The organism is Serratia sp. CY33525, from assembly GCF_052169115.1.
Taxonomy (GTDB): domain Bacteria; phylum Pseudomonadota; class Gammaproteobacteria; order Enterobacterales; family Enterobacteriaceae; genus Serratia; species Serratia sarumanii.
Window position 1 is genome coordinate 223,028 of sequence record NZ_JBJNLK010000005.1, and the last position, 57,671, is coordinate 280,698.

51 protein-coding genes (2 of these 51 running past the window's edge) are annotated in these 57,671 nt (G+C 56.5%); 25 read left to right on the top strand and 26 right to left on the bottom strand.

Annotation, left to right across the window (positions count from 1 at the left end):
• The 10 genes from ACJ8IM_RS14990 to ACJ8IM_RS15035 form a co-directional block, all read left to right on the top strand.
• Window positions 1-756: the 3' portion of a phage baseplate assembly protein gene (locus tag ACJ8IM_RS14990; protein ID WP_308317518.1), read on the top strand. 447 nt of this gene lie to the left of the window's left edge; the window shows 756 of its 1,203 coding nt (coding positions 448-1,203); its start codon lies off the left edge, out of view; its stop codon occupies window positions 754-756.
• The gene (locus ACJ8IM_RS14995) at window positions 746-1,399 is read left to right on the top strand and encodes a phage baseplate assembly protein V (RefSeq protein ID WP_308317548.1); all 654 of its coding nucleotides are present in this window, start codon (window positions 746-748) and stop codon (window positions 1,397-1,399) included. The genes ACJ8IM_RS14990 and ACJ8IM_RS14995 overlap by 11 nt, the downstream gene beginning before the upstream one ends.
• Before the next feature lie 54 nt (window positions 1,400-1,453).
• On the top strand, window positions 1,454-1,801 hold the full coding sequence (locus ACJ8IM_RS15000; RefSeq protein WP_308317517.1) for a phage GP46 family protein: 348 nt from the start codon (window positions 1,454-1,456) through the stop codon (window positions 1,799-1,801).
• The gene (locus ACJ8IM_RS15005; RefSeq protein ID WP_308317516.1) at window positions 1,801-2,862 is read left to right on the top strand and encodes a baseplate J/gp47 family protein; all 1,062 of its coding nucleotides are present in this window, start codon (window positions 1,801-1,803) and stop codon (window positions 2,860-2,862) included. Before ACJ8IM_RS15000 ends, ACJ8IM_RS15005 begins: the two co-directional genes overlap by 1 nt.
• Window positions 2,859-3,521: a YmfQ family protein gene (locus ACJ8IM_RS15010; protein ID WP_308317514.1), complete on the top strand. Its 663-nt coding sequence runs from the start codon at window positions 2,859-2,861 to the stop codon at window positions 3,519-3,521. The genes ACJ8IM_RS15005 and ACJ8IM_RS15010 overlap by 4 nt, the downstream gene beginning before the upstream one ends.
• Window positions 3,522-3,523: 2 nt before the next feature.
• Window positions 3,524-4,534 carry a hypothetical protein gene (locus tag ACJ8IM_RS15015; protein ID WP_308317513.1) on the top strand — a complete coding sequence of 337 codons (1,011 nt, stop codon included), beginning with the start codon at window positions 3,524-3,526 and terminating at the stop codon, window positions 4,532-4,534.
• A 4-nt stretch (window positions 4,535-4,538) separates the two neighbouring features.
• Window positions 4,539-5,066, top strand: a complete 528-nt coding sequence (locus ACJ8IM_RS15020; protein WP_308317512.1) for a tail fiber assembly protein — start codon at window positions 4,539-4,541, stop codon at window positions 5,064-5,066.
• Entirely contained in the window at window positions 5,059-7,368 is a 2,310-nt protein-coding gene (locus tag ACJ8IM_RS15025; protein ID WP_308317511.1) for a hypothetical protein, read from the top strand. The genes ACJ8IM_RS15020 and ACJ8IM_RS15025 overlap by 8 nt, the downstream gene beginning before the upstream one ends.
• Before the next feature lies 1 nt (window position 7,369).
• Window positions 7,370-8,266: a hypothetical protein gene (locus ACJ8IM_RS15030; RefSeq protein WP_308317510.1), complete on the top strand. Its 897-nt coding sequence runs from the start codon at window positions 7,370-7,372 to the stop codon at window positions 8,264-8,266.
• A 124-nt stretch (window positions 8,267-8,390) separates the two neighbouring features.
• Entirely contained in the window at window positions 8,391-10,559 is a 2,169-nt protein-coding gene (locus ACJ8IM_RS15035; RefSeq protein ID WP_033649077.1) for a YgiQ family radical SAM protein, read from the top strand.
• 63 nt (window positions 10,560-10,622) lie between these two features.
• Here the strand turns inward: ACJ8IM_RS15035 and ACJ8IM_RS15040 are convergent, their stop codons facing one another.
• From ACJ8IM_RS15040 to yqhD, 3 genes are all read right to left on the bottom strand, one after another.
• Window positions 10,623-11,228: a transglycosylase SLT domain-containing protein gene (locus ACJ8IM_RS15040; protein ID WP_033654834.1), complete on the bottom strand. Its 606-nt coding sequence runs from the start codon at window positions 11,226-11,228 to the stop codon at window positions 10,623-10,625.
• A 142-nt stretch (window positions 11,229-11,370) separates the two neighbouring features.
• Window positions 11,371-12,195, bottom strand: coding sequence for a 2,5-didehydrogluconate reductase DkgA (gene dkgA, locus ACJ8IM_RS15045; RefSeq protein WP_033654835.1), 825 nt, complete (start codon window positions 12,193-12,195; stop codon window positions 11,371-11,373).
• A gap of 287 nt (window positions 12,196-12,482) precedes the next feature.
• On the bottom strand, window positions 12,483-13,646 hold the full coding sequence (gene yqhD, locus ACJ8IM_RS15050; protein ID WP_033654836.1) for an alcohol dehydrogenase: 1,164 nt from the start codon (window positions 13,644-13,646) through the stop codon (window positions 12,483-12,485).
• Between the two features lie 226 nt (window positions 13,647-13,872).
• Here yqhD and ACJ8IM_RS15055 point away from each other — a divergent pair, with 226 nt between their 5' ends.
• On the top strand, window positions 13,873-14,760 hold the full coding sequence (locus ACJ8IM_RS15055) for an AraC family transcriptional regulator (RefSeq protein ID WP_229601721.1): 888 nt from the start codon (window positions 13,873-13,875) through the stop codon (window positions 14,758-14,760).
• A gap of 67 nt (window positions 14,761-14,827) precedes the next feature.
• On the opposite strand, the gene ACJ8IM_RS15060 is transcribed toward ACJ8IM_RS15055, so the two are convergent.
• Both ACJ8IM_RS15060 and metC read right to left on the bottom strand, forming a co-directional pair.
• Window positions 14,828-15,490, bottom strand: a complete 663-nt coding sequence (locus tag ACJ8IM_RS15060) for a DedA family protein (RefSeq protein WP_033636044.1) — start codon at window positions 15,488-15,490, stop codon at window positions 14,828-14,830.
• Between the two features lie 130 nt (window positions 15,491-15,620).
• Complete coding sequence (gene metC / locus ACJ8IM_RS15065; RefSeq protein WP_033654838.1) at window positions 15,621-16,832, bottom strand: cystathionine beta-lyase; 1,212 nt, start codon at window positions 16,830-16,832, stop codon at window positions 15,621-15,623.
• Between the two features lie 430 nt (window positions 16,833-17,262).
• Here metC and exbB point away from each other — a divergent pair, with 430 nt between their 5' ends.
• A complete protein-coding gene (gene exbB / locus ACJ8IM_RS15070) occupies window positions 17,263-18,240 on the top strand; it encodes a tol-pal system-associated acyl-CoA thioesterase (protein WP_080289921.1) in 978 nt (325 codons plus the stop codon).
• 3 nt (window positions 18,241-18,243) lie between these two features.
• On the top strand, window positions 18,244-18,666 hold the full coding sequence (exbD, locus tag ACJ8IM_RS15075; RefSeq protein WP_004937307.1) for a TonB system transport protein ExbD: 423 nt from the start codon (window positions 18,244-18,246) through the stop codon (window positions 18,664-18,666).
• 58 nt (window positions 18,667-18,724) lie between these two features.
• Here the strand turns inward: exbD and ACJ8IM_RS15080 are convergent, their stop codons facing one another.
• The 8 genes from ACJ8IM_RS15080 to ACJ8IM_RS15115 all read right to left on the bottom strand — a co-directional run bounded on the left by ACJ8IM_RS15080 (window position 18,725) and on the right by ACJ8IM_RS15115 (window position 29,736).
• On the bottom strand, window positions 18,725-19,768 hold the full coding sequence (locus ACJ8IM_RS15080) for a LacI family DNA-binding transcriptional regulator (RefSeq protein ID WP_033654839.1): 1,044 nt from the start codon (window positions 19,766-19,768) through the stop codon (window positions 18,725-18,727).
• 21 nt (window positions 19,769-19,789) lie between these two features.
• A complete protein-coding gene (locus ACJ8IM_RS15085; RefSeq protein ID WP_033654845.1) occupies window positions 19,790-21,199 on the bottom strand; it encodes a glycoside hydrolase family 32 protein in 1,410 nt (469 codons plus the stop codon).
• Complete coding sequence (locus tag ACJ8IM_RS15090) at window positions 21,199-22,569, bottom strand: sucrose-specific PTS transporter subunit IIBC (protein WP_033654840.1); 1,371 nt, start codon at window positions 22,567-22,569, stop codon at window positions 21,199-21,201. Before ACJ8IM_RS15090 ends, ACJ8IM_RS15085 begins: the two co-directional genes overlap by 1 nt.
• Before the next feature lie 63 nt (window positions 22,570-22,632).
• The gene (locus tag ACJ8IM_RS15095; protein WP_033654846.1) at window positions 22,633-24,042 is read right to left on the bottom strand and encodes a carbohydrate porin; all 1,410 of its coding nucleotides are present in this window, start codon (window positions 24,040-24,042) and stop codon (window positions 22,633-22,635) included.
• Window positions 24,043-24,237: 195 nt separating this feature from the next.
• Window positions 24,238-25,164, bottom strand: coding sequence for an aminoimidazole riboside kinase (locus ACJ8IM_RS15100; protein WP_033654841.1), 927 nt, complete (start codon window positions 25,162-25,164; stop codon window positions 24,238-24,240).
• Window positions 25,165-25,344: 180 nt separating this feature from the next.
• The gene (gene abgT / locus ACJ8IM_RS15105; RefSeq protein ID WP_028127596.1) at window positions 25,345-26,871 is read right to left on the bottom strand and encodes a p-aminobenzoyl-glutamate transporter; all 1,527 of its coding nucleotides are present in this window, start codon (window positions 26,869-26,871) and stop codon (window positions 25,345-25,347) included.
• Window positions 26,872-26,971: 100 nt separating this feature from the next.
• The gene (locus tag ACJ8IM_RS15110; protein ID WP_033655224.1) at window positions 26,972-28,423 is read right to left on the bottom strand and encodes a M20 family metallopeptidase; all 1,452 of its coding nucleotides are present in this window, start codon (window positions 28,421-28,423) and stop codon (window positions 26,972-26,974) included.
• A complete protein-coding gene (locus tag ACJ8IM_RS15115; protein WP_033655225.1) occupies window positions 28,420-29,736 on the bottom strand; it encodes a M20 family metallo-hydrolase in 1,317 nt (438 codons plus the stop codon). Before ACJ8IM_RS15115 ends, ACJ8IM_RS15110 begins: the two co-directional genes overlap by 4 nt.
• A 272-nt stretch (window positions 29,737-30,008) precedes the next feature.
• Between ACJ8IM_RS15115 and ACJ8IM_RS15120 the strand changes: the two genes are divergently transcribed.
• Complete coding sequence (locus ACJ8IM_RS15120) at window positions 30,009-30,905, top strand: LysR family transcriptional regulator (RefSeq protein ID WP_025304273.1); 897 nt, start codon at window positions 30,009-30,011, stop codon at window positions 30,903-30,905.
• 27 nt (window positions 30,906-30,932) lie between these two features.
• Here the strand turns inward: ACJ8IM_RS15120 and ACJ8IM_RS15125 are convergent, their stop codons facing one another.
• From ACJ8IM_RS15125 to ACJ8IM_RS15180, 12 genes are all read right to left on the bottom strand, one after another.
• Window positions 30,933-33,056, bottom strand: a complete 2,124-nt coding sequence (locus ACJ8IM_RS15125) for a TonB-dependent receptor family protein (protein WP_033655226.1) — start codon at window positions 33,054-33,056, stop codon at window positions 30,933-30,935.
• Window positions 33,057-33,216: 160 nt separating this feature from the next.
• Window positions 33,217-34,353 carry an ABC transporter substrate-binding protein gene (locus ACJ8IM_RS15130; RefSeq protein WP_033655227.1) on the bottom strand — a complete coding sequence of 379 codons (1,137 nt, stop codon included), beginning with the start codon at window positions 34,351-34,353 and terminating at the stop codon, window positions 33,217-33,219.
• 86 nt (window positions 34,354-34,439) lie between these two features.
• Window positions 34,440-36,587, bottom strand: a complete 2,148-nt coding sequence (locus tag ACJ8IM_RS15135) for a phosphocholine-specific phospholipase C (RefSeq protein ID WP_442516240.1) — start codon at window positions 36,585-36,587, stop codon at window positions 34,440-34,442.
• A gap of 123 nt (window positions 36,588-36,710) precedes the next feature.
• Window positions 36,711-37,550, bottom strand: a complete 840-nt coding sequence (gene queF / locus ACJ8IM_RS15140; protein WP_033655238.1) for an NADPH-dependent 7-cyano-7-deazaguanine reductase QueF — start codon at window positions 37,548-37,550, stop codon at window positions 36,711-36,713.
• Window positions 37,528-38,424, bottom strand: coding sequence for a queuosine precursor transporter (locus ACJ8IM_RS15145; protein ID WP_004937338.1), 897 nt, complete (start codon window positions 38,422-38,424; stop codon window positions 37,528-37,530). Before ACJ8IM_RS15145 ends, queF begins: the two co-directional genes overlap by 23 nt.
• Entirely contained in the window at window positions 38,425-39,039 is a 615-nt protein-coding gene (locus tag ACJ8IM_RS15150; RefSeq protein WP_033636033.1) for a helix-turn-helix domain-containing protein, read from the bottom strand. It lies immediately after the preceding gene.
• Window positions 39,040-39,568: 529 nt separating this feature from the next.
• The gene (locus ACJ8IM_RS15155) at window positions 39,569-40,870 is read right to left on the bottom strand and encodes a cytosine permease (RefSeq protein ID WP_033649111.1); all 1,302 of its coding nucleotides are present in this window, start codon (window positions 40,868-40,870) and stop codon (window positions 39,569-39,571) included.
• Window positions 40,871-40,890: 20 nt separating this feature from the next.
• Window positions 40,891-41,580, bottom strand: a complete 690-nt coding sequence (locus tag ACJ8IM_RS15160) for a helix-turn-helix transcriptional regulator (RefSeq protein ID WP_033636032.1) — start codon at window positions 41,578-41,580, stop codon at window positions 40,891-40,893.
• A 27-nt stretch (window positions 41,581-41,607) separates the two neighbouring features.
• The gene (locus ACJ8IM_RS15165; RefSeq protein ID WP_004937348.1) at window positions 41,608-42,018 is read right to left on the bottom strand and encodes a GNAT family N-acetyltransferase; all 411 of its coding nucleotides are present in this window, start codon (window positions 42,016-42,018) and stop codon (window positions 41,608-41,610) included.
• A gap of 426 nt (window positions 42,019-42,444) precedes the next feature.
• A complete protein-coding gene (locus ACJ8IM_RS15170; RefSeq protein WP_033655239.1) occupies window positions 42,445-43,359 on the bottom strand; it encodes an alpha/beta hydrolase in 915 nt (304 codons plus the stop codon).
• A gap of 603 nt (window positions 43,360-43,962) precedes the next feature.
• Entirely contained in the window at window positions 43,963-44,847 is an 885-nt protein-coding gene (locus ACJ8IM_RS15175; protein ID WP_033655230.1) for an ATP-grasp fold amidoligase family protein, read from the bottom strand.
• Window positions 44,848-44,897: 50 nt separating this feature from the next.
• Window positions 44,898-46,193: a lysine N(6)-hydroxylase/L-ornithine N(5)-oxygenase family protein gene (locus ACJ8IM_RS15180; RefSeq protein ID WP_033655231.1), complete on the bottom strand. Its 1,296-nt coding sequence runs from the start codon at window positions 46,191-46,193 to the stop codon at window positions 44,898-44,900.
• A gap of 884 nt (window positions 46,194-47,077) precedes the next feature.
• On the opposite strand from ACJ8IM_RS15180, the gene ACJ8IM_RS15185 reads away from it, so the two are divergent.
• Together ACJ8IM_RS15185 and ACJ8IM_RS15190 are read left to right on the top strand one after the other, a co-directional pair.
• Window positions 47,078-47,836, top strand: coding sequence for a winged helix-turn-helix domain-containing protein (locus ACJ8IM_RS15185; RefSeq protein ID WP_033636029.1), 759 nt, complete (start codon window positions 47,078-47,080; stop codon window positions 47,834-47,836).
• A complete protein-coding gene (locus ACJ8IM_RS15190) occupies window positions 47,826-48,311 on the top strand; it encodes a hypothetical protein (RefSeq protein WP_033636027.1) in 486 nt (161 codons plus the stop codon). Before ACJ8IM_RS15185 ends, ACJ8IM_RS15190 begins: the two co-directional genes overlap by 11 nt.
• Before the next feature lie 136 nt (window positions 48,312-48,447).
• On the opposite strand, the gene ACJ8IM_RS15195 is transcribed toward ACJ8IM_RS15190, so the two are convergent.
• Window positions 48,448-49,224: a transcriptional regulator gene (locus ACJ8IM_RS15195; RefSeq protein ID WP_080289935.1), complete on the bottom strand. Its 777-nt coding sequence runs from the start codon at window positions 49,222-49,224 to the stop codon at window positions 48,448-48,450.
• A gap of 508 nt (window positions 49,225-49,732) precedes the next feature.
• Between ACJ8IM_RS15195 and ACJ8IM_RS15200 the strand changes: the two genes are divergently transcribed.
• The 9 genes from ACJ8IM_RS15200 to ACJ8IM_RS15240 form a co-directional block, all read left to right on the top strand.
• On the top strand, window positions 49,733-50,278 hold the full coding sequence (locus ACJ8IM_RS15200) for a fimbrial protein (RefSeq protein ID WP_033655232.1): 546 nt from the start codon (window positions 49,733-49,735) through the stop codon (window positions 50,276-50,278).
• Window positions 50,279-50,369: 91 nt separating this feature from the next.
• Complete coding sequence (locus tag ACJ8IM_RS15205; protein ID WP_229601735.1) at window positions 50,370-50,912, top strand: fimbrial protein; 543 nt, start codon at window positions 50,370-50,372, stop codon at window positions 50,910-50,912.
• Between the two features lie 44 nt (window positions 50,913-50,956).
• The gene (locus ACJ8IM_RS15210) at window positions 50,957-53,497 is read left to right on the top strand and encodes an outer membrane usher protein (protein WP_033655234.1); all 2,541 of its coding nucleotides are present in this window, start codon (window positions 50,957-50,959) and stop codon (window positions 53,495-53,497) included.
• A gap of 14 nt (window positions 53,498-53,511) precedes the next feature.
• A complete protein-coding gene (locus ACJ8IM_RS15215) occupies window positions 53,512-54,267 on the top strand; it encodes a fimbria/pilus periplasmic chaperone (protein ID WP_094966295.1) in 756 nt (251 codons plus the stop codon).
• Window positions 54,268-54,323: 56 nt separating this feature from the next.
• Window positions 54,324-54,857 (top strand): fimbrial protein, encoded by a 534-nt coding sequence (locus ACJ8IM_RS15220; protein WP_077791485.1) that lies wholly within the window; start codon window positions 54,324-54,326, stop codon window positions 54,855-54,857.
• 35 nt (window positions 54,858-54,892) lie between these two features.
• Window positions 54,893-55,555 carry a fimbrial protein gene (locus ACJ8IM_RS15225; protein ID WP_033655235.1) on the top strand — a complete coding sequence of 221 codons (663 nt, stop codon included), beginning with the start codon at window positions 54,893-54,895 and terminating at the stop codon, window positions 55,553-55,555.
• 13 nt (window positions 55,556-55,568) lie between these two features.
• Complete coding sequence (locus ACJ8IM_RS15230; RefSeq protein ID WP_051917661.1) at window positions 55,569-56,072, top strand: fimbrial protein; 504 nt, start codon at window positions 55,569-55,571, stop codon at window positions 56,070-56,072.
• Window positions 56,073-56,118: 46 nt separating this feature from the next.
• The gene (locus ACJ8IM_RS15235; RefSeq protein WP_033655236.1) at window positions 56,119-56,631 is read left to right on the top strand and encodes a fimbrial protein; all 513 of its coding nucleotides are present in this window, start codon (window positions 56,119-56,121) and stop codon (window positions 56,629-56,631) included.
• 62 nt (window positions 56,632-56,693) lie between these two features.
• On the top strand, window positions 56,694-57,671 hold the 5' portion of the coding sequence (locus ACJ8IM_RS15240) for a fimbrial protein (protein WP_072008455.1). The gene runs 6 nt beyond the window's last position; the window shows 978 of its 984 coding nt (coding positions 1-978); its start codon is at window positions 56,694-56,696; its stop codon lies beyond the right edge, outside the window.

Genomic DNA, 57,671 nt, shown 5'->3' on the forward strand with positions numbered 1-57,671 from the left:
TGGGATACGCTGGTGCGTGCCGCTTCTGCGCGTGGATTGTGGCCTTGGTTCACCCCGGATGGCTCGCTGGTTATCGGTGGGCCGGATTACACGGCAGAGCCGGTGGCTACCCTCGTTTTGAACCGGGACGGTCGAGGTAACAACATCCTCGACCTCAGCGACGCAACATCTATTGATGGTACCTATTCGGAGCTCACCGTTCTGGCCCAGGGCCATGCGCAAGGCTCCAAGTCGTCTGCAGAACTGGGCATTATTGATGTGGATTCGTTCTCAGCAGCAGTGGCAGAGGAAGCACAGGACGACGATACACCAGCGGCCGGTACGCCGGAAACCGGCTTCCACGGTCTGAAAGCCGTTGTGCGCGATCCAACAGTACCGTACTACCGACCGCAAATTATGGTGGTTGGCGATGCCGATAATCTGGAACAGGTGCGTTACCGTGCCCGCAAGGCGATGGCAGATGCCCGCCTGAATGCCTACGAGCTGACGGCCGTTGTCAAAGGGCATCGCAACGATGCCGGTGTGCTTTGGCAACCTGGCCAGCGTATTCGTATCAGAAGCGAGCCGCATGGTATTGACGACGTCTATTTCCTGATGGGGCGAGAGTTCTCTGGCGGCCGCCCTGATACCACAATAACCACTCTGAGGCTGAAAGAAGACGGTATCTGGATACCGGACGCCTACCCGAAAAAGCGCAAGGCCAGAAAGCGTAAGGCCAAGGTGAATAAGGAGCTCGCAATTGTCGATGTGGAATAATGTTGATCAGCGAATTCATCGTGCTTTAAACGGCCTTCGAATGGCTTTTCGTGGCGTGTTAACGCGCGTGAACAGTGTCGGCCAGGTGCAGACTATCCAGGGTAAAGGGTTGGCTGGCGAGCAGTTGCAAGACAGCGAGTTGTTCCAGCATTATGGATTTACCTCTAACCCGCTGCCAGGAACTGCGGCGATTGTACTTCCCCTGAATGGCAGAACGTCCCACGGCATTATTATTGCCACCGAACATGGCAACTATCGGCTAAAAGAACTCGAACCGGGTGAAGTTGCTTTATATACCGATGAAGGTTCTAAAATAGTTTTAAAGCGCGGGAAAGTCATTGAGGTTGATTGCGATATATATCGGGTAAATTGCAAAACCTATGAAGTCAATGCGGAAAACAATGCCGACTTTAATACACCGATGGTTAATGCCAGCCAACAAATTACCAGCCAGGATAAAATCACCGGTAATGGTGGTATGGTTATTAAGGGTGGTAATGGCGCGACATTTGAGGGTAATATCAACCAGAGTAGTGGTAGCTTTGAAACTGATGGCGACGTTAAAACAGGCGCAGTTTCCCTTAACGATCATGAGCACCCGAATGGCGAAGGCGGAAACCCAACCGGTAAACCCATTCAATAACCCACTGAACCCTTTCACCTGATTTATTCCCCGCCATGCCGTCACTATTGCGACATGGAAATGCTCATTGACCCACTCACCGGCGATTATTCAGGCCAGCGCACTGCGCTGGCAAATGCTGTTTATTTACGCCTCATGACACCGCTCGGCTCCTATTGGGCTGAACCAACGTTGGGCTCTTTGCTGTACACGCTAAAGCGTGAAAAAGACGTGTCCCGAGTTAACAAGCTCGCGGTGCAATACAGTGAACAGGCATTACAGCCCATCATTGATGACGGTCGGGCTACCAGCATCACAGTTACAGCAAGCCGCCCTCAACCTGGTTGGCTTACTTTGGCAATCGTTTTAGTGAGTGCTAGCGGGCAATCCGAAACCTTTAAACATCCTGTGAGGGTTATCTGATGCCGCATATTACCCCAGCGATTGAAGCCATCCGCGATGACTTGTTGCGTGATATCCGCAACCAGCTACCCGATGCCAACATTGGCAAAGACAGTGATTATTACATCCGCGCCTCATCAGTGGCCAGTTGCGCTGAGGGCATCTATCGAGATCAGGGTTGGATTGTTCGTCAGATTTTCCCTGATACCGCCGATACCGAGTATCTCGAGCTTCACTGCAGAACTCGAGGGATCACCCGTAAGGCTGCTAACACCGCCTCGGGCCCCGCATCCCTGACGGGCGAACTCGGTGCAAAGGCTGCTGCCGGGCTCTCTATCACGCGTGATGGTGCGACCTGGACGACCACTGCTGAGGTTATTCTCAGCAGTGAGGGGAAAGGCACAGTCACTGCACGGGCGTCCGTTGCTGGCGCTGCAGGTAATACTGCTACCGTGATGTCCGGCATGTTGACGACAACGCCTGATGGTTTTGACAGTACCGCCATTATCGGCGTTATGGGCGGCGGAACTGACAGAGAGTCCGACGCCGAACTGCTCGCTCGTCTGCTGGAGTTGATCCGCCGTCCGCCCGCTGGGGGCAATAAATACGACTATAAGCGCTGGGCACTTGAGGTTCCCGGTGTGACCTCCGCTTATGTCTATCCGCTGCGTCGAGGGTTAGGAACGGTTGATGTGGTGATCACCTCATCCGATGGTTTGCCCTCTGCCGAGGTTGTCGAACGCACCCAGACGCATATTGATGATGTACGGCCAGTGACAGCTAAAAACTCCCTGGTGATTATGCCAACGATTAAGACCTTTAATATTGACGTTAAAGTGTCGTTGAGCGGTTTAAATATTGACGATGCCACAACTCAAATTAAAAAGGTGCTTGCTGATTTTGTCGGCCGATTAGAGCCAGGGGCGACTTTTGTTCGTAGCCAGGCTGGAACGCAAATATCGTTGATTGCCGGCATCATTGACCAGGTGATCGTTGATCCTCCCGGTAATGTCGTTCCAGCAGTCGATGCTATTGCCGTTGAATGGCTGCGAGTCGGCGATATCACGGTAGATTTATTATGAGCTATAGCCCGTTATTAGCGCTATTACTGCCACAGGACAGTTACAACACTACACTCCCGAATATCTCTGCCGAGTTATTGGCGGAAGGTAACGCACTGGATAAGACTGCGCTATATGCGCAGAAGGTCTTGAATGGTGTAACACCGTTCTTTGCTGCTGATTTAATCGCAGATTGGGAGCGCGTGGTTGGCATTAGTCCTGGGCCAAATAGCACATACCAGGAACGCCGTGAACGGGTGCTCATTAAGCTGCGTGAAATTGGTGGGCTCAGCATTCCGTACTTTGTTCGTCTGGCTGAAAGTATCGGTTATAGCATCACTATTGATGAGCTGGAGCCATTTAGAGCCGGTGTCAATCGAACAGGTGAGCCATTGTATTCCGAAGACAGCATTTGGATATGGCGCGTGAATGTATTTAATTCAAACCAAAAAACTTACCGATTCCGGGCTGGAGCATCAGCGGCTGGTGAAAGCCTAATGTCGTTTGGTGATGATGTTTTAGAAACCACATTGAATGACCTAAAGCCGGCTCACTCATTTTGTTATTTTGCATATAATGTCGACCGCTTACGGCTACCTTACTATGACGGCTCATTCACCTTTAACGGTGATACGTCATTTTCAATGCAAAATTATATCCAAGATACAACAGAGGATTAATCATGCAAACTATTATGCCCCCCATTAATACTGAGGATGGATTGTTTCACGAAGGAAACCCATCACAAGGAACACAAGGCACCATTGTTACTGCTCTACACCTTAACAATCAGCAAGCGGCGACACGTGATATACAGATAGAATTAACGGCAATATTGACTGCAGCTGGAATGCTTCCTGATGGTACTAAGCCTAATCAGGTTTTATTAGCCATCCAAAAGATTTTTACAGGTACAGTTTCTGACAAATATCTCCCACTTACAGGCGGGACATTGACGGGAAGTGCTAAAGCACCTGCTTTTATTGGTCAAGATAGTGGTTTGCGCATTCATAGTGAAGGCAATGCAGCTTTGGTTTTCGCTAATGCTGCAGGTAATGTAGATAAGGCTGCAATTTATTCAGAACCAACAAACGATGGACACCGCTTAGTTTTTAACTCAGGGAGCAGTGCTTCATCTGGCCCTTGTTATATTATTTTTGAGCCAACAGGTAAAACTCTTGTTCCTAACACTATTGTTTGGTCTGCAGCGAATGGAAGTAAAGGCAGTGTAGAGGTTGGCGTATTTGGATCAGGTACACGTATTTCCTATATGCAATGGCATATGTCCACTGCCGGTACATGGGGGATGTACCTTGATCATGACTCGAATAATGGAATTAGTTTTGGCGTCAATGGCCGAATCACAGCAAATGGGATAATTGAAACCACCAGTGAAGTAAACGCAGGTGGTGAGATTACTTGGAATGCCGGTAATTGTCGGGCACATGCGGACGGTAATATATCTGGTTCTATCTGGGGCGGTTATTTACGCGATTGGTTAAGTAACAACACTGTCAGTCGTGTACTTCGCGGTGCTCAGGGTTCGATGACAATGGATGGCGGCTTGGTCGAAGCTCCTGCTGGGTGTGTTTTAACAGGCGGCAATGGAAATGAAGGTAATCAGGTTGGGGTGGCACTGTATCGTCCGTTGCAGATTTGGCGGGGTGGTGGTTGGGTAACAATTGAAGGTTGATGATATGAAATTAGTAAATTTGCAACGTTATATTCCTGACGTGTTATTCAACGGTGATGGCATTCAATATTTTATTGATGCCAATGGTAATGACTGGTTCAAGTCGTTACCTAAATTCACCAAAAAATTCAGCCTGGCGATTGATAATGAAACTGGTGTCATTCGCAGTATCAGCGAGGACACCTCACGCCTTTATCCAGTAGGAATGACCGTTGTTGAAATCGATTCATTGCCAGAAGGATGCGATATTTTTGGTGGTTGGGTGTTTAACAATGGCGATATTGTTCCTCGTGTTATTCCACAAGAAGAAAAAGAGCACGCTGCTAAAAAAACAAAATCATACCTGATTGAACTAGCAACAAAGGCGATGGCACCGTTACAAGACGCCAAAGAGCTTAATATTGCCACAAATGAAGAACTCTCAAAGTTGAATGAGTGGATGTCATATCGTGTTGCTATCAATCGCGTCGATACATCTCAGTTAACCGATATTGAATGGCCAGATGCGCCACAGGATGATTCCAATGGCTAATTTAATTGAAACACCTGGTTGGGAGCAAGGTGTCTATCAGCTTGAACCAGATGATAAAGCTATCGGCGGCAGTGGTGGAGTGGCCAATTATCAAGCTACTCAATTAGCTAATCGCACCCAGTATTTGAGATCTGAAATTGAATCGGTAAAAGACTCAAGAGAATTTACGTTTATAATTTCAGCAACAGACCCCGATGGGACGATCGCTGGTATTTCAGGAACTAAATCTGGTAGCTACTTTCGAGTAGCTCAAGGTCCAGGAAAAGGGTTTAAATATTATTTAAATAACTCCGGTGTGGCGCTTGAAGTTTCTGAGTCTGTTGGCGCAGATGCGTTTAATCAGTTGAATATTAAGCTAGATGATACCGATTTAAAATTAGCTCAAACCAATCTGTTGGCCGATCGTATCGGAATTTATTTCTCAAAAAAAATTCCGTTTTTCATATCATCGACTAAAGATGCCTCCGACATCCCTCTCGCATTAGATGACGAACGTGGGTTGTGGTTAGCGGGATTACAGGCGGCGGTTCAGGATTATGTCAATCAGTTAATTCCTCGGGCTATTGGTGCTTATTATAAAGGATTAACTAATGTCATCACCGATGTTACTGGGAAATACGCACTGCAGTATTTTGATGCTGAAAATGCCGCGCACTTCGCCGGGCTGAGCGAATCACTGCAAGCACATGTAAGCCAGCTAATTCCACGAGGACAGGCTGTTAAATACCGTGACACCGCCCATGTATTTACAGACGAAACCGGTAATGCCGGGTTTGGTCGCATAAATCGACGCGGCGAATGGTTTATCCCTGGCGTTGATGGGCCGCTGCAGGATGCGATCGGGAAAACATCAGCCGATATCAAGATGGTAAACGGCAAGCCCGTCCTGTTCTGGAAAGGGGCGCAGGTATGGAATGATTTCTATGTCACAAGCGCCCGTCCTGTTTCTGATAATGCAGCGCTTTTCACTTTTGAAAAGGACGATGGCACCGGCAGTTCAGGATTGCTGTTCATCCCAAGCATTCGCGAGATACCCGTTACATCAGCATTTATTCTCTGCTACATCTGTTTGGGGCAAAGCCTCGGCGCTGCATTTGATAAACCAGGGCAAAATATTCGAGTTGTCGGCGCTGACCCTCTGCTGCGCGGGCGTTGTCTATCTCCGTCTGGCCGAGCTGATGGCAACAGCGCCCCGGCGAGTCAAACCGACTTAGACCGCATCACTGACATGGGGTACAACATCGACCGGCAGGGACATAACATCCCACTTTCAAATGGCCTGATGTACGAAATGCGTGATGCAGGCATGAATCTTCCGACGATTATTAATGCGCCGTGCAACGCAGGTGGACAGCCGCTGTCTGGGATTTCTAAAGGTACGTTCGCGTACACAAAAAGCCTTGCCATGCTTACTCGCATAACTGAGTTGGCGAAGTCTATCGGCAAATCACTCCGCAATGACTTTATTCTGTTCGAGCACGGAGAAACGGATAACGATAACGGAAATTGCCGCACTCCTGGCAGTTACCTGGCCCTTCTTAACCCTTATTTCGCTGGTTGCCTGACGGACTTTAACAGCATCACTGGTGCGACTATAGGCCCGGCAATCGTTATTGACCAAGTGGGAAGCCGCATCAACACTAAAGCGAATGAGGTTGATGACGAAGGAAATCCAATTGGCGACCCTATCGTAGTGCAGCCGTATTCTGTTACCGCAACCGATCAGCTGACGTATGTGCGTCAGCATTCAAATTCAATTATGTGTGGCACAAAATATTGGCTGAACTGGTTATATAACGACGGCTCGTTATCACACCTTAATCAATATGGGAAAGTGCTCCAGGGCGAGGCTATTGAAAAAGCAGTTTATTGGCACCTGTATGACCCAGTGAAAAAGGGCACATGGAAAGGTGTGCAAATAATTAGCATTACCGTGAATGGTAATGTTGTGGATGCCAAATATTCAGTGCCATACCTACCTCTGGTAATTGATATCGAGTTTCTTGGCGACTGTCCAGGGCGCGGATACGCCTTGGAAGCTGGTAGCGCAAGCGTGCTGTCAGTGGAGGTAGTAGGTGGTGACACTATCCGACTTACGCTGGACAAAGCCCCAGCATCAAATGACTACCTGCTCGTAGGTTTCACCAATACAACACAGGCGAACAACGGCAACACTTACCCACTGGTGTGCGTCCATGATTCATCGCCGTGGGCATCACGTTACATCACAAAAAACGGTAATCCGGTTCCACTCTATAACTGGGCAACCCTCGATCGCATTCCATTAACTGGGGAATTTTAACATGGCAACAGGCATCAATACAGGCGTCGCATTTAATACCAGTCGTTGGGCGCCTATCGATTTAAGGGGGCTTATCTTGAATGCGACGACGCTTTTTAATACCCATAAAGCCCGCATTCTGGCCGATGGCGGTATTATCCCCGACGAAGTGGGCTGTTTGGCGCGTTTCAAATTGCTGGTTGATAACGGCATGTATGAAAATATCGCCGTTTCATTAACGCCGCGATTTGGCCTCAAACTTTCCGGTGACGGTGTTTCTGTACAAAAAATTTATAACCTCTCCGGCCCGGATTTTGTCAGCGTATCTCAAGCCGGAACATGGCTGCCGCAATGGAATTCAGCAACAGGCTCTGTTCGCGTCCAAGTGAATTCATCAGTTGCAGGCTATCTCCAGTCTGCCAGTAATATCACGGTCCAAGTTGGCAATTCATATGTTGTCAGTTGTGTGGGGAAAGACACAGATCCAACTGATGCCGTTGGTCTGACTTTGGGGGCTGTGATTGGCAATTTGCCTATGGCTTACTGCCGAATTCAAAAAACACCAACGCAGGATGAGGCATATCGATATGGCACAAGAGATAGCGCATTTGTTAGTCCAAGCTCGGCGGGTGGCGCAGTCAGCGTATTTAAAACTCCTTATATCGATTATCAGCCGTCTGCCGCATTTTTTGATGTCAGCTCAGGGGTAGTTATGCCGTTTGACAACGGACGCGCAGGAACACCGGCAACGGTAACAACGGGAGCACTTTACGCGATGCGTTCAGCGACACCGGTAATTATCGGAAACCCAGCGTTCACAGGTACGACTATGCAGAACTGCGATGGATCATTCAGAGACTTCACGATCCTTAGTTCAGCGCAATCAGCTGATGCTTTGATTTTGTCACGTCTTTCGTAATTGTATGGCCGGGAAATTGACCCGGCCGACTTTTGCGATATATTTTGCATTGTGCAAATTCCCTCCCCCCCTTCATGCAAAATATATCGCTATTCCATGCAAAATATATCGCCGCCCTACAAGAATGAGCACCACCAGCCTGATCCAACCCGATCGTGAACTGTTTTCCTATAAGCCTTATTGGGCGGAATGTTTTGGCACCGCGCCGTTTTTACCGATGTCGCGAGCAGAGATGGATCAACTGGGCTGGGACAGCTGCGATGTGATCATCATCAGCGGCGACGCCTATGTCGATCACCCGAGCTTTGGCATGGCGATCATCGGCCGCATGCTGGAAGCGCAGGGCTTCCGCGTCGGCATCATCGCGCAGCCGGACTGGAGCAACAAAGAAGACTTCATGCGGTTGGGGAAACCGAACCTGTTCTTCGGCATCACCGCCGGCAACATGGACTCGATGATCAACCGCTATACCGCCGATCGCAAACTGCGCCACGACGATGCCTACACCGCCGGCAACGTCGGCGGCAAGCGCCCGGATCGCGCCACCCTGGTCTACAGCCAGCGCTGTAAAGAAGCCTACAAAGACGTGCCGATCGTGCTGGGCGGCATCGAAGCCAGCCTGCGCCGCATCGCCCACTACGATTACTGGTCGGATACCGTGCGCCGCTCGGTGCTGGTGGATTCCAAGGCCGACATGCTGATCTACGGCAACGGTGAACGCCCGCTGGTGGAAGTGGCGCATCGCCTGGCCGCCGGTGAGAAGATTGGCGACATCCACGATATTCGCAATACCGCCGTAATGCGCAAAGAAGCGCTGCCGGGCTGGAGCGGCGTGGATTCCACCCGCCTCGACAAGCCGGGCCGCATCGAACCTATCCCGAACCCGTACGGCGACGATCTGCCGTGTGCCGACGGCGCCAAGCCGAAAGAGCCGGAAGCCAAGCCTGTCACCGTGCGCGCCGCCAAGCCGAAGCCGTGGGAGAAGACCTACGTGCTGCTGCCGTCCTTCGAGAAAGTGAAGGGCGACAAGGTGCTTTATGCGCACACCTCGCGCATTCTGCACCATGAAACCAACCCGGGCTGCGCCCGTGCGCTGATGCAGAAACACGGCGACCGCTACGTGTGGATCAACCCGCCGGCGATCCCGCTGACCACGCCGGAGATGGACAGCGTCTTCGCGCTGCCTTATCAGCGCGTGCCGCACCCGTCCTACGGCCAGGATCGCATTCCGGCCTATGACATGATCCGTTTCTCGGTGAATATCATGCGCGGCTGCTACGGCGGCTGCTCGTTCTGTTCGATCACCGAGCATGAAGGGCGCATCATCCAGAGCCGTTCGGAAGATTCGATCGTTCGTGAAATCGAAGAGATCCGCGACAAGGTGCCGGGCTTCACCGGCGTGATCTCCGATCTCGGCGGCCCGACCGCCAACATGTATATGCTGCGCTGCACCAACCCGCGCGCCGAGCAGACCTGCCGCCGCGCCTCGTGCGTGTATCCGGAGATCTGCACCTACATGGACACCAACCACGAGCCGACCATCAAGCTGTATCGCCGCGCGCGTTCGCTGGAGGGCATCAAGAAGATCCTGATCGCTTCCGGGGTTCGTTACGATCTGGCGGTGGAAGATCCGCGTTATATCAAGGAGCTGGCGACCCACCACGTCGGCGGCTACCTGAAGATCGCGCCGGAGCACACCGAAGAAGGGCCGCTATCGAAGATGATGAAGCCGGGCATGGGCAGCTACGATCGCTTCAAGCAGCTGTTTGATCACTATTCGAAGCAGGCGGGCAAAGAGCAGTACCTGATCCCGTACTTCATCTCGTCGCACCCGGGCACCCGCGATGAAGACATGGTGAACCTGGCGCTATGGCTGAAGAAGAACCGTTTCCGCCTCGATCAGGTGCAGAACTTCTATCCTTCGCCGATGGCCAACTCCACCACCATGTATTACAGCGGCAAAAACCCGCTGAGCAAGGTGGGGTACAAGAGCGAAGACGTGGTGGTGCCGCGCGGCGATCGCCAGCGCCGCCTGCACAAGGCGCTGCTGCGTTACCACGATCCGGCCAACTGGGCGCTGATCCGCGCCGCGCTGGAAGAGATGGGGCTGAAGCACCTGATCGGCAGCCGCCGCGAGTGTCTGGTGCCGGCGCCGAGCATCGACGAGCAGCGCGAAGCGAAACGCCTGCAGCGCCATACCCGGCCGGCGCTGACCAAACATACCGATATCAATCGGCAGCGCACGCCGTCCAACCGGCCGCCACGCAAACCGATTCGCAAAGCCAAGCCGTAACGGCCACGCCGCGGGCGCAAACAAAAAGGAGAACCCTCGGGTTCTCCTTTTTACTTTTACTCATCACAGCCGATCGTAGGCGGCTTCCACTTTCATCAAATGGCGCGGCGCCTGCGGAGCGGGATGGTATTTGCGCACGTGCCAGTTAAAGGCTTCCGGCGACAGGTTGTTGATCATCGCGATGGCCTGCTGGCGGTTGCTGGAGAAGGTGCGCAGCAGCGCGCCGGTGCCGTTGACGTAGGCGATGATGGTGGCGTAGCGCAGCGTAACGGGATTGGCGATCCCTTTAAGCTGTTGTTTTTGCAAGGTGGCCAGGTAGGCGGCGCCGAGATCGATATTGGTGTCGGGATCCCGCAGATCGTCATCATCCGGGCAACCGCGTTTGCCTTTGTAGCGATAGGCGTCGCAGCCGGCGGTATCGGCTTTCAGCTGCATCAGGCCGATCGCATTGGATCTGCTCACTGCGGCGGGGTTGAAACCGGACTCCACCTGGATCATGGCGGTGATCAGCTTGGCGTCTACGCCGTATTCGCTGGCGGCGTCTTTAATGGCGCTGTCGAAGGCGTGGCGATCGTAGCTGACGCGCTGTTTCTTGCCGGCGCAACCCGCCAGCACCAGCATGATGCAAAGCATGCCCAGCCGTGACCCGTGTGAGAAAGAGAATTTCATGGTGCTCCGTGCTTGTCTGTTTTTTAACGGTATTAACCGGCGGGCGGAGCCTCCGGCGTCGTCATCATAACGTCAGGCGGCGCAAGGGAGCAATGTGCGGAAAGGAAAAGCCCCCTCCGGCGGGAGAGGGCTTGGGGAGGACTTACAGGGTATCCGGATCCGGCCCGAGGCGGTTGCCGATGTCCAGCTTGGCGATCTCGCCCAGTTCGTCCTTATCGAGTTTGAAATCAAACACCTCGAAGTTTTCGCGGATGCGCGACGGCGTGACCGATTTCGGGATCACGATCAGGCCGCTGTCCAAGTGCCAGCGCACCACGATCTGCGCCGGGGTTTTCTCGTATTTTTCGGCCAGCGCCTTGATCAGCGGCTGGTCGAACACCCCTTCACCGCCCTGCGCCAGCGGGCTCCAGGATTCGGTGGCGATGTGGTGCGTGGCGTTCCAGGCGCGCAGCTGGCGCTGTTGCAGCAGCGGGTGCAGCTCTATCTGGTTGACGACCGGCGCCACGTTGGTTTCATCCAGCAGGCGCTGCAGGTGCGGCGTATGGAAGTTGCATACGCCGATGCTTTTCACCAGGCCTTGATCGCGCAGTTTGATCAGTTCGCGCCAGGCGGAGACGTATTGATCCTGCTGCGGGCGCGGCCAGTGGATCAGGTACAGATCCACATAATCCAGCTTGAGTTTTTCCAAACTGGTTTCCAGCGCCGCCAGCGGATCGCCCTGATCGTCGTTCCACAGCTTGGTGGTGATGAACAGGTCGCTGCGCGGCAGCGAGCTGGACTGCAGCGCGGCGCCGACGCCTTCCTCGTTCTTGTAGATCGCGGCGGTGTCGATGGAGCGGTAGCCGATCTCCAGCGCTTTGCTCACCGCGCGGGTGGTCTCTTCAATACTCGCCTGCCAAACGCCGAGACCCAACTGCGGCATCAGATTACCATCGTGGAGTTTGATGATGGGTTGTTGCGTTGTCATGCGCATCTCCTTGTGTACGGATTGCGGCGCCTGCGGCACCGAAACGGCTATAGATAAATTCTAGTTGGCAAAGTGGGCGGTTGCCGGGTTTGCCAGCCTAATTTCAGCGGTGGCGGGAGGGCGATTTTCTCGCCGCTCTCCCTGCGAATGAGCGGTAAGACGGGTGGTGCGAAACGATCGGCGGCGCGCTGAGGCCCCTGACAACGCCCGGTGATCGGCCGGGCGCCGGATGCGGCGAAAAATGGCTGGCGGAGACTAAAGCCTAGCAAAAAATCGCCGTTTTGCGATTAACGCGCCGCTTCATAAATGCGGCGGCTGACGTCCAGGGTGATGTCCTGATGCTCGCCCAGGGCGGTCATGCCGTGCTGATGCAGCTTGTCGAGCAGCGCCGGAATGCTGCTGCCGTCGAGCTGATAATCCGCCATGCGGGTCGGTACGCCCATCTGCTCGAAGAAGGCGCGAGTGGCGGCGATGGCGCCGTCGATGCGGCTGTCTTCGCTGCCTTCGCGCAGGCCCCAAACGCGGTCAGCGTACTGCAGCAGTTTTGCGCGCTTCTGCGCTTTCTTCTCGTGCAGCAGCGCCGGCAGCACGATGGCCAGCGTTTGCGCGTGGTCGAGATCGTGCATGGCGGTCAGCTCGTGGCCCAGCATGTGGGTTGCCCAGTCCTGCGGCACCCCGGCGCCGATCAGGCCGTTCAGCGCCATGGTGGCGCTCCACATCACGTTGGCGCGCACCGCATAGTTTTCCGGTTCGGCCAGCGCGCGCGGGCCGTCTTCCAGCAGGGTCAGCAGCAGGCCTTCGGCGAAGCGATCCTGCACCTTGGCGTCGACCGGGTAGGTCAGATACTGCTCCAGGGTGTGCACGAAGGCGTCGACCACGCCATTGGCGATTTGGCGCGGCGGCAGCGAATAGGTCACCACCGGATCCAGCACGGCGAAGCGCGGCTGCACCAGCGGCGAGAAGAAGTGCTGCTTGTCGCCGCTGCTTTTACGGGTGATCACCGCGCCGCTGTTGGATTCGGAGCCGGTGGCCGGCAGCGTCAGCACGCAGCCCATCGGCACCGCGTCGGCGATGTGGCTGCCGACGGTCTGCAGGATATGCCAGGCGTCGCCGTTGGCGGTATAACGGGCGGCGGCGGCGATGAACTTGGTGCCGTCAACCACCGACCCGCCGCCGACCGCCAGCAGGAAATCGATGTTTTCCGCCTTCACCACCTCGACCGCTTTCATCAGCGTTTCGTAGGTTGGGTTCGGCTCGATGCCGGAGAACTCCCGCACGTCGCGGCCGGCCAGCGCGCTATACACCTGATCCAGCACGCCGTTTTTCTTCACGCTGCCGCCACCGTAGGTGATCAGGATGCGTGCGTCCGCCGGGATCTGGCCGGCCACTTCGGCAATTTGGTCCTTGCCGAACAGGATTTTGGTTGGGGTATGCAGAATGAAGTTTTGCATGGTTGATTTCTCTCTTTCTGTCAGGCGGGCGCCAACGCGGCGCAAAGGTTTCTGGCCCGTATTGTCAGCAACCTGCCGGCAGCGCACAATGCACATTCCTGTTTGGTTCTTGCCTATTTCTACAATCCTCTGTAGGAATGGTGAATTATAAATTATGATTTATGCCGAATCGTTCTGACTGTAAGAGGGTGTTTCCGTGATTGAAATCGATGCGCAGCGCAGCCGCATGGCGCGCCAGGCGATGGCTATCGGCACCGGCAACGGCTACACGCCGTCGCCGGTGCCGCGGGTGAAGATCCTGTATGTCGATCGCCACTGTCCGCGCCAACCGGTGATGTACGAACCGGGGATCGTCATCATCTTTCAGGGGCACAAGGTCGGCTATTGCGGCAGTAAGGTGTTTCAGTACGATCCGCGCAACTACCTGCTGATGACGGTGCCGCTGCCGTTCGAATGCGAAACCTTCGCCAGCCCGGAACTGCCGCTGGTTGGATTGGCGGTCAATATCGATACCCAAATGCTGCAGGATTTGCTGATCGACATCGGCGACGACGACTACCTGATGCAACCGCGGGCGGAGAGCAACGGGGTGAACCTGGCCGAGCTGACGGAAGCGCTGCTGTGCGCCACCGAACGCCTGCTGGACGTGATGGCCAAGCCGCTCGACGCCCGGGTGCTGGGGCCGCAGATCGTGCGCGAGATCCTTTACTACGTGCTGCGCGGCACCTGCGGCGCGTCGCTGCAGGAGTTGGTCAATCGCCATACCCACTTCAGCCAGATCGCCAAGGCGCTGCGGCGCATCGAACATCAGTATGCCGACAACCTCAACGTCGAGCAGTTGGCCGGCGAGGTCAACATGAGCGTCTCGGCGTTCCACCACAATTTCAAAGCGGTGACCAACACCTCGCCGCTGCAGTACGTGAAGTCGTACCGGCTGCATAAGGCGCGCCTGCTGATGGTGCATGACGGCCTGAAGGCCAGCACCGCGGCGATCCGCGTCGGCTACGAGAGCGCGTCGCAGTTCAGCCGTGAATTCAAGCGGCTGTTCGGCATGACGCCGAGCGATGAAGTCGCCCGGCTGCGCGAGGCCAACCCGCTGCTGCTGGAGGGCTGAGCCGCGTTTACCGGGGCAGGGCGATCTTGCCTGGCGCTGGTCGAGAAGGCGCTGTAGCGCGCCGGATTTAGGAAGAGGAAGCGCGCTTTTTGCGCCAGATCACCAGCATGGCGCCCAGCAGGCCGACGAACAGCAGCAGCAGCGGCAGCAGCATCAGGCCGGTCATCACCTGGCTTTCGTAGCGTTTTACCAGAGGGATTTGACTGAAAGCGTAGCCGAGGCCCACCAGCGCACAGACCCAGATCGCCGCGCTCAGCCAGTTGAACACCTGGAAGCGCGAGCTGTTGAGCCCGGAAATGCCGGCCATGGTCGGCAGCAGCGTGCGCACGAAGCCGAGGAAGCGGCCGATCAGCAGCGCCGTCAGCCCGTGGCGGTTGAACAGGTTGTGCGCGCGCTGGTGGTACTGCGCCGGCAGCTGCAGCAGCCAGCTCTTCACCAGGCCGGTGTGGCCCAGCCAGCGGCCCTGGATATAGCTCAGCCAGCAGCCGAGGCCGGCGGCGGCGGTCAGAATCAGCAGGGTGGGGGCAAAGCCCATCACGCCTTTGGCGATCAGCGCGCCCGACAGCAGCAGCAGGCTGTCGCCGGGGAGGAAGGAGGCGGGCAGCAGTCCGTTTTCCAAAAACAGGGTGGTGAAAAGTACGGCGTAAACCACCCAAATTACGCTTGGATCGGCAAGGGCGATAAAGTCCTGTTGCCAAAGCGCATGAATAATCTCTCGTAATACATCCATTTTATGTCCTGTTGCATGCCGGTTGCGCCCGGGGTCACGTTCTCCAGGATGCGGCGGTTACCGTATCTGACAGTTACCCGATTAGTGTACCGCTAATAGCTTAAGCCGACATTAAACAAGGCGAAGAAAATTACCGGAATCCGTCTTGGCGCACGCCGTTGAGGCGATCGAAGCCGGCCGCCAGATCGGCGATCAGGTCTTCGACGTTCTCCAGGCCGATGTGCAGGCGCACCAGCGTGCCGGAGAAATCGACGCCGCCCGCCGGACGGATCGCTTCCAGCTCTTCCGGCTGGTTGGCCAGGATCAGCGACTCGAAGCCGCCCCAGGAGTAGGCCATGCTGAAATGGCTGAAGTTGTCCAGGTAGGCGGCCAGCTGCGCATCATCCAGCCGCTCTTTCAGCACGAAGGAGAACAGCCCGTTGCAGCCGCTGAAGTCGCGGCGGTAGAACTCGTGGCCCTTGCAGCTGGGCAGGGCCGGGTGATTGACCGTCGCCACCTCCGGCCGTGCCGCCAGCCAGTTGGCGACTTCGATGCTGCTGCGCTCGTGCTGCTTCAGGCGCACGCTCAGGGTGCGCAGGCCGCGGCTCGCCATGTAGGCGGTGTCGGCATCCACCATCTGCCCCATCAGGTAGGAGTACTCGCGCAGCCGATCCCAACAGCGCGCGTTGGCGACGGCGGTGCCGAGCATGTAATCGGAATGGCCGATCAGGTATTTGGTGCCGGCCTGAATCGAAATGTCGATATCGAAATCCAGCGCCTTGAACAGCACGCCCGCCGCCCAGGTGTTGTCGATCATGATCACCACCTCCGGCGCCACGGCGCGGATGGCCTGCACCATCGCCGGAATATCCTGCACTTCCAGGGTGATGGAGCCGGGGGATTCCAGGAACACCACGCGGGTATTGGGCTGGATCAGCGTGGCGATATCGGCGCCAATTAATGGATCGAAATAGGTGGTGCTGACGTTCATGCGGCCGAGGATATGGGTGCAGAAATCCTGGGTCGGTTCGTACGCCGAGCCGGTGACCAGCAGGTGATCGCCGGCGCCGACGAACGACAGGATCGCATTGGCTACCGCCGCCGCGCCGCAGGGGTACAGCACGCAGCCGGCGCCGCCCTCCAGCTCCACCATCGCATCCTGCAGCGCGAAGTGGGTCAGGGTGCCGCGTCGGCCGTAAAACAGCTCGCCGTGGGCGCGCTGCGCGGTGGCGTGTTTTTTGGCGGCGACGGAGTCGAAGACCAAAGAAGAGGCGCGTTGCGTGACGGGATTGACGGAGCCCTGGGTGTAGCGCTTGCCGCGGCCGGCGCCGATCAGCGTGGTTTCGATATGTTTTGACGTCATGGTACCTGGCTCACCTCTGGTTGCTCTGCACGTGCCCGTTGCGATAGCCCTTACGTTAACATGAGTTAATATAGCCATCCAGACGTTTTAACTTCCAGATACAGAAACGGCTATAATTGGCTGCCGACTGCGCATTTCTCGCCTCATCCTCCTGCCGAGCGGCGAGAGAGAAGCCCATTCATCGGTCGAGATGCCGTTCGGCAGCGTGGCCTTGTTGCGCCGTTGTGGGGGAAAAGTAACGAAATAACCCCATAAAAGGGGCGTTTGGCGGTGAACGGACGCGGATTGGCGCTTTGCCGCGGGGTTGGCTAAAATTTTCTCGTTTATTTGGTAAATAATAATGAGAACTACTATCAATCCCCGGTTGGTTTGATATGATCGCACGCTGAATTATTCCTTAATTTTGATCGGTAATGGGTGGAGGCACAGCGTGAAAACGGCTGGCAAGAATTTAAATCAAGGATCGTTCGGCCAGGGCCGGGCGCAGTGGGGCAAGGCCTTTGGCCGCAGCCTGATGGCTTCAATGGTGCTGGTCGTGGGGCTGGCCGGCAGCGCGCAGGCGGCGCCGGCGGCCAATCCGGCCGTTACCGAAAGCGTTGCGCCGACCACCGCGCCTGCACCTGCAGCCGCCGCGCCGGAAAGCATCACGCCGGTGAACCCGGCGCCAATGATCCAGCCACCGGAAACCCGCGGCATGGATCTGTCCGTTTGGGGCATGTATCAGCACGCCGACGCGGTGGTGAAAGCGGTAATGATCGGCCTGGTGCTGGCCTCGATCGTGACCTGGACCATTCTGTTCTCCAAAGGCAGTGAATTGCTGCGCGCCAAACGCCGCCTGCGCCGCGAACAGCTGGCGCTGGCCGACGCGCGCTCGCTGGATGAAGCTTCCGAGCTGGCGCAAAACTTCGGCTCGCAGAGCGTCAGCGCTGTCTTACTGAACGACGCGCAAAATGAGCTGGAGCTGTCCGCAGAGTCCAGCGACAACAACGGCATCAAAGAGCGTACCGGCTTCCGCCTCGAGCGCCGCGTGGCGGCCTACAGCCGCAACATGGGCCGCGGCAACGGTTTCCTGGCCACCATCGGCGCCATCTCGCCGTTCGTCGGCCTGTTCGGCACCGTGTGGGGCATCATGAACAGCTTCATCGGCATCGCCCATTCGCAGACCACCAACCTGGCGGTCGTGGCGCCGGGCATCGCGGAAGCGCTGCTGGCGACCGCGCTGGGCCTGGTCGCGGCGATCCCTGCCGTCGTTATCTACAACATCTTTGCCCGCGTCATCAGCGGCCATCGCGCCCAGGTAGGCGACGTGGCGGCGCAGGTCTTGCTGCTGCAGGGCCGCGATCTGGATCTGGCCGCGACGGCGGAAGCCAAGCGCTCACAGCACGCACACCAACTGCGGGCGGGGTGAGTCATGGCGATGCGCTTAAATGAAGATCTGGACGACAGCGGCGAACTGCATGAAATCAACGTGACGCCGTTTATCGACGTCATGTTGGTGCTGTTGATCATCTTTATGGTGGCCGCGCCGCTGGCAACGGTAGATATCCGCGTCGATCTGCCGGCTTCTTCCGCCAAACCGCAGCCGCGGCCGGAAAAACCGGTGTTCCTGTCGGTGAAGGCCGACAAGCAGCTCTACGTTGGCGATCAGCCGGTGAATGCCGATCAGCTGACTTCGGTGCTGGATCAACGCACTCAGGCCAACAAAGAAACCACCATCTTCTTCCAGGCGGACAAGAGCGTGGACTATGAAACGCTGATGAGCGTGATGGACACCCTGCGTAAAGCCGGCTACCTGAAAGTGGGGCTGGTGGGCATGGAAGGCGCCGCCAAGTAAGTAGCGGCAGCAAAACGATAAAGGGCGCTCAGGCGCCCTTTTTATTGATTCAGAAATATCACTCCCCGGCCAACAACGCCCGCGAACCGGCATGGCGCCAGTGGATACGGCCCGGCAGATAAAGCGCGTTCTGTTCCAGCGGCCGCTCGTCGATGAGCGCGGTGACCTGGCTGAAGCTATGTTGCGCCAGCGCCCGGCAGTCCTGAGCGACTGTGTCTATTTTCAGCGTCATGCAATCGAACAGGTAGTGATCGTCGAAGCTGCACAGGTGGATGTCGCTTTCCATCAGCTGATGCTGAGTCAGATAACGCAATACCCCTTCCAACAGGCCGCAGGCGGCGGTGAACAGCGCTTTGGGCGGACGCCCCAGCTGCGCGCACAGCTGAGCGAACATCTCGTAACCCGAGCTGGGGTGATAGCTGCCGTTGATGATCCATTCCGGTTTGCACGATACGCCGGCGCGCTCCAGGCCAAGCTGGAAGCCGGCCAGCCGATCGCGAGTCGGTGAAATGCGCGGCTGCCCGCCGAGAAAATAGATCTCATCCGGATGCTGACGCGCGACCTTCTCCACCAGGTCGGCGGTCGCATTAACCGAGTCGGTGATCACCAGCGGCAGTTCGGAACCGGCGATCAGGCGATCCATCTGCACCACCGGCAGCCCGGCGTTGATCTTCTGGTATTCCGCGTCGTTCAGCTGGCTGGAAGCGACGATCAGGCCGTCGACCTGCCGCTGCACCAGACTGTTCACCGCCATCATCTCCTGCGCCGGGTTTTCATCGGTACAGGCGATCAACAGCTGCAGACCGGCCTCGCGGCACAGCGTTTCCAGCTCGCGCGAGATCACCGCAAAGCCGTAGTTGGTCATCTCCGGCACCACCAGCCCCAGCGTGTGGCTGCGGTTGGAGCGCAAAGAGCGGGCGTGGATGCTGGGCTGATAATGGTGTTCGTGCGCCAGCGCCAGAATGCGATCGCGGGTGTCGTCGGACACCCGGTATTCCTTGCTGCGGCCGTTCAGCACCAGGCTGGCGGTCGATTTCGACACCCCGGCCAGCGTGGCGATGTCACTGATGGTAATGCGTTTATTTTTTTTCACTGACGCCATCTGAAGTCATCGGAGGATGCGTCATTCTAGCATGCATGGCGTCAGCGGCCAGTATTCCAACGCCAGCGGCGCGCTCCCGTTCAGCCGCAATTGCGGTTCAGCTGCCGGGAAGTAGCGCGCGCTCATCACCGCCTCGCCGTGGTTGATGAAAATCTCCACGCTGGAACGATCGAACAGCAGCTGCAGATGCGTGACCGGGCCGCGCCAGTAACGGTGCTCCGGCCTACCGTCGGCCAGGGAAGCGCGCGTCAGCTGCAGCCGTTCGCCGTCCCAGCTCAGCGTCATGGCGTCGCCAAAGTCGGCGCTGAACGCGCCCTGCGGCGTCAGCTGCAGCTCCGCGGCGCCCAGCGCATAGGTGGGGGCGTCATCGGCGCGGCCTTGCCAGCCAGCCCGCTCGCCGCGCAGCTGTTGCAGCTCGCGCGCCGGGCGCTGGTAGAGGCGGCCATGCTGCAGCGACAGCTCGCGCGGGCAGGTCATGGTGTGGATCCAGCCGTAACGGCGCGTCGGGTGGGCTTCTTCATCTTGCTCGGGCACGCCCATCCAGCCGAACAGCAGGCGGCGGCCATCTTCCGCCTGCGTCGTCTGGGGCGCGTAGAACTCGAAGCCGGCGTCCAGCTCGCGAAATTCGCCGTGGCTGAAGGCCGCCTGCCGGTAATCCAGCTTACCGAGCAGATAGCCGGCCTGATAACGGTTGAGATAGCGTTCCGGCTGCGGCGCCAGCCCCTGCGGGCAGCAGATCAACACGTCGTCGCCGTCCAGCGAGAACAGGTCCGGGCACTCCCACATGTAGCCGAATTCACCCAGGTCGTTCAGGCCGGAACCGGCGATCTCCCCCAGCGCTTGCCAGTCGCGCAGATCGCAGGAACGCAGCAGCAGCACCTTGCCGCGATCCTGCAAGTCACGCGCGCCGAGCACCATGTACCAGGCATCCTGATGACGCCACACTTTCGGATCGCGTACGTGGCCGCTGTAGCCCTCCGGCAGCGGCAGCACCGGCCCGAGTTTGCGGTATTCGCCCCGATCGCTTTCCTGAGCCAGGCATTGGTAAGCGGTGCGCGAGCCGTCGGGGAATTTCACGTTGCCGGTGTAGATCAGCGTGATTTTGTCTTCCGCCACCACCGCCGAGCCGGAGTAACAGCCGTGGCTGTCGTAACAGGCGCCCGGCGCCAGGGCGATCGGCTGATGTTCCCAACGCAATAAATCGGTCGATTGCCAGTGTCCCCAGCACTTGTTGCGATGATCGCAGCCCAGCGGGTTCCACTGATAGAACAGGTGATAAACGCCGTTGTGCTGGATAAAGCCGTTAGGATCGTTCAGCAAGCCAACGCTGGGCGCCAGATGCCAGGCCGGGCGGTGCGGATCGCGCAGCGCGCGTGGCTGGCCGTTCATTACCGCCCGCAGCGCCTGTTTGATTAAGCTGAGTTCTTCCATCATTGCGCGTCCGTTTTATATTTCAGCAGCAGGGAGAGCACGAAGGCGCTGCCAAAAGCGATCGCCAGGCCGAGGATATAGCTGACCAGCGAACTGGCCTGCACGATCGCCATGCCGGGGATCGCCGTCAGCCCGACCGCGTTCATGCCGACGTGGTTGGCCACCACCCAGGCGCCGCCGAGCGCGCCGCCCGCCAGCGCCGCCAGGAACGGTTTCACGAAGCGCAGGTTGATGCCGAACAGCGCCGCTTCGGTGATGCCGAGCATGGCGGAAAAGGCCGATGGCACCGCTATGGCTTTGATTTTGGCGTCGCGGGTTTTGAAATACACCGCCAGGCAAGCGCCGCCCTGCGCGATGTTGGCCATCGACCAGATCGGCAGCAGGAAGTTGACGCCGATATTGGGATTGCCGAGCAGCCCGGCCTCTACCGCATGGAAACTGTGGTGAATGCCGGTGATGACGATAGCGGAATAGAGGCCGCCGAACAGCAGCCCGGCGAACCAGCCCGCATGGGCAATCAGCGTGCTGAGCACGAAGGATATGCCGTCGCCCAGCGCGCGGCCGGCGGGGCCGATAAACAGCAGGGCGACAAAGCCTGAGATGACCACCGTCAGGAACGGCGTCAGGATCAGATCGAGCGCGTTGGGGATCACCTTGCGCAGCCGCTTTTCCAGCACGCTCATGAACCACACCGTCAGCAGCACCGGGAACACGGTGCCCTGATAGCCAATCATGGCGATCTCCAGACCGAAGAAGTTCATGGTGTGGAACCCCTCGGCGACGCCCCAGGCGTTGGTCAGCGCCGGATGCGTCAAAATGCCGCCGAGCGTGGCGCCCAGATAGGGGTTGCCGCCGAATTCGCGTGCGGCGGTGAAGCCGATCAGAATCGGCAGGATAATGAACGCCGCCGAGCTGAACATATCCAGCATGATGAACAGCGCGCTGTTGGCATCGGCCCAGCCGTAGGTTTTCACCATGCCGAGCAGCCCCATCAGCAGGCCGGAAGCGACGATCGCCGGAATGATCGGCACGAAGATGTTCGACAGCAGGCGGGCGATGCGCTGCAGCGGGTTGAGCTTTTTCGCCGCGATATCGGCGGCTTCGGCCTTGCTGGATTCGCTGACGCCCGCCGCCTTGATGAATTCCGCATGCACCTTGTTCACCAGCCCGGTGCCGAAGATCACCTGGATTTGACCGGCGTTGCTGAAGCAGCCTTTGACGCCGTCCAGTTTGCCGATGGCCTCTTTGTCCACCTTGCTGTCGTCCACCAGCACCAGACGCAGGCGCGTGGCGCAGTGGGCGGCGCTGGCGATATTCTCTTTACCGCCAAGCAGCGGCAACAGCGCGTTGGCGGTTGCGGTAATGTCCATGTTGTCCCCTTGCTAAATAAAAATGCCGCCGCGCCGTTTGCGGCGCAGCGCCGTGAATCGATGTCAGAAGAAATACTTGAATCTGGCGCGCATGCCGTAACGTTGATCGTTGTCGCCGTTGGCTATCTTGTTGTCGGCGTTGGCCTCCAGCAGCGACACATAGGCGCCTAAATACAGATTGAAATTCTTCATATTCATAATGTCAGGTATCTGATACGACGCGTGAACGGTGTGGATGTCGTAGTTGCCCGGTTCGCTGAGCGGGTTGTGGATATCGGCGGCGATCCCGGCGGTATTGAACTCTTTGATATTGTTATGGGCATAGATATAACCCAGTTCGAAGCGCCGCCACAGCACGTTGACGCCGGCGGTGAAGTCTTGCTCGCCTGAGGCATCCAGATAGGCGGTGCTCAGGTTGGCCACCACGCCGTTGTCCGGATCGGCGGCGCTGTTGTTCCAGCTCATCGTCATGCCGTAGCCGTTGCGCTTGGACTGATCGACGAAACGGCCCTGGCTGTCCCGATAGCCGTAGGCGTTATTCACCACGTTGCTTTCCATCGCCGCCGCGATGCTGAAGGCGTCTTTTTTCCAGGCGATCACCGGCCGTAAATAGGCGACGTTTTTCTTATTGTCCAGGGCGTTGCCGTGGTAGCTGTTGTCCTGGAACAGCGAAGTGCCGTCCTCCACCAGCGTGTTCAGCTCGAAATAGACATCACCGGCGTATTTGCTCAGCATCAGGTTGCCGCCGCTGCTGCTGCGGCCGCGGCCCTCTTTCATCATGTAGATATAGCCGAAGCCGTCGGCGTACAGATCGTTGGCGGTATTGCCGGAGTATTGAATGAAGGTGTCCTGATTCAGCGGGAACATGTCGTAGGCTTCAAAGCGGCCGATTTTGGTTTGCCAGTTCTTTTCATTGCCGAAGAAGAAGGCGGCGTCGTCCAGGTTCATTTTGCCGGTCATGTCCGCCAGCGGCTGCACGCTGAAGCCGGAGAAGTTGCCGTCCGGATTGCGGCGGTAGCCGTCCAGCCCGACCAGAATGCGGCCGTTGATATCCCAACGTTCTTTGTTGCCGGGTTTCCAGTCCTTGTGGTCGCTGCCTTTCAGCGACGTCAGTTGGCCGCTGCGGCTGGCGCCGTCCAGATTGAACTCCACGTCGCCGTACAGCTTCAGGTCATTGAATCCGCTCAGCTGCAGCGCGCTGGCCGGGGCAACCGGCGTTTCCGGCGTGGCGGCCTGCTGCGCAATCTGTGCGGTTTGCCGTTCGGTGTTGGCGGTGCGTTGTTCCAGCTGTTGCGCCCGACGTTCCGCCGCCGTCGCGCGGGTTTCAGCCTGTGCGGCGCGCCGTTCCGCCTGCGCCAGACGTTGTTCCAGCGCGTTGAGACGCGCCTCGATGCTGCCGCTGCCCGAGGCCGCTGCGCTGGAAGCGGAGAGGAAAAGCCCTGTTGTTATCGCCAAATAGCTGAGTTTTTTTATCATCGTCTATCATCCGGGTAAGGGTTGTTATTATTGTTTGCTAAATTGCTAAACCGGTTTTTCATGGCGAAAGATAACGAGAGCGAAGCGAGCTGGCAACTCAGTTAGCTAACCCGATTCAGCTATTGTGATCGAGCGCGCAAATCGTGGGTAAAAGAGCACGGCGAACCTGCGGATCGCCGTGAATGCTGAAGATCAACGCAGGAAAGCGGCCAGCTCGTCGGCGCGGGGCAGGGCGGTCATGGCGCCTTTGGCGGTGGTGGCCAGCGCGCCGCAGGCCTGGGCCTGGGCGATAACCGCCGGCCATTGCGTTTCCTGCGGCAATTCGTGAAGGCGCGCCAGCGCCGCTAACAGCCCGGCGACGAAGGCGTCGCCGGCGCCGGTGGTATCGACCGGCACGATCGATGGCGCGTGGAAATGGCGCAGACGCTGCCCATCGTGTACGCAGACGCCGTCGCCGCCCAGCGTCACCAGCAGCAGGCGCAGCGGATAGGTTTGCATCATCCAGCGAATGGCGTTCTCCAGATCGTCAAGATGGCTGATGAAAGCCAGCTCTTCGCGCGACAGTTTCACCACGTCCGCCAGCAGCAGCGCCTTTTGCAGACAGGGGCGCAGCGCTTCCGGCTGGCGCCAGACCTCTTCGCGGATGTTGGGATCGAAACTGACCCGGCCGCCGGCCGCCCGAATGCGTTCCATCGCGGTAAAGGCCGCGCTGCGGCTGGGTTCCTGCGAGAGCGCGATGGAGCAGAGGTGCAGCCATTCGCCCCGTTGGAAAGCCGGCAGATCGTCGGGCTGCAAAAACAGATCGGCGCTGGGCTGCACCATAAACGTGAATGAGCGCTCACCCTGCAGATCGAGATCCACCACGACCGTGGAGGTGTGGTGCTCGGGATCCGGCCGCATATGGCCGATATCCACCCCTTCATCGCTTAGCACCCGCTGCAAAAAGGCGCCGAAGCTGTCTTGCCCCACTCGCCCGATAAAAGCGCTGTCGCCACCGAGCCGGGCGATACCCACCGCCACGTTAGCCGGCGCGCCGCCGGGGCATTTGAGATAACCGTTGGCATTTTCCGGCACCAGGTCGATCACGGCGTCGCCCAGTACCCATACGCGATTCATCATGCTTAATCCCTGTTTTTGTCCTTGTCAGATGGGTTGCTAAAATAGAAGAACCGGTTTAGCAAGGCAATGAAATAATGCTCTGGGGCGTTGGGAGGGTGAGGAAGATCAATTTTTTTTCGGGGGGCGGGGGGAAGAGAACCCGCCCCGCGAGCCGGCTCGGGGGCGAGGTCGCGGGGCGGTTTAGCCCAGTTTCGGATACACGCCCGGGCCGATTGGCAACCCAAGCGCATACCAAACCAGCAGCAGCAAAATCCACACGCTGAAGAACACCACAGGATAGGGCAGGATCAGCACGTAATAAGTGCCGAGCTGCGCGTCTTTGCGGTAGCGCTGCAGGAAGCCGAGGAACAGCGGCAGGAACGGCGACATCGGCGCCAGCGGCAGCACCGCAGAGTCCGCGATGCGAAAGATCATCTGGGCGAACGCCGGGTGGAAACCGAGCAGCATAAACATCGGCACGAAGATCGGCGCCAAAATTGACCAGATCGCCGAGCCGCTGGCGATGAACATGCACAGGAAGGCGGAGAGGAACATCAGGCCGAGAAATGCCGGCGCGCCACTCATGCCGGCGGCTTCCAGCATATCGGTCAGGCCGACGGCCATAAACTTGCCCATGTTGCTCCAGTTAAAGAACGCCACGAACTGCGACAGCGGAAACACCATCACGATAAAACCCGCCATGCTTTTCATCGGATCGAGCAAGTGGTGGGGAATGTCATCCGGCCGCCGGATCTGTTTGGTGACTACGCCATAGGTAATGGCGACGGTGAAGAAGAACAGGATGATGATCGGCACAATGCCCTTGATGAACGGGGAAGGGATCACCGAACCGGTGTTCGGGTCACGCAGCGGCGCGGCCTCCGGCACCACCAGAGCGGCGATGATGGCGATAAACACCAGCGCGGCGATGCCGCTCATCATCAGCCCCCGGTTTTGCAACGGGGTCAGCGCGGCGATTTTGTCTTCGGCGCCGCCTTGCCACTTCGGCAGCCGGGGCTCGATAAACTTGTCGGTGAGCAGCGCGCCGGCGATGGTCAGCACGATCACGGAGGTGGCCATAAAGTACCAGTTGTCGATTACGCTAACGTGAACCGCGCCATCCACCGCTTTGGTGGCTTCGGTGCTGATGCCGGAAAGCAATACGTCGGTGGTGACGATCAATAGGTTGGCGGTAAAGCCGGAGGCGACGCCGGCGATCGCCGCCAGCAGTCCGGCTATCGGGTGGCGGCCCACCGCCACAAACATCAGCGCGCCAAGGGGCGGCATCACCACCAGCGCGGCGTCCGACGAGATATGGCTGAAGAAGGCGATAAACAGCACCATATAACTGGCGTAGCGGGCGCTGACGCGCGAGGCCATTTTATACATCAGCGCCTGCAGCAGGCCGACCTTTTCCGCCAGGCCGGCGCCTATCACCAGCGCCAAAATAGCCCCCAGCGGCGCAAAGCTGCTGAAGTTATGGATGATGTTGGGAAATATCCACTGCATGCCCGCCACGCTCATCAGGTTATTCACCTTGATGAGCTCGCCGGTGGCCGGATTTTTCACCGCCACGTCGAGCCAGGAAAACAGCGCGGTGGCCAGCATAAGCACCAGGATCAAATAGACGAACAGTAAAAACGGATTGGGGATCTTATTGCCGATGCGTTCCACCCAGTAAAAAACGCGTCCGGGGCTTTTATTGATTGGCGTTGTGGCCTCACTCATGATTTTACCCTCTGTGTTTGCTCTGTTGTGTGATTGTTATTATTTGATTTATTTATAATTATGCTTAGTGGCCCGGTTCTCCGGGCCCTGTCTGTTCATGCTATTTCAATGGGGAGGGTTTCACCCCCTGCGGGATTGGGCAGCGGTACGGCTGTTCGGCGCGCCGGCGTTCAAACTCGCTGCGGCAGCGCGCCAGCAGAGCGCTGTCGCTCAGCAGATCGATGGCGGTCGCCGCCATCACCTTGCCGGCCAGGCACATGCCCTTATGGGCGATAGCGGTGCGGCCCTGCGCCACCAGTTGCCAGGTGTGCAGAGGGGTGCCGAGTGCGAAACAGGGGCTAAAGCATTGGGCAGTCGGCGCCACCCAGCTCACGTCGCCAACGTCGGTAGAACCGTACAATAGGTCGTCGGATTCCACATAAGGAGCGACCTCGTCCATCAGCACCTTTTCTCCCAGCAGCTGCACCCACTCGCGCCCGGCTGCGCCGCCGGTGCGGGCAATGTTGAGTTTGGCGTTGCGCAGATCGTCGCGGCTCAGCGTCTGGCGGATTTCCTCGGCGAAGCGGCGTTCGGCGTCGCTGTACTCGGGCAGACCGAAATCACACAGGTTTTGATACATCGCGCGTTCCAGGCTGCGGTTTGGCTCATAGTTGGAGCAGGCCTTGTCGAAGCGCACTTCCATCTGGGTGTCAGTCATCAGCGCTGCGCCCTTGGCGATGTTAATCACCCGTTGGTAAATGTCCTGCGCCTGGTCGAGCTGCGGCGCGCGGATCAGATACAACACTTCGGCGTCGGCCTGTACCACGTTGGGGGAGCTGCCGCCGGTGTTGGTGACCGCGTAGTGCAGCCGCGCTTCTTGCACGATATGTTCGCGCAGGAAGTTGGCGCCGGTATTCATCAGCGTCACAGCGTCCAGCGCGCTGCGCCCCAGGTGCGGCGAGTTGGCGGCATGGGCGGCGACGCCCTTGAAGTGAAACGCCGCCTGAATGTTGGCCAGCGTACTGGTATTGAACATGCCGCTGAAGCCTTCCGGGTGCCAGGTGAGGGCGGCGTCGACGCCGTCGAACAGGCCTTCGCGCACCATAAAGGTTTTGCCGGAGCCGCCTTCTTCGCCCGGGCAACCGTAGAAGCGCAGGGTGCCGGTCAGCCGGTTTTGCTGCATCCACGCCTTGGCGGCGAAGGCGCCCGCCAGCGCCGCGGTGCCCAGCAGGTTGTGGCCACAGCCATGGCCGTTGCCGTTTTCCACCAGCGGCTGCGGCGTGGCGCGGCCCGCCTGCTGGCTCAGCCCGGCCAGCGCGTCGTACTCGCCCAGCAGCGCGATGACCGGGTGGCCGCTGCCGTAGCTGGCGATAAACGCCGTCTCGATGTCGCCCACGCCGCGCTCAACCGAGAAGCCTTCCTGCTCCAGCGCATCGGCCAGCAACGTGGCGGAATAGGTCTCGTTGAAGCGCGTTTCCGGGTGGTCCCAAATCGCGTCGCTCAGCACGCTGAAGCGGGGCCGGCGTTGGTCAATGTAGTCGTCGATAAATGCCTGCAGTGCTGAGTTGCTCATGCTTCGCTCCCGAATGTCGGCAGGTTCAGCGCCAGCGACGCCAGCGTTTTCACCGCCACCGCCATCACCTGCTCGTTGAAGTCGAATTTTTCGTTATGGTGCCCGGCGCTCAGCTCGGTGCCGAAAATGACGTATGAGGCCTGGCCGCCGCGGGATTTCACCCGCTCCATCATGTAGGTGGCGTCTTCTGAACCCGCAGCCTGTTCGCGGCGATCGACCACCGAGGTCAGCTCGGTTACCTGCTGTGCCTGGCGGCGGATGTAATCCACCCACGGTTGGGTCGGTTTGCTGCTCTGCGCAGCGCCCATCAGCGCGATGTCGCAGGCGACGCCGTGCATCTTGGCTGCGCCTTCGATGGCGTTCAGCGCCTGCTGATAGACGAACGCGTTGATCTCATTGGTGGCGCCGCGCGTTTCCACCTTCATAAACGCCCGATCGGCGATCACGTTGCGGCCGGTACCGGCCTGCAGCACGCCGACATTGATGCGCGAGCTGCCTTCGCTGTGGCGCGGGATGGCGTAAAGCCCCAGCGCAGCCTGGGCCGCTGCCAGCAGAGCGTTGCGACCGTCTTCCGGCCTGGCGCCGGCGTGGGAGGCGACGCCGCGGAAGGTGACGTCCAGCTTGCTGGTGGCCATAAAGCTGTCGCTGCCGCACACCAGCTCACCGGCCGGCACGCCGGTGCCGATATGCACCGCGGTGAAGAAATCGACGTCGTCCACCACGCCGGCCTCCACCATCGATTTTGCGCCGCGGGTGCCTTCTTCCGCCGGCTGGAAGATCAGTTTGACGGTGCCGCTAAGCTGGGGCTCCAGGCTTTTGAAGACGTGCGCCAGCCCCAGGCCGATGGTGGTATGGCCGTCATGACCGCATGCATGCATCATGCCGCTGTTGCAAGAGGCGAAGCCTTCACGGAACGGCAGGTGTTCGGGTTCCAGCAACTCGTTGAGATCGAGGGCGTCCATATCCACGCGGTAGGCGATGGTTGGGCCGGGGCGGCCGGTATCGAGCGTTGCGACGATGCCGGCGAAGCCGCCGGAAAAGTGCGGCAACCATTTTTCCAACGCCCCCTGATTGCGGGCGCGCTGTTCCTGCGCTTCCAGCTCATCGGACGAAGGCAGCCCCATGCGAGACTCTGCCTTGATGACCTCGCGGCCCAGCTGCAGGCGATAACCCAGCCGATCGAGTTCTTCCGCCACCAGGGTAGCGGTGCGGAACTCAAACCAGCCGGACTCGGCATAGCGATGGAAGTCGCGGCGCCAGGCCTGCAATTGCGGGTACAAATCGGCCACCAACATCGAAAGCGAATTAGTCATAGTGATATCTCATAAGTTATCGCGCGCTGGATCGTTCCAGGCAGCAGTTATGCTCTGAACTGAAATCAGACGGTGAAGCTATTGCAAAGAAAAAGGTGTATTTGGTTACTAACTGCCGTGAATGGCGCTTATTGGCGCAGAAAATGCGCTTAATTAAGCGAAATAAGAATTTGGTTATTTATTATGTTTTTTCCGAATGTACACAATGGAATCTGGCTAAATAAGATGCCAATATCTTGCTATTGATAAATAACGGTTATCGCCTTTCGCCTATGCCAGCCTCGATAAAATTGCACCAATTGCGTGCATTTGTGGACGTTAGCCGCCAGGGCAGCATCCGCGCCGCCAGCCGCACATCACGCCTTTCCCAGCCTGCACTGACCAAGGCCATTCAGGAGCTGGAAGAGGTGCTGGGCGCCAAGCTGTTTATTCGCCGTAGCCAGGGTGTGGTCTTGACCGACTGCGGCGATAACTTTTTCCAGCATGCCAGCCTGATCCTTGAAGAGCTGCGGGTGGCGCAGGAAGATATCCAGCAGCGGCTGGGGTTGGCGGGCGGCACGGTGAATATCGGCGTTGGTGGCAGCATTGCGCGCACCGTGATGCCGCAGGTGGTCACGCAGTTTCATCGTGAGTATCCCAACGTGAAGGTGCGCATCGTCGAGGGGCAGCTGGTGTCGATGATCCCTGAACTGCGCCAGGGCGAGCTGGATTTTACCGTCAATACCTACTATCCCAGCAGCCTCGACAACGAGTTGCAGTACGAACGGCTGATGGAAAAAGAGTATCGGGTGGTGGTGCGCAAAGGGCATCCGATGGAGGGGGCGACCTCGCTGAAACAGCTGCAGCACTGCGACTGGACCATGCCGACACCGAAAGGCAGTTATTACCGGTTATTGCACGATCTGTTCGGGGACTTGGGCATGGCGCCGTCGATCAGCGTGACCTGCGAGACCTTTATGGCTTGTACCAGCCTGGTGGCGCAGAGCGATTTTGTTAGCATTCTGTCGGTGGACGTGATTTCGGATCCGATTCTGGGCAAGCATTTGGTGCCGCTCGAGCTGGAAGAGAGTCTGCCGAAAGCGACGTTTTATCTTATCCAACGCAAGGACACCACTTTGACGCCGATGGGCGCGCACCTGGCGCGCCTGTTTCGCCTTTACTGTCGGTGATACCGAGGCCCCGGCGGGGCCTCGGTATCAGAAGGCGATCGACCCCTGCACGAAGAAGGTGCGCGGTTCGCCGACGTACTTGCCGAAGTTATTGTCGTTGGAGCGGGTGAAGTAACGCTGATCGAACAGGTTTTTCACCCCGGCGCCCAGCGTCAGGTTCGACAGCTGCGGCCCGAAGTTATATTCCCCGCGCATATTCCACACCATGTAACCGGCGATATCGCCGAACTGACCATCGGCGCTTTCCTGCGTGACGTACTCCGGCCCGGTGCCCGGCGAATGCTGTTTGGACTGCGCGTAGCCGTCCAGATTCCATACCCAGCTGCCGGTGGCGTAGCGCGTGCCGACGGTATAGACCTGGCGCGAGTAGAACGGCAGGTCTTTACCGGCGAAGTCGCCCTTATCGGTGCTGGCCTTGGTGTAGGTATAGCTGGTGTAGACGCTGGCGCCGTCGAGCGCCCGGTTCAGCTCGCTGAGATCGTAGCTGAGCGCCAGCTCGATGCCTTTGTGCTTGGTGGCGCCCATATTGGTCCAGCCTACGTCGTTGCTGATGTATTGCAGCTGGTTATCGAAGTCGATGTAGAACAGCGTGGCTTCGGCTTTGACCACGGTATCGTCGTAGCGGGTGCCGAATTCATAGGTGTGCGCTTTTTCCGCCGTCAGCCCCGGCGCCGGCTGGTTGCCGTTGCCGCCTTTGGTCAGCTGGAAATACTGCATGCTGCCGAACGAGGTGTTGGCGTTGGCGAACAGCTTCCAGGCATCGGACAGGTGGTACATCACGTTCAAGGACGGCAGCGGTTCGCTGTAGCTTTTCTCGCGGCTGATGTTGTTGAAGGCATCGTCCACGTGGGTGCGGATGCTTTCATAACGCAGGCCCGGCGTGACCGTCCAGTTGCCGACGTTGATGGTGTCGTCGATATAGAACGCGTTGGCCGCGGTGCCGCCGGAGGTGTGCTGGTAATAGTCCGGGGTCTCCGGCGTCGAGCCGATATCCGCCGGGTTATACCAGGCCGAACGCGACGCCTTTTCATCCATGGTTTCATTCAGGTAACGGTAACCGAGGGTGATTTCGTGCGCCATATCCCAGAAGCGGAAGACCTGCGAATAGCTTGGTTCGATAGCCCAGGTTGAATAGTGACGCGGATAGGAGACCATGCGCCGCTGGCCCGCGTTTTTGCCGGTGCCTTCCGATTCGATATTGCTGCCGCGATAACTGTCGGTGAAGTAGGTCAACACTTCGAACTGTTTGTCGTCTTCCTGATGTTTATACTTGAACGACATATCCTTGCGGCGGCCTTCGAACTGGTCCCACGGCCGCGTGGATTGGAACGGGTTTTGCGCGTATTGCGCGGCACTCAGCCCGCCCGGCATGCCGGCTTTGGCGTCGTAGTAGTGGAAATTGGCCAGCAGCTCGTCGCGATCGCTGAACGCATAACGCGTTTTCAGCATGAAATCGTCGATGTCGGTGTTGTCGTTGTTGTCGCGGTAGCCCTGACCGTGCAGGCCGGAGTAGAGCAGCTCGGCGCCGAGGCCGTTGTCTGCGGTGCCGCCCACGGAGGCGCTGGTCAGGGTCTTCAGGCCGCCGTGGCTGGCACCCTGGGTTTGTACGCTGGCGGTGCCGCCAAACGTTTTGGGAATGTCTCGGGTAACGAAGTTGATCACGCCGCCGACGTTCTGCGGCCCGTAGCGCACCGCGCCGCCGCCGCGCACCACGTCCACCGATTGCAGATTACCGATAGACAGCGGGGCCATCGACAGCTGCGGCTGGCCGTAAGGCGCGACCGCCAGCGGGACGCCGTCCATCAAAATGGTGGAGCGCGGAGAAAGACGCGAAGTCAGGCCGCGCACGCCGACGTTGAGCGAGATGTCGCTGCCGCCGGTGCCGTTGCTGTCGCGCACCTGCACGCCGGGTACGCCGCGCAGGCTGTCGGCGATGGTTTGGTCGCCCTGTTCGTGCATCTGCTGCTGGGTGACGATGGAACGCGCGCCCGGATGGTTGAGCAGCACCGAACTGGTATCAGGGTTGTCCAGCCAGTTGCCGACGACGGTCACAGTGTCGGTATCGTTCTGAGATGAATTATCAGTAGCAAGGACAGGGAACGCGACGGCGATGGCAGCCGTCAGCAGGGAAAGCCGAAAAAGAGGTGACATAATAATGCCTTAAGAGTTTCAGACCCGGATGTGTTTTTTTAGAAAAGACAATCTTAATGATAATTATTGGCAAGTAAATAGAATTGTTACGGGATAGTTAAGTGGGTAACTAAATAATGAATGCGGGAAACAGGGCCCGGCTGGCGGGCCCTGGCGGGGGTTATTGCGGCGTAAGCCAGAAGACGCCGCTGTAATCCAGTGCGGTGAATTTCTGATGCACCATTTCGATATCCGCTTGCGGATCAATATCTTTAAACAGCGCCGGGTGCAGGAATTTGGCGATCGCCTCAACCGCTATAAAGTTGAGCGGCGTGTCGTAAAATTGATGGTAAATCGCCATCACGCGTTTTTCTTTCACCGCTTTCAGCACGTTAATGCCGGTGCGATCCAGCAGATGCGCCAGTTTCTTTTGGCTGGTGGCCATATCTGTAGCGTAACCCAGCGGCACCGCCAGCGTGCCGCGATGCCCGCGGCTCCAGTCGGCGCCGGTCAGCAGATAGAAATCCGGGTTGCTGCTGATCACCTGCTCGACGTTCACTTCACCGCCCATGTCTGAAAACAGCTTGCTGCCGATATTGTTGCCGCCGGCGGTATCGATGAACTGCCCGAAGCTGCCTTTGCCGAAGGTGTTGCAGCACTGTTCGCCTTTGATGCCGGCGCTGCGCTCGATGAAGACGCTGGGGCGCTGCTCCGGTTTCAGCGTGGCGACGCGCTGGCGCACCAGCTCGAGGCGCTGCTGATAGAGGCGAATAAAGGCGTCGGCGTTGGGCTGCTCGTCAAACACTTTACCCAACAGCGCCATGCTGGCGACGGTGTTGGTCAGCGGCTGCTGGCGAAAATCGATGATCAGCACCGGGATGCCGACTTTTTCCAGCTGGGTCAGTACGCCGCTGTCTTTCAATTTGCTCAGCAGACCGATGTCGAAAATGATCAGGTCCGGTTGGCGCACCACCGCGCTTTCCACGCTGAAATCACTGGTGTAGGGGTTGTCGAAGGTAGGGATTTGCATGACCTGCGGAAATTTTTTCGCATAGGCTTCAACCAGATCCGGTGCTTTGACCTTCAGAGAGTTGTCCCAGGCGATGATGTTTTTCAGCGGCTGCTGCGGGTGCAGAATATTCAGCGCCAGCAGCGCGCGGGCATCGGCCAGAATAACGCGTTTGGCCGGTTGCGGCAGGGTGACCTGACGGCCGGCGACATCGGTGACGACGATAGGCGCGGCTTGAGCGGCGCCGGCCAACAGCAAAACGCAGGCGGCCAACCAGCGGCCGGCTTTGGCGATAAGAACAGCGGGCATGAAGATCCTTGGGTAATCGGCTGGGAACGAGAACGCAATGATAAGCGATATCCTTTCGCTTTTTGAACTCCCTTGATGCCGATCGATTACCCCTGGCCCATCAGCGGGTCGCTGACGCTGTGTTCGCCATCCTCCAGCCGCCCCGCCAGGCGGCGCAGCCAGCCGTCGGCGCCTTGCAGCGTAAGGTCATACCAACCGCCGCTGGCGCGGGCGTCAAACGCTTGCTGGTGGCTGCCGCCCGCCGGCAGCGTGATAGGCCACGGCCCTTGCTGCGTGTAGGGGCAGCGTTCGAGGGTAACCGCTATCGCTTCGGTGCCCGGATTGTTCAGCTGCAGCAGCAGGCTGCGGCCCGTCGGGCGCAAACGCACCTCCGGCTGCGGCCGGCTCAGGGCGCCGCGCAGCTCGCGGTGAAAGCCGTTGGGGCCGAGCAACCACAGATGGTACTCATTCTCCGCCAGCCAGTCGTCGCTGACCGCCTTACCCGCCTCGACGGTAAAACGGCGCGGGATCTGCGTCAGATCCCGCCGATCGTAGACGTGAAACACCGCTCCCTGCTCGCCGGTATTGAACAGGTTCAGCGTCACGCGGCGCTGCTCGGCCGCGACGGTGGCTTCGACGTGCAGCTGGTACGGCAACGCGCGGGAAGGGCGTGCCAGGCGGCGTTGATGGGGCAAACGCTGGTGGGCGGGGGATGGCAGCGGCACCTGCGGCAGCTGTTCCTGGCGCAGGCGCAGGCCGTCGGCGGCGTGGCGGCTGGTGGCGGGCAGGCTCGGCAGCGCTTCGCCGTTAGGATCGACAAAGTTGAACGCCGAGGTGAGATCGCCGCACACCGCGCGGCGCCAGGCGCTGATGTTTGGTTCATGCACCTGAAAGCGCTTTTCCAAAAATTGCAGCACCGAGGTGTGATCGAAGACCTGCGAATTGACCCAGCCGCCGCGACTCCAGGGCGACAGTACCAGCATCGGCACCCGTGGGCCGGGGCCGTAGATGCGGCCGTCCGGCGGCGGTTGATCCTGCGAACCGGGCGGGGCCACGTGCTGGAAGATCTCGGTGTCGAACGGCACGGTCGATTTACCGGCGAAGCTGCCGTCTTCGCGCAGCGACGGCGCGGAAGGCGAAGGCATATGGTCAAAAAAGCCGTCGTTTTCGTCGTAGTTGACCAGCAGGACGGTTTTACTCCACACCTCCGGGTTGTCGGTCAGCGCGTTGAGGATCTCTTGGGTGAACCAGCCGCCCTGCACCGGGCTGGAGGGATCGGGGTGTTCCGAATAGGCCGCCGGCGCGATGATCCAGCTGACCTGCGGCAGTTTGCCCTGCTGTACGTCGGCGCGAAATCCGGCCAGCATGGCGTCCAGATCGTTGCCGTCGGCGGCCGGCAGGGTGTTGCCGTTGCCCTTGTACAGCGGCGCGGCCTCGTTGAGCGCATCGCTGTAGGGCACGAAGGCGTTGAAGTCTTTCGGCGGCCGCGCCGGATTGCCCACCTGAATGCTGGCGGCGCGGTATTGGCGAAAACCCGCCAGCGGGTTGTCGGTAAAGTTGTCCGGCAGGAATTGATACACCTTCCAGCTGACGCCGCTTGCCTCCAGCCGTTCCGGATAGGTTGTCCACTGGTAGCCGATCTCCGCCGGGCCGGGGCTGTCCCACTCGTTGACCACCACCGCCACGTCGGCGGCGGACGGGCCGTTGGTGCCGGTCCAGTGGAACAGCCGGTTGGTGTTGGTACCGGCGTGAATGGAGCAGTGATAGGCGTCGCACAGGGTAAAGGCGTTGGCCTGCGCGAACTGGAACGGCAGCTCCTGCTGGCGATAGTAGCCCATCGAGGCCGGCGTTTTGTAGGTGGGCCAGGCGCTCATGCGGCCGTGATCCCAGGCGGCTTGCTCATCCACCCACGAGTGCGGCGTGCCGGTGACGCGCTGGGCGTTGCCGCGTTGGCTGTCCAGGTGGTAGGGCAGCACCAGCCGCTCGGCGCCCTGCTGCTGCCAGACGTGGCGATCGCCGGGCAGTGGAATGGTGAAGCGATCGCTGAAGCCGCGCACGCCAGGCAGGGTGCCGAAGTAGTGGTCGAAAGAGCGATTCTCCTGCATCAGGATCACCACGTGTTCGACGTCGCGCAGGGTGCCGGTGCGGTTATTGGCGGGAATGGCCAGCGCTTTGCGAATCGAGGCGGGCAACAGCGAGAAAGCCGATCCGATGGCGGCAGCCCGCAGGATGTCTCTGCGTGAAAGGTCAGGCATGCGTCGTTAATCTCCGTCAGTGTGCTTTGAAGATAGCCGCTGACGACGATAATGGCGAAAAATAACAGGGAGATGAATGCGAGGGAAACAATGCTCCCCGGCGGGAGCATTGGGGGATAACGCTTACTGTCTGATCAGGCGGCCGAGCGCCGGCGCCGTTTCGAAATCGCTGCGGAAGGGGTTGATGTCCAGGCCGCCGCGGCGGGTGTAGCGCGCGAACACGCTGAGTTTTTCCGGGCGGCAGCTCTGCTTGATGTCGTTGAAAATGCGCTCGACGCACTGCTCGTGGAATTCGTTGTGCTGGCGGAAGGAGATCAGGTAGCGCAGCAGGCTTTCGCGATCGATTTTGCGGCCTTCATAGCGGATCACCACGCTGCCCCAGTCCGGCTGGTTGGTGACCAGGCAGTTGGATTTCAGCAGATTGGAAGACAGCGTCTCCGACACCGGTTCCCCTCTCTCGGCCGCGCCGTTCAGGTATTCCGGTTTGAAGGCGAAGTCGTCGACCGCGATATCCAGATCGTCGATATTGATGCCCGGCAGGCGGTCGATCTGCGCCGGGTAACCTTCCAGCCCCGGATAGAGTTTGACGGTGACCTGGCCGTTGGCCGCCTGCGACAGATCTTGCTGCATGGCGGCGCTCACCTGTTCCACGCTGTCGAAGCGCGTTTGGTTGAAGCTGTTGAGATACAGCTTGAACGACTTGGATTCGATCAGGTTCGACGAGGAGTGCGGGAAGGTAAATTCGCCGATGCCCACCACCGGCTTGCCCTTGGCGTTGAGCCAGGACAGCTCGAAGGCGGTCCACAGATCAAAGCCGCTGAACGGCAGCTGCCGCTCGTCCACGCCGATCAGATCGCGGCCGCGCGCGCGCGGCAAGGCTTCGAGCAATGCGGGAGCATATTGATCCGGATAATCGGAGTTGGCGCCAAGATGGGTGATCTTATCTTGCTTTTGGATATGCATATTCATTGCCCTTTGCTTGTTCGGTATTGATGTAGCGGTTAAACAGACTGCGGGTGGCGTAGATCGGCCCGACGCCCAGAAGGGCGTAAACCACCTTGATCAGGAACTGCGACAGGATCATGGTTTTGATGATGTCCCAGCTCAGCACGTTGTAGAACGCCAGCGTACAGAACACCACGCTGTCGATGGCCGAAGCCACTACGGTACTGGTGATCACGCGCACAAACAGGTAGCGGGAGTTGGTCAACTCTTTGATTTTGCAGAGCAGGTAGGAGTTGACGTTCTCGGAGATCAGGTAGGCCGCCGACGAGGCCACCAGCACCGCCATGATGCTGTGTACGATGCCGTTGTAGGTCTCGCTGTACTCCCACTGCGGAATGCTCGGCACCAGCGTCGTCACCCAGACCCCCAGGACAAAGGTCAGGTTGGCGATAAACGAGATGATGATGGTGCGCCTGGCCAGCCGCAACCCGTAGAATTCGTTGAGAATGTCCACCAGAATGAACGTGAGCGGGTAGATGAAGATCGCCGGCGGCGTGATGAGATTCAGCACCGGGATTTGGATCGGCTTGACGCCGCACAGCGTTGAGAAAATATAAATCACGCTGAGCGCCACGGTAATAATCAGGTAGGCGTACCAGGATCGTTCATGGCGATCGCTGAGCTCGTAGGCGGTTTTTTGTTGGTTGTCGCCATAGAGTTTGCGGTACAGCGCCTGCAGCTCGTGCCGGCTCAGATCTTCCGATATTTCGCTGTCGGCCAGCTCATTCAGCCCCATGGTAATGGTTTTGCCGGTGGCCAATACCATGACATTGGCCGCGATGGTGCCATGCCGGGTGAAGCCCAACAGCTTGAACTTCTGATTCGGTTCCATTTATAACCTTTCTCCAACGATGTAACCCAGGAATTGCACGGTGTCCTGAGGGCGTTTGTCCATGCTTTCGCTGTCTTTGTCGTCAACCACAAAGAAGCCGCTTTTTCCCGAGTGATACAGCAAAGGCGAATCGCAAATCAGTACCGGCGGACGTTTTATGATGATGATCTCGCCGGGAATAAATGACCCTTTAATTTCGGTCTCTATTTTCATTGCCAACATGTTCGACTCATCGCCGAAGAAATAAGTCAGAGGAAACTCGGTGACCAGTTGCCCGATCTTGCGTTGCGAGACGGCCAGATAGCGCGACTGCGGGATCACCGGAATGGCGGAAGGGTTCTTGTTGCCCTCGGTGGACAGCGTCTCGTTGAGCAGCTCCAGCTTTTCCAGATCGTAGTCTTCGATCTCTTCACAGGAGACACCGAAGAAATCGGAGATCCGATTCACGGTGGATTGCTGAACGTTGTTCACTCTTCCGTCAAGAATTTTGTAGAGAGTCGTGCGTGTCAGGCCACTGCGATTGGAAAAGGAAGCCTTGGTTTCACCGCGGGTACGCATCAGATATTCAATATTTTTAATGATGTTGATTTTGCGCTGTGCGTTGGTGGTTTTCATTGGCTGTCCTTACAAACATTACGCAGGCTTCACTATATCCTACGCACTGGCGTTGTCCAGATAAAAAGGCGCGGACGCGCGGGTAACAGGCTGATTATTGGCGGTAATTATTGTTTCTCGTCAGCCGTTTAGCGCAGTGATGTCAGCGGGGGTGGCCTGCTTTCTCTGTGCGAAAGATAAAGCCGTGTAAATCAATTGATTAGGTTTTGCTTATGGAAAAGTGAACACAAAAGCCGGTTTTATGTTTACTTTTATGTTGACCAAAACCGATTTCATGGGCTACTGTTCATGCAAGCTGAAGTTTTTCTTTATGATCAAACACGGAAGCCAACAATTTTTATAATAAAAAGCCCAGAGGGGGCGTTGCCACACTCTGAGCATAATGGATAGCTTGCTACCGACACCAGGGACCCTAACTACCACGGCCGTTTGTCTGCGCGATCGGCCTATTCTTTTGCACTAAATCTCCCTTTTCGAGCATCAAACACTCCCCCGTTACCGGAGGAGTGCATTAACGCGTGCGCGAAAATCAGAGCGATTTCTGTGAGGCCAGCGGTTTTTGCGCCCGGCTGAAGGCCAGTTTGAGCACCCAATACAGCAGGCTGGCGGCCACCAGAGAGTTGATGGTCGGCACGCCCCATTCGGTCGCCAGGCCAACGGCGCCGCCGACGATGCTGGCGACGATCGCCGCCCAGCCGATGGTCGGCGTTTCGCTCGGCAGCTGGCCGGTACGGCGGCTCTCGTCCAGGATCTTGCGGTGGCTGCGCAGCAGGTAATAGTCCACCAGCATGATGCCGATAATCGGCGGGAAGACCACGCCAAGCACCGTCAGGAAGTCGACAAAGCGGTCAAGAATGCCCAGCACCGACAGCGTGGTGCCAAGAATGCCGATCACCAACGTGGTGTAGGTGTACTTCAGCTTTTTGCCGGTGATGCCTTCCACCGCGTTGACGATGCCCAGCGAAGAAGAGTACAGGTTGAGATCGTTGACGCGCAGGGTGGAGAACACCACCACCAGCAAACCGGCGCCGCCGGCCGCTTGTGACATGATGGTGACCACATCGGCGGTGCCCAGGGTTTTGGCGATCAGGATCGCCAGGCCGTTCACCACGAACTCGCCGGCGATGATGGTGAAGAGCGTGACGCCGAGCACGTGCTTGCCGTTTTTGGAGTAACGGGTCAGATCGGGGGTCATCAGGCTGGCCACGATGGCGCCGCCGACGACGATGGTGATGCCGGCGCTGATGGTCAGCGGTTCACCCGGCGGCGCCAGCTGGATGATCTCCTGCAGGTTATGGCCGGAAAGCGCGGTCACCGAAATATAGGCCACCAGCATGATGAACATCGGCACCGCGATACGGGCGGCGATGCGCAGCGCCTTGAAGCCGAATGCCACCAGGATGGTCAGCAGCGTGCCCGAGAGCCCGGCGGCCAGGCCGAAGCCCAGCTTATTGCCGAGCGCGAAGTCGAGCGACTTGGCGAAAATGGCGTTCTGAATGCCGAACCAACCCAGCAGGCTGACGGCCACCACCACGCCGATCAGCACCGAGCCCAGACGGCCGAAGCCGCACCAGCGCGCCAGCAGGCTGCCGGAAATGCCTTCGCGCATGCCCGCCAGCCCCAGGCCGTAGGTCACCACGCCGAAGATCAGGCTGCCGACGAAAATGGCGGTGAAGGCGTCAATCAGCGTCATGGAGTTGCCGAGTACGGCGCCGAGCATGAACTGGTCCAGCGCGGTCAACATGCCCATATGCACGATGGCCACGCTTAAAAACGAAACTCGTTTATCCTGCGGCACCCGGGTGAGCGGATAATCTTCGATCTTTATCACGGTGAGATCTTCCTTGCGGTTCAAATAAACTGAATGCCTTTGGTTATCAGGCGATCGGGAATGTAGTTATCCAGGTTGGCGTATTTGCAGTATTCCTCAAATTGCTGCTGAGTATGCACGTTGGCCTTCTGGTAAATGTTATAAATACGGTTTTCGATGGTCTTATTGCTGACGTTATAGATTTTGGCGATCTCTTTCACCGTAAATCGTTGCAGCATAAGGAAAATGACATCGAGTTCGGCACGGGTGAACAGCTCGTTATTGACTTCGGTGGTCAACACGCTGGGTTTTTGCTGATTGATGTATTTCAGCGGCGACAGGCTGTTCATCGGCTTGGCGTTCCAGATCACGCCAATCACCTGTTTGTCATCGTTGTACACCGGCAGCTTTTCGCTGATAAACGGCGTCAGGCTGTCTTTGCCGTACCAGTAGTGCGTTTCTATGACCGTGACCCGATCGCGCGCCGCTTCGGTCATCTTGTCATGCTCGATAAAGTCGGCGGCGGAGTCGGCCCAGTCGGCGGGGAATTCGTGGTCATATTTACCGGCGACGTCGAAATTCAGCGGCGTATTGGTATAGAGATAAGCGGCGCGGTTCATATAGAGGTGGCGGGACAGCTGATCTTTGATGCCCCAGGGTTCGCTCAGGTGCTCCATCATGGTGATGAGGCCCTTAAAATAAGATTCATTATTTTTATGCGATGAACCCATACCCACCTCTGTGCCGCTCAGGCTGCTTTACAGGCTTTTAGCCAGGTAATGGCGGGTGTGGCGATGCGCATAGTCGCCCAGCTCGCCGTAGACCCGGTAGCCCAGTTTTTCGTAGAAGCCTCTGGCCTGGAAATCGAAGGTATCGACATAGGCCATATGGCAACCGCGCTTGCGGGCTTCTTCTTCTGCCAGCTCCATCAATTGGCGGCCGTATCCGCTTTTGCGGCATTGATCGCCGACCCACAGATACTGCACTTCCAGGCCGCCCCACCAGGTGCGTGCGACCAGGCCGCCGACGATCTGCTGGTTGTCGTCGGTGACGGTCAGGAACAGCGGGTGAATGTCTACGGGCTGGGTTTTGTGATTGTGCGCCCAAAGGCTGTCGATAACGAACTCTTCATCCTGCGGGTTGGGTTTGTCGGTGATATTAATATTCATTTTTAATATAATTCCCTGATTTAATTATTCAAAACCGAACTAGGCGCTTTCGCTCCAACCGCTTCTAATATCACTTTAATTAATGTATTTCAAGGGTGGTTTTCACCCTTTTCCACCCGGTGAGCGGGCGCTTATAGTAGGCGTCACAGGGAGAAGAAAATAGTGAACAGGCGGTATTAAAACGCTGAAATGCCCTGCCAACACCATCTATTCCTACTTGCGCCTCACCAGGGCCCCACCGGGAAAACTGCAGTACTGTATGGCTCCACCGGATAGAGCAAGCTCACTTGCCGACGGGGGAGCCACTTTGTTTTTTGACGCCCCCATCCGCGACCACCCTTCACCGTCTCAGATAGTAAACACTCTTCTCATCAGAAGATATGCGCCGCAGATGAAAATGTGGCCGATACCTTCTGAGACGCGGATTCAGTCCTCTGCGATGACGCTGCTCAGCGCCGGCTCGATGGCCGCGCCCAGCATGGCGCCGTGCCCTAAGGCGGGCCACTCCCGATAGCCGACGGTGAGACCGCCGAGCTGCGCCAGCTGTTCGGCCAGCAAATGCGTTGCATCCGCCGGCAGAGTGGGGCTCTTCACGCCGGGCGGAGCCGCGCGATCGCGTTCCGCCAGGCCAACCCACAGTTGCAGCCTTGTCGCCTGCACCGCACGTCGTTCCGTCATCTGCTGCGCTTCTTGCAGGATCATGCCGTTGCCCCACCACAGTGAGGGTTCCACGGCGATGTAGCGCTGGAAGGCGGCGGGATGGGTGAACAGCGTGTGCAGAACGAAAAGCCCGCCGTAGGAGTGGCCCCACAGCGTTTGGCGCTGCGGATCGACCGCCATTTTGGCGGCGATCGCCGGTTTGATCCGAGTTTCAATCAATTGCAGGAACGCATCCGCGCCCCCGCCGGCCCGCGGCGCTTTCTTCATGCCTGCCGGCAGAGGGAGCGTATAGTCGTAGGCGCGGCCGGCGGCATCGATGCGCAGATCGTTGTCATAACCGATCATCACCAGCACCGGCGGCCGCTTCGCCGCTGCCAATTTGGCCAGTAAGGCGGCGTTCAACTCCATCAGCACCGCATTGCCGTCGAGGAAATAAATCGTTGGATAGCCGTCAGGCGCAGGCGCCCGACGCGGCTGGGCGATGCGAACACGGTAATGCCGTTGGCCATCGGCGGAGGTGAAGCGCAGATCGCTGAAACGATAATCCGCAGAATCGCTATCGGCTACGGTAGTGCCGATCTTGCGTTCCAAATCGGGCCTGGCCAGCACGGAGCCCGGCAGCCAAAGGCCGATGGCGAGCGCCAGAAGCGCGGAGATAAAATGCCGGTTGGACAAGAACATGCGGATCAACATCCTCGAAAAAGGCCGATAGTAGCATCCGTTCGCGTCAGGCAAAAACCTACCTTTAGGGTGGACATTCCGGCCGCGAAACCCGGAAGCGCGCCGCCAGTTGCTTTGCCGGGTTAATAGCAACTCATTGTTATTATTGGTAAGTCAGGAATAAGAAGGATTAGCATTAATTAGAAATGGTTATGATTTTTATTGGAGGAGAAACGGCGAGGGCGGATGAAAACACACGGTTATCAACGATTTTGAGCAAAAAAAGCCCTATAAAATAGGGCAAAGACACACAACAACACCAGGGAAACTTTCCGGTATCTTATATTATAGCTTCCTATACATATAGAACATTTTATTATAAATATGTAAGTGATTCTTATTAATCGTTTAATGCCATTATTTTTCAAATGGTTATGTGGTCTGGCTGAGGTATTGTTCTTGGGGCGGGCGTGGGCTGCCAGGGATTGCCGGCAGGGGTTTTGCTGTAACGGCGGCATGAACCGGCGAGATCGGCGGCCCGATAACCCTCAGGGCAATACCGGCCGGCAGGCCGCGAACATGCCGGCAGGTATTGCCGATCTTCACCGTGGGGCCAGGTGAAAATCAGTGCTGTTGCAGCGTCAGCATCTCGCCAAGCAAAACATCGGTCGGCGGCAGGATATCCGTATCCAGCCCGGCGGAAGGGGTAAAGGTCAGCTCGCCAAAAATGATTCGGCCTTGCGAGATGTAGAAATCAACGCGAACAAACTCGAAGGGCGCCGACAAGCGCGAGGCGTACTCAAACAGCTCATCGTAACCCTCTGGCTTCACGAAGGCGTCTATTTCTTCCTGGCTCAATGCCAGGCAGTCCTCGCTGTAGCAGAGAAACTTGAAATCTTTGTCAAAGAAGTAATACTTCGGCGACCCGGTATCCCTGCCGACACACAGTAAGGTGCAGTAAGGCACGCCGCGGAAGCAATAGATCTTATAGTCTTCAGGCCCGTGACCATTGGCAGATTCGATATACTTCTCGCCAATGATCTTTTTTTGTATCCCTTTGTAGTTGAGTTCTACATAGGTTTTCCAATAATCGTCTTTCATCCAGCCGTCGATCAATTTTTTGGCGCTCGTGATATTCAGCAATTTTTTATTCTGGCAAATCAGGTTATACCCGGAACCGTGATTCCCTTTGATCACAAATTTGTCCGGCAACGTGTCCCACGGAATATCGTTTACTGAATCGCAGGCAAAGTACAATTCATTCAGGATCTCTTCGCACCCCTTTTCTTTGATGTACTCTCTCACCGCATATTTATCTGCGCATTGCTTCACCAACGCATTGTGACTATAGCCATTCAACTTCAGGTGATTGATCTTTTCATTCCAGGTGGACGGCGTCTGCAAGTTTAACGGTTTGCCAAACGCTTTTTTGTAGAGCAATCTGGCCTTGAATTCGGGGGCCAATACGGCCAGCTGCTTTATAATAAATTTAATAATTTGTCTTTTCATATACGTCATTCCATCATAGCGCTGTGATAATGATTAAGGCGTGCTCGCGATTAAAACGTGGGAGAGACACCTTCACTTCGCCATTGAATTGCACTCGGCGTTGTACTCAGATCAAACGGCTGTTGTTCTAAAGCGCGATTAAGAATACGGGCCGATCGCCACGCCATCAGGCTCAACTGCGGATCGGCAATGCCGTGATTATGCATACTGGCGTTCATGGCGAATAAGCAGTTCTCCGCAGGGCCTTCCCACTCAAAGGTAAAGTCGGGGGCGATGCGGTATTCGCCATCCGCAGTGGTCAGCAAACGGTGGGCCAAAGGCTCAAGGAACTCTGGCGTTGCCGATTGGTAACCGGTGGCAAAGATCACCACGTCCGCCTTGAAGGCTTCTTCGCCGTGATCGAGATGATGGCGCGTTTCGAGTTGGTAGGCGTTATCCAGCGTGTGTTTCACGGCCGTCAGCGAACGGCTGGGCAGCAGGCGCACCCATAATTTCTCGCGCAGGACGTCGAAGCGGTGGTACATGGCGCGATAAATCGCCAGCAGCGACTCACTGGTGATGCCGTCTGAGGTCATCTTCTGTTCGGCCAGCATATGCCGCTTGGCCACGCTATCCAGCGAGTAAAAGCTCTCGACGTAATCGGGCGTGAAATATTCGTTGGCAAAGGCCGCTTCATCGAGCGCGTTGTAATTGTTGCGGCGCGATATCCAGTCGAGCTGTTCCGGTTGCCCCCATTCCCCTTTAAAAATATTCAGGAACAGGTCGGCGCCGCTCTGGCCGCCGCCGACGATCGCCACGCGTTTGCCTGTCAGATCGGGGTTGCGCAGCATCATTTCGCTGGCATGGAAACAGCGATCGCTTTGCACCGTCACGCAATCAGGCAACTTTATTTTCTTGCCAATCCCAATGCTGACGTGCCTGGCGTGGAAGACCTTATTCGAGGTGGTCACCACGAACTGACGCTGCCGATCGTCAAACTCGACCCGTTGAACGTCTTGATTAAATGCTAATGAGCGCATGCCGCCGGCGGCCCAGGAGAGGTAATCGGCGAACTCTTCACGCGATGCGGTGCGCTGCTCCGTGGTCAGGAAACGGTAGAACTTCCTGTTTTTTACCAGATAGTTGAGAAAGCTGTACCGGTTGGTTGGGGCAACCGCGCTCACCAGGTCTTTTAAAAAGTTGGTCTGCATGCTGCAATCCGCCAGGATCATCCCTGGGTGCCAGGAGAAATGGGGTTTGCGTTCCAGGAATTGCCCCGTAAATCCCTCTATTTCACTCCCTAAGGCCGCCAGGCTAAGATTCGACGGGCCAAGGCCAATACCGATGATATCCAAACGCTGATTCATTAATAAGCTCCAGTATAATGAGAATAATACCCAGAAATACGGCTGCAGAAGGGCGGCTTATAGCAACCAGGCTGCCTTTTTCTTATAAGTAAGCTTCACGAATTAAATGTAATTAAAGGTGTGCGGGCCAAAAATACCGCATTATTTAAATGCCCGTTTAGAATTCGGTAGCTCATCAGGCAAAGGCTACGGGCGTATTTCTTTCCATGAAAGTCCCAATGAAAGCTTGCGTGTGTTTATAATTAACTCGTTTAGGTATAAATCCGATAAAGTCTTATTTATCATTCCATAAAAACGCCAACCCAGGGAAAAGAAAAGCCGTTGGGTTTTCATCAGTTGTTCTCGTGTCGACGCTGGTCTGCGTTCGTCTTATGTCTCTGGGATCAAGTATTCGTTGCCTAGAATAGCCCTAAAATGCGTCCTGGGAAGGTGAAATAACATGATATTAGAAGCAGAGGGCGTTTTGAAAATATGAAATTAAAAGTGAAATTATGAAATCAGCTTATTATAATTTATTTTTTGCCATATAATTCAACATGTTGAGTTGTTATTCGTAATGACGTGGCGAGCCAGTGAGCTGGGGTTTTTCCTGCTGCAGTGAGCCTCTTCCTTCGCTGTATCCCTCCTGAATCCTAAGTATTCCCTCCCTGCGGGCACTGATCGGCTGAGCAAAGATTGCTCATGCTGCATGCAAAATGCGCTGTTCGTTTAGTGGACACCGGCTCAATGCCGGCGGAAGGTCAGAGAGGCTGGCCGTCACGCTCGACGTGGTTACGTTGTGAGAAAGACTTGTCTAACCGCGCGGCGGTTAATTGTTCGTGTGATAGGAAGATTCTTATGTTTCAGCTATAATCCGCGCCAGGAGTAGGTCTAAGAGAGCGATTATGAGGTTCTTAATCAATAACCGAATTATCTTCGATGAGGATAACTCGACGCTGGCGTTGGCGGAGGAGAACCTCGAACCGGTGACGCTCACCACGATAGCCAATCGTCTGCTCGCGCTGTTGGTAAAAAATAACGGCATCTTGATTAGCCGGGACTTTATTTTTTCCACCGTCTGGGACGATCATGGCAAAACGGCCTCGAACAGTAACCTGAACAACTATATCGCCAGCCTGCGTCGTACATTTGCCGGCTTGGGAGAGAGCGAAATTCTGGTTACCGTGCCGAGGCAGGGATTTATGTTTACCGCCGCCAGCATTCATTCCGTGGCGGACAATATGACGCAGGACGAAAGCGTTCCTGCCGCGCCTTTACCCGTCCGGCGCCGTTGCGATGCCATTTTACCTAAGGTAACGCTGCTGTTTATCGGGATTGCGTTGGTATTGGCGGGCGTTTACTTTTTTACCGAACGCTACGACACCGCTTATCAGACCCAGATCGCCAGCTACAAATCTTGCCGCGTGGAGACGCTGAACGCCAGCGAGCGGATCGACGAGCGGTATATTGCCGACGCCCTGGAAAGGCTCAAAAGCCGTGGCTTTGATTGTGATGTACCGGCAACGGTTTATTACTCTCGATTGACATACCATTATACGAACTACAAAAAGCTGATTGATTTCATCTCGTATTGCCCGAAACACCGCGTTAAGAATATGGATGCGCACTGTGAAGATGAGTTTGAGGTGATCAATGAAGGTTAGCTCGCGCCGTGCTTTCTACCTGGCATTATCTGCTGCTATTGCCCTTGTTATTGTTATATTGATTTATTTATTGACCGCCTCGCGAGATTTCCCTGAGTGCAATGCGTCTTTATCGACGACGCGCATGACGCCGAATGGGACGGTAACCAGCGGTTTGTACGTGAACATCGTGCGTTCGGGATGGCGCCGCGCGACCATTACGCTTAACGGTTTAGCCTATCGGGATGGAAAGAAGCAGGTGATAGCCCGCGTGCTCGAAACGAAGTATCACTATCATCGTGGGTACTACTATGTCGCCATTGAAAAGAAAATCCTTCAATCCATGGATAACTTCACCTACTCCGATGCGCAGACGTTTCTGTTGGGTGAGGAAAAACATTACTATGTTTTAAAAATTGCCAAATTGAATGATGACAATTTTATTATGTACTACGGCAGGCAGCCTGAGCTGCTGTGTTCCGTAACCAGAAAATGATGGGAACATCCCATAATGAGACGATTATGGGATGTGGTTGGTGATGGCGTGTATAGCAAATAACGGCAGGTTGAACGTGTCCGTGAACGGACATCTTGCTGTTTTTGTATCACTGGTAGTGAAAAACGTTACTCATTTATGGAATATAAACCACTTCGCAAGGTTGGCGGCCTGCATTTTCTCGGCAGGATACGAGCATTTTCTCTTCAAACTGCCTGTTATCCTGCGTGATTTTGTTATAGTAATAAACTTTAGTCTTTTTCTGGCAATTGACATAGGCCTTTACCATGTCGGTTACCGTTTCCTTCTCTGGGTAATCCCACCCCATGTTGTATATTTGGCAACCCGCGAACTGAGTGCCGCTGAATAGGTTGTTACGCACGGAGTACTGATGGCTGGCCATGATCAATGCAGCGATACTGATGAATAGGATGAGATTAACCCATTTATTCCAACTCTGAAACTGCCGCCAGGCCGATAATAATTTTCCGCTACCACGCCCTCTGGGGGCGGCTTGCCCCGACGGTTGTGTGGGAACAACGGTTTCCTCCATTATGTTTTGTTCTTTTTCCGGTTCGGCAGTGGCGTGTCGGCTAATTTTTTTTGCGACGAACTTAAAGCCTTGCCGGGGGTAAGTGATTATCAACTCCGTCTCGCCAAGTTGCGCCAGATGGCGACGCAATAGTGAGATATAGTTATTCAAGTTGCTGTTTGTTCCTTTTAGTCCTCGTTCTTCCCAGACCTCTTCAAGTAATTGTTGACGCTTAATCAACATTTCATTGTTCCTGACGAAAATAGAAAGCAAACGGCAAGCCGCGGCCGCTAGCGGCTGCATATTTTGCGGGGCATTGACGCTCTCCAGGGTTCCTTCGTATTCATTGAACTTAACCCTTCCATTTATAATGAAAATCATAGGAATCCTCTCATTTTTTGTTTCGGGAAGGGATTTTGCGCTGAGAGGTTATATTTTTCAATAACCCTGATTCTCTGTATTTTCCAATAATACTGATATCTGTCACTAAGTGATAATTTATCCATAATGAATTTTTTATGGAGATCTAATTATTGAACTAAAAGATGTCATTTTTAGATTCTATGTGTAATTTAATGGCATTATTTGGTTTTTAATATCGTATTTGTCGTGTTTGATGAAATAATATTTCAAGATTGAGGCTAGAGCGCTAAAGTGGCTTCACCCCGGCGATGGAGGATTTCATCGGTTGGGAAAAACAGGAGAGTAATTGGTTTATTCCTTGAATAGTATGTGGCTGACCTATTAACCATGGTTATCCACTACATCAGTAATAGCCGCGTGAAAAGGCAGCTTGGTTTTTTAAAGCATCAGGCCAGGCCGTTGATACACATTACTCATTGTTAAGAAAATACCTTATGTATTAATACGATTAAGGATAATTGGTTATATGAAACTGAATAAAATCATGCTGGCTGCCGTTATGGCGTTTGGTGTTTCTTCTCTGGCTCATGCTGCTAATCAGGGCAGTGGCACTGTGACCTTCAGCGGTTCCATTATCGATGCGCCATGCTCCATTGCACCTGAGTCTCTGGATCAGACCGTTGAGCTGGGTGCCATCTCCAACGTGGCGCTGAAAAACGGTAGCAAGGCATCGACCCCGCGCGATTTTCATATTCAGCTGGAAGGCTGCGATCTGAAAACGGAAGCGCCAGGGAAAAATAACACCGTTACGCTGACGTTCAACGGTACCGCTTCGGAAACCGACAAAAAACTGCTGGCTATTACCGGTGAGGCGAAAGGCGCGGGTATTGCTATTACCGATGCTAACAAGAACCTGATCGAACTGGGCAAAGCTTCCAATGCGATTGAACTGCAAAATGGCCGTAACAAACTGAGCTTTGCTGCTTATCTGCAGGGCAGCTCGGCTTCTGATTCGGTCATCGTTCCTGGGGAATTCCAAGCCGTAGCCGATTTCACTCTGGCATATCAGTAATCTATTACCCGGTGAAATACGCGTGATTATCGGCATGCGGGGGAACTCGCATGCCATTTATAAATAAACGTTATTTCAAAAGGGAATGGTAATGAAACTTGGTTTAACAGGTGTGAAAAGAGTTCTCCTGTTTTTGGGAGTGCTAAGCGTTGAGGGAACAGCTATATCTTCCCCTCTTTTTCAGGGGCGGATAAACATGCAGGGCGCCATTAATGATGCTGCTTGCGCCATTGCTACAGAGAGCCGTGAACAAGTTTTTGATCTGGATGTTACGTCATTTTCGGATATTTATCCGGGCGGCCAAGGAAAAGAAACCCCCTTCAGTATCCATCTGGTGAATTGTATTTCAGCGCTGGGGAGTAACTCAATATCTGAATGGAGACAGTTTCAGATAACTTTTGACGGCAATGTTGACGGGCAGATGTTTGGCGTGGGGGGGAAGGCGTCGGGTGTGGCACTGGCTATCAGCGATGTGGATGGCAATATCGTCAGGCCGGGAATACCTCTGCCGCTAAGTAATAATTCATTTAAAAATGGTCGATTGGATTATGTCATGAAGTTGATGACTAACAGGCAGCCATTTAGATCGGGTGAGTATTTTACTTCGGTGAGATTCAAAATGGATTATTACTGAGTCGGCCGGCTATTTCAGGGACGTTTATAGTAAAGGGTTTGAATATGATGTTTTTGTCTGCAGGAAAGCCGTTTCGTTTACCCATTCTGAGCGTCTGGATAGCGCTGGCATTGGGCAGCCTGGTGACCAATGCTGGAGCCGTGGAGGAAATCCAATTCAATACCGACGTATTGGATATAAACGATCGCAAAAACATCGATCTGAGCCAGTTTACGCGCGGCGGTTACATTATGCCGGGGACTTACGGCATGACGGTGCATGTCAATAAAAGCGATCTTCCTGAGCAACAGGTGCCTTTTTATGTCCCTGAGGACGATCCCAACGGTAGCCGCGCCTGTGTAAACCGGGCGCTGGTGGCACAGTTGGGGCTGAAAGAGGCGATGCAGAAGGAACTGACCTGGTGGCACCAGGGAGAGTGTCTGAATGAAACCAGCCTGAAGGGCATGGAGGTGCGAGGCGATCTGGCGTCGTCGTCGCTGTATCTCAGCATCCCACAGGCTTATCTGGACTATATCTCGGAGGATTGGGAGCCGCCATCCCGCTGGGACGAAGGCATACCGGGAGTGCTGCTCGATTACAACCTTAATGCGCAGGCGCAACGTCAGTTAAAGGGCGGTACGCGGTCATACAATGCCAGCGGCAACGGCACGGCGGGCGCCAACATGGGGGCCTGGCGGCTACGGGCCGACTGGCAAGCGAGCATCAGCCACCAAAGCGGGGCCGGGCAGGGCGCGGAAAAACGGTTGGAATGGAGCCGTTACTACGCTTATCGGGCTTTGTCAGCGCTGCGTTCGAAATTGACCGCCGGTGAAGATTATCTCGATTCCGGGCTGTTCGACAGTTTCCGCTTCGGCGGCGTGAGCCTGCGTTCCGACGACAGTATGTTGCCGCCCAACCTGCGCGGCTATGCGCCGGAGGTGGTGGGCGTGGCGAAAAGCAACGCCAAGGTAATCATCAGTCAGCAAGGACGGGTACTGTACGAAACCACGGTAGCGGCGGGGCCGTTCCGCATTCAGGATATTGATGATGCGGTGTCTGGTGAATTGAATGTGCGGGTGGAAGAACAGGATGGCAGCGTACAAGAGTTCACGATGAACACCGCCAACATCCCGTATCTGACTCGTCCCGGGTCAGTGCGCTATAAGCTGGCTTTGGGCAAACCCTCCGATATGAATCACCGTTATCGAGGGCCGCTGTTCGGCACCGGCGAGTTTTCCTGGGGGGTGAGCAACGGTTGGTCGCTGTACGGCGGTGCACTGCTGGGCGGGGATTACAATGCTGCGGCGCTGGGCATCGGCCGCGATCTGATGCTATTGGGCGCGATGTCATTCGATATCACCCAGTCGCGCGCCAGATTGCCCTACGACCGCGAGACGCTGAGCGGCGGATCATACCGGCTCAGTTACTCGAAGAGTTTCGACGAGCTGGACAGCCAGGTCACTTTCGCCGGCTACCGTTTCTCGGAGCAGAGCTTTATGAGCATGAGTGAGTTTCTGGACGCTCGTCAGTTCGGGCGACGGTTCGGCAACAGCAAGGAGATGTACACCATCAGCTATAGCCAGCAACTGCGCGAGCTGGGGCTGAGCGCGTACTTGAACTATAACCACCAGACCTATTGGGATCGGCCGGCTAACGATCGTTACAACCTGACGATGTCGCGTTATTTCGATATTGGCCGGTTCAGAAGCCTGAGTTTGTCGCTAACGGCTTACCGCAACCGCTACAACGAGCGTAACGACGACGGCGCCTATTTGTCGCTGTCGGTGCCGTGGGGTAATGGCGCCAGCGTCAGCTATAACGCCACGCTTAACCGCAGCGACAACACCCATCGGGTGAGCTATTACGATCGCCTCGACGAGCGCAGCAACTACCAGCTCAGCGCCGGCGGCTCGCGCAGCGGCGCGAATTTGAGCGGCTATTACACCCGCGATAGCGATATGGCGCGCGTTAGCGCCAACGCCAGCTATCAGCAGGACAGGTACAGCGCGATCGGCCTGTCGGCACAGGGGGGCATGACGCTGACCGCCGAAGGCGGTGCGTTGCACCGCAGCAACATACCGGGCAGCACCCGGCTGCTGCTGGATACCGAAGGCGTGAGCGGGGTGCCGGTGCGCGGCTATGGCAGCGCCGCGGCGACCAATCGCTGGGGTAAGGCGGTAGTGACGGACGTCAACAGTTACTACCGCAACAAGGCCAGCATCGATCTCGACAAGCTGGGGGATAACGCCGAGGCCACCAAATCGGTGGTGCAGGCGACGCTGACGGAAGGGGCTATTGGTTACCGCAAGTTCGCGGTGATCGCCGGGGAGAAGGCGATGGCGGTGATCAGGCTGGCGGACGGCAGCGAACCGCCGTTCGGCGCCACGGTGCTGAACGCCCGCAAGCAGGAGACCGGCATCGTCAACGACGGCGGCAGCGTTTACCTGAGCGGCATCAACGCCGGCGAGCGCATGACGGTGCGCTGGGGCGGGGCGGGGCAGTGCGAGGTGCAGATGCCAACGCCGCTGCCGGCGGAGATGTTGACCACCAATTTACTGCTGCCGTGCCGGGCGCTGAGCGCGGGCGACGGCGGTAACGAACACTGAATTTAGGAGTTTTTATGATGAGCAAACGTCACGTTATCGGCCTGCTGGCTACCACTTCGCTGCTGGCGGGGGCTTTGACCCCTGCGGCGAATGCCGCCATCGCGCTGGATCGCACCCGGGTGGTGTTTGATGGCAGCGTGCAGTCGGTGAGCCTGAGCGTCAGCAACCAGAACAAGCAGCTGCCGTACCTGGCGCAGGGCTGGCTGGAAGACGAGCAGGGCAACAAGATCCAGAGCCCACTGACGGTGCTGCCGCCGGTGCAGCGCATCGAGCCGGGCAAGCCGAGCCAGGTGAAGATCCAGGCGTTGCCGGCGGCGAAGATGCTGCCGCAGGACAGGGAGACGCTGTACTACTTCAACTTGCGCGAGATCCCGCCGAAGAGCAACAAGCCGAACTCGCTGCAGATTGCGCTGCAGACGCGCATCAAGCTGTTCTACCGCCCGGCGGCGATCGCGCCGGAACGCAATGCCGCGCCGTGGCAGGAGCAGCTGACGCTGACCAAACAGGGCGACAAGTACATCGTCAATAACCCGACGCCGTATTACGTCACTATCGTCGATGCGGCCAGGGGCAAAGGTGTGGCCAGCCCACATAATTTTGAACCGTTTATGGTGCCGCCGAAGGGGCAGATACCGTTGACGGTGAGCGCCTCCAGCGTAGGCGGTAGCCCGGTGCTGACCTACATCAACGACTACGGCGGCCGTCCGCAATTGGCGTTTAACTGTCGCGGCGGGACTTGTTCGGTGGCGCCGGAGAAAAAATCGTCTTAATGACGAGATGGCGATTGGTTGACGTCAGTACCAGTGTTCAAAGCCTAGGGGGGCAGATGAAAAGCCTGTTATTGCGCCTGACGCTCGCCCTGAGCGCGAGCATGAGTTCGTATTGTTCAGTAGCTACGACGGACAACATGTTATTGCATGGAGCGTTGGTTACGGAGCCATGTACGTTGCGAATGGGCGATGAAGATATTCAATTGGAGCTGGATCCGGTTATTGACAAATACCTCTACATGCACAGTCGCACGCCGGCAAAGCCGTTTAGCCTGACCTTACAGGATTGCGACGTCAGCGTGGGAAAAACGGTAAAGCTCACGTTTAGCGGTACTGAAAGCGCCGCCTTGCCCGGCCTGCTGGCTTTGGATGGCGGCAGCCAGGCCAGCGGCATCGCCTTAGGGATAGCGACGGCGGAGGGGAAACCCGTCGTATTGAACAAGCCAGGCCAAGGCTATGCGCTGGTTAACGGCACCAACAGTTTGCAACTGCAGGTTTACATCCAGGCGGAGGGGGAGGCGATAGCGCAAAAGAAAATCAGTCTTGGCGCATTCTCAGCCGTCACCACTTTCGGTCTGGAATATGAGTGAAGGCGGGCTGCGACAGTTACTCAGGAGGGGATGATATGACAAGGGAAAAAGCGAGAGTGCATCGCTCATATTCATATGTTGCTTACGAACTCTGCTATTACGCCGTATTGGGCGGGCTGGCGCTGATGGTGCCACTCATTATTATGACAACGCTGTGGCTCATGCCTGCAGCGCAAGCGGCAAACGAGCTCGATACCTACGGCGCCGACGGCGTGCTGCATGTGAGAGGGGTTTTGACGGAAAGCGCCTGTCGGCTGGAGATGGACAGTGCCAGGCAAGACATACGTTTGGGCGATATCGGCACCGCGCAGTTGCGGCGGGCGGGGGATCGTGGTGAACCGGTGGCATTTTCCTTGAGGTTACGCGATTGCCTACGCAGCGTAGGCGCCGGCACCAGAGATGAACGCACCGGATCTTTGAGCTGGGCGCCTTATCAACCGGCGGTCACTATCGGTTTCAGTGCTCCTGCGGATGCGGATAATCCGCAGTTGGTCAAATTGGTGGGCGTTTCAGGCATCGGGCTGCGGGTAACGGATGCCGCGGGGCGTGATGCCCGATTGGGTGAACGCGGCGCCCCGCTATTGCTTGAGCAGGGGAACAATGTACTTACGTATAAGGTGGCGCCGGAACGAACCCCGGCGCCATTAAGGGCCGGTGCTTATGCCGCAACGATAGATTTCAGGCTGAATTATGACTGACGGAGCGAAATAAATGGCAAGTGTGAGAGGAAAACTCCGGGTGGCGGCATGGCTGTTTTTGGCATTGTCGGTTATACCCGCCGGCGCCTCTTGGGCGGATACCGCTATCTCTTTCAGCGGCACCGTGACTGCGCCGATGCCTTGCTCAATTAACGGTAAACGGACAATAGTCACTCATTTTGGCAACGATCTAGTCACTACTCGTATCGATGGCAGTAATTACCTGAAATCGTTGGATTATACGCTGGAGTGTCATAATAACAGCCCGAATGCGCTTCGCATGCAGCTGCAGGGCGATGTCTCTGATTTCAACCAGTATGCGTTGCGAACGACCACGATGCCTGACTTGGCTGTTGAGCTACGCGTCAACGGCAAACCTGTGCCACCTAATAGCTGGTTTAAGTTTATTTATCCCGAGACGCCGTTGCTACAGGCTGTGCCGGTTAAACGTCACGATGCGAAGCTGTCCGGCGGCTCGTTTTACGCTACGGCGACCATGCTGGTGGATTATCAGTAGCGACCGGATTGAGGCGCAAAACATATTTTCTTCAAGGAGCCCAGCGATGTGTCCGTATTGGAAAGCGATAAGAGCGAAACGCCTGAGCGCGTTGGCTCTCTTGGCATTGATGCAAACCGGCGCGGCTCAGGCTGCAGCCACCGCGGATATGGTCTTTTACGGCACGCTGAATGCCCCACCGCCTTGCACGATCAACAATGGGCAAACCGTTGAAGTTGATTTTGGCGATCGGGTAGGGGTGAGTAAAGTGGATGGTAAGAATTACCTGCAATTGATCAACTACCGCATTACCTGTGAGCAGGGCGGTGGCGGGATGGCGTTGGGATTGACGCTTTTCGGGCCAGTCAGCGGCTTTGATACGGCGGCTCTGCAAACCAACATTCCGGATTTGGCGCTCCGTATATTGCAGAATGGTCAACCGCTTGAATTAAATAAGCGCATCGATATTGCAATTGACAGCCCGCCCATGTTGCAGGCGGTGCCGGTTAAAAGAGCAGGGGCAGAATTGCCATCGGGCGAATTCAGCGTTACGGCGACGTTGTTGGCTGATTATTTTTAGAGACCGTAAAAGGCAGTCGGTTTTATTTTACTTATTGTGAATAATTGCTGAGAAATGACTTCATGTGTAAAACTTATTCCCCTTATGTATTATTGAGTGCGCTGCTCTTTTTATTGGTAAGTGAGGCGCAAGCCTTCACCTGTAAAACCAGTGATGGTGGAGTGATTCCTGAGGGTGGTTCCAATACGCCAGTTCCGATCAGAGTCAAAATTGGCCCGAACTTGGTTAATGGGAAAAATGAGCTATCCAGTCTCAGTCAAATTTCCTGTAAAAATGAGAGCTGGAGTGAGGATTGGTGGGATGAAATGAGGCTGAAAACAGTGCTTGTTGTAAAGCCTGAGTTATCCCCTTTTACTGTTGGTGTGAAATTAGCGTCTAGTTATTATGATATACCAGGAAATCGGCTTGATTTAGATAAACCGGTGCTTGCTATGGGCGGCGGACGATGGTCTCCGTATTACCAGGTTCCCATTGGATTATATATTAAGGTGGGTAAGAACCCTTCGCAGGATGTTTTTATACAGAAAGGTGATGTATTAGTGCGGTTTTATATGGAACAAAGTAACAATCAGCCGGGCTGCCCCCTGTGTGGCCCCTATATATGGGATGTGGTTGCTGATAATGACGCCTACTTTGCTACGACTAGCTGCACCATCAATAAAGCCAAACAGATAAATGTCGATTTTGGGCCGATTAGTCAAGACAACTTTACCACTAGCGTGGACAGTGCAGTGATTAAGCAGAATCAGAATCTCGATTATTATTGCGAAGGCTCTAATGCCAGTCAGGATATCGCGGTTCGTTTAGTCGGCAATACAAGTGGATTTTCCTCTGAGGCAATTCAAACTTCAAATTCGAACATTGGCATTGCCATGCTGTACAAAGGAAAGGTTGTTAAACCTAATGAAATGTTTAATTCAAAAATTGTGAACGGTATGGGAAGTGACACGTTGACCTTCGTACCGATAAAAAAGAACGTTCCTTTTAATGAGATAAATACGGGGCCATTTTCCGGTTCTGCAACGTTAGTGTTCAGCGTG

Coding starts and splice junctions, on each gene's coding strand:
- ACJ8IM_RS14995 (WP_308317548.1), top strand. CDS start 746: ATGTGGAATAATGTTGATCAGCGAATTCATCGTGCTTTAAACGGCCTT.
- ACJ8IM_RS15000 (WP_308317517.1), top strand. CDS start 1,454: ATGGAAATGCTCATTGACCCACTCACCGGCGATTATTCAGGCCAGCGC.
- ACJ8IM_RS15005 (WP_308317516.1), top strand. CDS start 1,801: ATGCCGCATATTACCCCAGCGATTGAAGCCATCCGCGATGACTTGTTG.
- ACJ8IM_RS15010 (WP_308317514.1), top strand. CDS start 2,859: ATGAGCTATAGCCCGTTATTAGCGCTATTACTGCCACAGGACAGTTAC.
- ACJ8IM_RS15015 (WP_308317513.1), top strand. CDS start 3,524: ATGCAAACTATTATGCCCCCCATTAATACTGAGGATGGATTGTTTCAC.
- ACJ8IM_RS15020 (WP_308317512.1), top strand. CDS start 4,539: ATGAAATTAGTAAATTTGCAACGTTATATTCCTGACGTGTTATTCAAC.
- ACJ8IM_RS15025 (WP_308317511.1), top strand. CDS start 5,059: ATGGCTAATTTAATTGAAACACCTGGTTGGGAGCAAGGTGTCTATCAG.
- ACJ8IM_RS15030 (WP_308317510.1), top strand. CDS start 7,370: ATGGCAACAGGCATCAATACAGGCGTCGCATTTAATACCAGTCGTTGG.
- ACJ8IM_RS15035 (WP_033649077.1), top strand. CDS start 8,391: ATGAGCACCACCAGCCTGATCCAACCCGATCGTGAACTGTTTTCCTAT.
- ACJ8IM_RS15040 (WP_033654834.1), bottom strand. CDS start 11,228: ATGAAATTCTCTTTCTCACACGGGTCACGGCTGGGCATGCTTTGCATC.
- dkgA (WP_033654835.1), bottom strand. CDS start 12,195: ATGACAACGCAACAACCCATCATCAAACTCCACGATGGTAATCTGATG.
- yqhD (WP_033654836.1), bottom strand. CDS start 13,646: ATGCAAAACTTCATTCTGCATACCCCAACCAAAATCCTGTTCGGCAAG.
- ACJ8IM_RS15055 (WP_229601721.1), top strand. CDS start 13,873: ATGGCGCGCCAGGCGATGGCTATCGGCACCGGCAACGGCTACACGCCG.
- ACJ8IM_RS15060 (WP_033636044.1), bottom strand. CDS start 15,490: ATGGATGTATTACGAGAGATTATTCATGCGCTTTGGCAACAGGACTTT.
- metC (WP_033654838.1), bottom strand. CDS start 16,832: ATGACGTCAAAACATATCGAAACCACGCTGATCGGCGCCGGCCGCGGC.
- exbD (WP_004937307.1), top strand. CDS start 18,244: ATGGCGATGCGCTTAAATGAAGATCTGGACGACAGCGGCGAACTGCAT.
- ACJ8IM_RS15080 (WP_033654839.1), bottom strand. CDS start 19,768: ATGGCGTCAGTGAAAAAAAATAAACGCATTACCATCAGTGACATCGCC.
- ACJ8IM_RS15085 (WP_033654845.1), bottom strand. CDS start 21,199: ATGGAAGAACTCAGCTTAATCAAACAGGCGCTGCGGGCGGTAATGAAC.
- ACJ8IM_RS15090 (WP_033654840.1), bottom strand. CDS start 22,569: ATGGACATTACCGCAACCGCCAACGCGCTGTTGCCGCTGCTTGGCGGT.
- ACJ8IM_RS15100 (WP_033654841.1), bottom strand. CDS start 25,164: ATGATGAATCGCGTATGGGTACTGGGCGACGCCGTGATCGACCTGGTG.
- abgT (WP_028127596.1), bottom strand. CDS start 26,871: ATGAGTGAGGCCACAACGCCAATCAATAAAAGCCCCGGACGCGTTTTT.
- ACJ8IM_RS15110 (WP_033655224.1), bottom strand. CDS start 28,423: ATGAGCAACTCAGCACTGCAGGCATTTATCGACGACTACATTGACCAA.
- ACJ8IM_RS15115 (WP_033655225.1), bottom strand. CDS start 29,736: ATGACTAATTCGCTTTCGATGTTGGTGGCCGATTTGTACCCGCAATTG.
- ACJ8IM_RS15120 (WP_025304273.1), top strand. CDS start 30,009: ATGCCAGCCTCGATAAAATTGCACCAATTGCGTGCATTTGTGGACGTT.
- ACJ8IM_RS15125 (WP_033655226.1), bottom strand. CDS start 33,056: ATGTCACCTCTTTTTCGGCTTTCCCTGCTGACGGCTGCCATCGCCGTC.
- ACJ8IM_RS15130 (WP_033655227.1), bottom strand. CDS start 34,353: ATGCCCGCTGTTCTTATCGCCAAAGCCGGCCGCTGGTTGGCCGCCTGC.
- ACJ8IM_RS15135 (WP_442516240.1), bottom strand. CDS start 36,587: ATGCCTGACCTTTCACGCAGAGACATCCTGCGGGCTGCCGCCATCGGA.
- queF (WP_033655238.1), bottom strand. CDS start 37,550: ATGCATATCCAAAAGCAAGATAAGATCACCCATCTTGGCGCCAACTCC.
- ACJ8IM_RS15145 (WP_004937338.1), bottom strand. CDS start 38,424: ATGGAACCGAATCAGAAGTTCAAGCTGTTGGGCTTCACCCGGCATGGC.
- ACJ8IM_RS15150 (WP_033636033.1), bottom strand. CDS start 39,039: ATGAAAACCACCAACGCACAGCGCAAAATCAACATCATTAAAAATATT.
- ACJ8IM_RS15160 (WP_033636032.1), bottom strand. CDS start 41,580: ATGGGTTCATCGCATAAAAATAATGAATCTTATTTTAAGGGCCTCATC.
- ACJ8IM_RS15165 (WP_004937348.1), bottom strand. CDS start 42,018: ATGAATATTAATATCACCGACAAACCCAACCCGCAGGATGAAGAGTTC.
- ACJ8IM_RS15170 (WP_033655239.1), bottom strand. CDS start 43,359: ATGTTCTTGTCCAACCGGCATTTTATCTCCGCGCTTCTGGCGCTCGCC.
- ACJ8IM_RS15175 (WP_033655230.1), bottom strand. CDS start 44,847: ATGAAAAGACAAATTATTAAATTTATTATAAAGCAGCTGGCCGTATTG.
- ACJ8IM_RS15180 (WP_033655231.1), bottom strand. CDS start 46,193: ATGAATCAGCGTTTGGATATCATCGGTATTGGCCTTGGCCCGTCGAAT.
- ACJ8IM_RS15185 (WP_033636029.1), top strand. CDS start 47,078: ATGAGGTTCTTAATCAATAACCGAATTATCTTCGATGAGGATAACTCG.
- ACJ8IM_RS15190 (WP_033636027.1), top strand. CDS start 47,826: ATGAAGGTTAGCTCGCGCCGTGCTTTCTACCTGGCATTATCTGCTGCT.
- ACJ8IM_RS15195 (WP_080289935.1), bottom strand. CDS start 49,224: ATGATTTTCATTATAAATGGAAGGGTTAAGTTCAATGAATACGAAGGA.
- ACJ8IM_RS15200 (WP_033655232.1), top strand. CDS start 49,733: ATGAAACTGAATAAAATCATGCTGGCTGCCGTTATGGCGTTTGGTGTT.
- ACJ8IM_RS15205 (WP_229601735.1), top strand. CDS start 50,370: ATGAAACTTGGTTTAACAGGTGTGAAAAGAGTTCTCCTGTTTTTGGGA.
- ACJ8IM_RS15210 (WP_033655234.1), top strand. CDS start 50,957: ATGATGTTTTTGTCTGCAGGAAAGCCGTTTCGTTTACCCATTCTGAGC.
- ACJ8IM_RS15215 (WP_094966295.1), top strand. CDS start 53,512: ATGATGAGCAAACGTCACGTTATCGGCCTGCTGGCTACCACTTCGCTG.
- ACJ8IM_RS15220 (WP_077791485.1), top strand. CDS start 54,324: ATGAAAAGCCTGTTATTGCGCCTGACGCTCGCCCTGAGCGCGAGCATG.
- ACJ8IM_RS15225 (WP_033655235.1), top strand. CDS start 54,893: ATGACAAGGGAAAAAGCGAGAGTGCATCGCTCATATTCATATGTTGCT.
- ACJ8IM_RS15230 (WP_051917661.1), top strand. CDS start 55,569: ATGGCAAGTGTGAGAGGAAAACTCCGGGTGGCGGCATGGCTGTTTTTG.
- ACJ8IM_RS15235 (WP_033655236.1), top strand. CDS start 56,119: ATGTGTCCGTATTGGAAAGCGATAAGAGCGAAACGCCTGAGCGCGTTG.